General features: G+C 69.9%; 49 protein-coding genes and 1 tRNA gene (2 of these 50 only partly in view). 15 read left to right on the top strand and 35 right to left on the bottom strand.

Annotated elements, in window-relative coordinates; translation table 11 throughout:
- The 3 genes in view from OG984_RS23265 to OG984_RS23255 are tightly spaced (at most 10 nt apart) and all read right to left on the bottom strand, a layout consistent with a single transcriptional unit that may run on beyond the window.
- A protein-coding gene (locus tag OG984_RS23265; RefSeq protein ID WP_328528553.1) for a DUF58 domain-containing protein crosses the window boundary here: on the bottom strand, positions 1–424 show its 5' end (the start). It extends 848 nt beyond the left edge of the window; only the first 424 of its 1,272 coding nucleotides appear in the window; its start codon is at positions 422–424; its stop codon lies off the left edge, out of view.
- A 1-nt stretch (position 425) separates the two neighbouring features.
- Positions 426–1,394, bottom strand: a complete 969-nt coding sequence (locus tag OG984_RS23260; RefSeq protein ID WP_008354581.1) for an AAA family ATPase — start codon at positions 1,392–1,394, stop codon at positions 426–428.
- Positions 1,395–1,404: 10 nt separating this feature from the next.
- Positions 1,405–7,710, bottom strand: coding sequence for an Ig-like domain-containing protein (locus OG984_RS23255; protein WP_328528552.1), 6,306 nt, complete (start codon positions 7,708–7,710; stop codon positions 1,405–1,407).
- Between the two features lie 217 nt (positions 7,711–7,927).
- Here OG984_RS23255 and OG984_RS23250 point away from each other — a divergent pair, with 217 nt between their 5' ends.
- From OG984_RS23250 to OG984_RS23240, 3 genes are read left to right on the top strand one after another with little or no spacing between them, the layout of a single operon-like run.
- Entirely contained in the window at positions 7,928–8,755 is an 828-nt protein-coding gene (locus OG984_RS23250) for a PP2C family protein-serine/threonine phosphatase (protein WP_328528551.1), read from the top strand.
- A complete protein-coding gene (locus tag OG984_RS23245; protein WP_328528550.1) occupies positions 8,748–10,103 on the top strand; it encodes an FHA domain-containing protein in 1,356 nt (451 codons plus the stop codon). Before OG984_RS23250 ends, OG984_RS23245 begins: the two co-directional genes overlap by 8 nt.
- Positions 10,100–11,668 (top strand): serine/threonine-protein kinase, encoded by a 1,569-nt coding sequence (locus tag OG984_RS23240; RefSeq protein WP_328528549.1) that lies wholly within the window; start codon positions 10,100–10,102, stop codon positions 11,666–11,668. Before OG984_RS23245 ends, OG984_RS23240 begins: the two co-directional genes overlap by 4 nt.
- A gap of 24 nt (positions 11,669–11,692) precedes the next feature.
- Here the strand turns inward: OG984_RS23240 and nagB are convergent, their stop codons facing one another.
- The 5 genes from nagB to OG984_RS23215 form a co-directional block, all read right to left on the bottom strand.
- On the bottom strand, positions 11,693–12,490 hold the full coding sequence (gene nagB / locus OG984_RS23235) for a glucosamine-6-phosphate deaminase (RefSeq protein ID WP_328528548.1): 798 nt from the start codon (positions 12,488–12,490) through the stop codon (positions 11,693–11,695).
- Between the two features lies 1 nt (position 12,491).
- A complete protein-coding gene (locus OG984_RS23230; RefSeq protein ID WP_328528547.1) occupies positions 12,492–13,454 on the bottom strand; it encodes an ROK family protein in 963 nt (320 codons plus the stop codon).
- Positions 13,451–14,920 carry a glycoside hydrolase family 3 N-terminal domain-containing protein gene (locus OG984_RS23225; protein ID WP_328528546.1) on the bottom strand — a complete coding sequence of 490 codons (1,470 nt, stop codon included), beginning with the start codon at positions 14,918–14,920 and terminating at the stop codon, positions 13,451–13,453. The genes OG984_RS23230 and OG984_RS23225 overlap by 4 nt, the downstream gene beginning before the upstream one ends.
- On the bottom strand, positions 14,920–16,038 hold the full coding sequence (locus OG984_RS23220) for an ROK family transcriptional regulator (RefSeq protein WP_008354598.1): 1,119 nt from the start codon (positions 16,036–16,038) through the stop codon (positions 14,920–14,922). Before OG984_RS23220 ends, OG984_RS23225 begins: the two co-directional genes overlap by 1 nt.
- An 88-nt stretch (positions 16,039–16,126) precedes the next feature.
- On the bottom strand, positions 16,127–16,582 hold the full coding sequence (locus OG984_RS23215) for an HNH endonuclease (protein WP_328528545.1): 456 nt from the start codon (positions 16,580–16,582) through the stop codon (positions 16,127–16,129).
- A 464-nt stretch (positions 16,583–17,046) separates the two neighbouring features.
- On the opposite strand from OG984_RS23215, the gene OG984_RS23210 reads away from it, so the two are divergent.
- The 5 genes from OG984_RS23210 to OG984_RS23190 all read left to right on the top strand — a co-directional run bounded on the left by OG984_RS23210 (position 17,047) and on the right by OG984_RS23190 (position 22,930).
- Entirely contained in the window at positions 17,047–18,579 is a 1,533-nt protein-coding gene (locus OG984_RS23210; RefSeq protein ID WP_328528544.1) for a carboxyl transferase domain-containing protein, read from the top strand.
- A gap of 98 nt (positions 18,580–18,677) precedes the next feature.
- Complete coding sequence (locus OG984_RS23205; protein ID WP_328528543.1) at positions 18,678–19,580, top strand: hypothetical protein; 903 nt, start codon at positions 18,678–18,680, stop codon at positions 19,578–19,580.
- Between the two features lie 48 nt (positions 19,581–19,628).
- On the top strand, positions 19,629–20,300 hold the full coding sequence (locus OG984_RS23200) for a TetR/AcrR family transcriptional regulator (protein ID WP_328528542.1): 672 nt from the start codon (positions 19,629–19,631) through the stop codon (positions 20,298–20,300).
- 57 nt (positions 20,301–20,357) lie between these two features.
- Complete coding sequence (locus OG984_RS23195) at positions 20,358–21,293, top strand: ABC transporter ATP-binding protein (RefSeq protein WP_328528541.1); 936 nt, start codon at positions 20,358–20,360, stop codon at positions 21,291–21,293.
- A complete protein-coding gene (locus OG984_RS23190; protein ID WP_328528540.1) occupies positions 21,293–22,930 on the top strand; it encodes an ABC transporter permease in 1,638 nt (545 codons plus the stop codon). Before OG984_RS23195 ends, OG984_RS23190 begins: the two co-directional genes overlap by 1 nt.
- Before the next feature lie 85 nt (positions 22,931–23,015).
- On the opposite strand, the gene OG984_RS23185 is transcribed toward OG984_RS23190, so the two are convergent.
- From OG984_RS23185 to OG984_RS23165, 5 genes are all read right to left on the bottom strand, one after another.
- The gene (locus tag OG984_RS23185) at positions 23,016–24,599 is read right to left on the bottom strand and encodes a calcium-binding protein (protein ID WP_328528539.1); all 1,584 of its coding nucleotides are present in this window, start codon (positions 24,597–24,599) and stop codon (positions 23,016–23,018) included.
- A gap of 113 nt (positions 24,600–24,712) precedes the next feature.
- Positions 24,713–26,020: a dihydrolipoamide acetyltransferase family protein gene (locus OG984_RS23180; protein ID WP_328528538.1), complete on the bottom strand. Its 1,308-nt coding sequence runs from the start codon at positions 26,018–26,020 to the stop codon at positions 24,713–24,715.
- Positions 26,014–26,991: an alpha-ketoacid dehydrogenase subunit beta gene (locus tag OG984_RS23175; protein ID WP_328528537.1), complete on the bottom strand. Its 978-nt coding sequence runs from the start codon at positions 26,989–26,991 to the stop codon at positions 26,014–26,016. Before OG984_RS23175 ends, OG984_RS23180 begins: the two co-directional genes overlap by 7 nt.
- The gene (gene pdhA, locus OG984_RS23170) at positions 26,988–28,124 is read right to left on the bottom strand and encodes a pyruvate dehydrogenase (acetyl-transferring) E1 component subunit alpha (RefSeq protein WP_328528536.1); all 1,137 of its coding nucleotides are present in this window, start codon (positions 28,122–28,124) and stop codon (positions 26,988–26,990) included. The genes OG984_RS23175 and pdhA overlap by 4 nt, the downstream gene beginning before the upstream one ends.
- A gap of 173 nt (positions 28,125–28,297) precedes the next feature.
- The gene (locus OG984_RS23165; RefSeq protein ID WP_328528535.1) at positions 28,298–29,650 is read right to left on the bottom strand and encodes an alpha/beta hydrolase family protein; all 1,353 of its coding nucleotides are present in this window, start codon (positions 29,648–29,650) and stop codon (positions 28,298–28,300) included.
- A 157-nt stretch (positions 29,651–29,807) separates the two neighbouring features.
- Here OG984_RS23165 and OG984_RS23160 point away from each other — a divergent pair, with 157 nt between their 5' ends.
- Positions 29,808–30,902: a DUF2855 family protein gene (locus OG984_RS23160; protein WP_328528534.1), complete on the top strand. Its 1,095-nt coding sequence runs from the start codon at positions 29,808–29,810 to the stop codon at positions 30,900–30,902.
- Positions 30,903–30,915: 13 nt separating this feature from the next.
- On the opposite strand, the gene OG984_RS23155 is transcribed toward OG984_RS23160, so the two are convergent.
- The 9 genes from OG984_RS23155 to OG984_RS23115 form a co-directional block, all read right to left on the bottom strand.
- The gene (locus tag OG984_RS23155; RefSeq protein ID WP_328528533.1) at positions 30,916–31,881 is read right to left on the bottom strand and encodes a glutathione S-transferase family protein; all 966 of its coding nucleotides are present in this window, start codon (positions 31,879–31,881) and stop codon (positions 30,916–30,918) included.
- Positions 31,882–31,886: 5 nt separating this feature from the next.
- Complete coding sequence (locus OG984_RS23150; protein WP_328528532.1) at positions 31,887–32,900, bottom strand: zinc-binding metallopeptidase family protein; 1,014 nt, start codon at positions 32,898–32,900, stop codon at positions 31,887–31,889.
- Between the two features lie 19 nt (positions 32,901–32,919).
- Positions 32,920–33,390, bottom strand: coding sequence for a hypothetical protein (locus OG984_RS23145; protein WP_328528531.1), 471 nt, complete (start codon positions 33,388–33,390; stop codon positions 32,920–32,922).
- 16 nt (positions 33,391–33,406) lie between these two features.
- A complete protein-coding gene (locus OG984_RS23140) occupies positions 33,407–34,315 on the bottom strand; it encodes a transglutaminase family protein (RefSeq protein ID WP_328528530.1) in 909 nt (302 codons plus the stop codon).
- 54 nt (positions 34,316–34,369) lie between these two features.
- Entirely contained in the window at positions 34,370–35,008 is a 639-nt protein-coding gene (locus OG984_RS23135; protein WP_328528529.1) for a hypothetical protein, read from the bottom strand.
- Between the two features lie 9 nt (positions 35,009–35,017).
- Positions 35,018–35,488, bottom strand: a complete 471-nt coding sequence (locus OG984_RS23130; protein ID WP_328528528.1) for a hypothetical protein — start codon at positions 35,486–35,488, stop codon at positions 35,018–35,020.
- Positions 35,482–35,793, bottom strand: a complete 312-nt coding sequence (locus tag OG984_RS23125) for a hypothetical protein (protein WP_328528527.1) — start codon at positions 35,791–35,793, stop codon at positions 35,482–35,484. The genes OG984_RS23130 and OG984_RS23125 overlap by 7 nt, the downstream gene beginning before the upstream one ends.
- A 345-nt stretch (positions 35,794–36,138) precedes the next feature.
- Entirely contained in the window at positions 36,139–38,622 is a 2,484-nt protein-coding gene (locus OG984_RS23120; RefSeq protein WP_328528526.1) for a circularly permuted type 2 ATP-grasp protein, read from the bottom strand.
- 113 nt (positions 38,623–38,735) lie between these two features.
- On the bottom strand, positions 38,736–42,089 hold the full coding sequence (locus OG984_RS23115) for a transglutaminase family protein (protein WP_328528525.1): 3,354 nt from the start codon (positions 42,087–42,089) through the stop codon (positions 38,736–38,738).
- A 552-nt stretch (positions 42,090–42,641) separates the two neighbouring features.
- Here OG984_RS23115 and OG984_RS23110 point away from each other — a divergent pair.
- A complete protein-coding gene (locus OG984_RS23110) occupies positions 42,642–43,313 on the top strand; it encodes a hypothetical protein (protein ID WP_328528524.1) in 672 nt (223 codons plus the stop codon).
- 92 nt (positions 43,314–43,405) lie between these two features.
- Here OG984_RS23110 and hisC read toward each other — a convergent pair whose 3' ends face one another.
- Positions 43,406–44,485, bottom strand: a complete 1,080-nt coding sequence (gene hisC / locus OG984_RS23105; protein WP_328528523.1) for a histidinol-phosphate transaminase — start codon at positions 44,483–44,485, stop codon at positions 43,406–43,408.
- A gap of 11 nt (positions 44,486–44,496) precedes the next feature.
- Positions 44,497–45,396 (bottom strand): dimethylarginine dimethylaminohydrolase family protein, encoded by a 900-nt coding sequence (locus OG984_RS23100; protein ID WP_328528522.1) that lies wholly within the window; start codon positions 45,394–45,396, stop codon positions 44,497–44,499.
- A 149-nt stretch (positions 45,397–45,545) separates the two neighbouring features.
- Here OG984_RS23100 and OG984_RS23095 point away from each other — a divergent pair, with 149 nt between their 5' ends.
- The 4 genes from OG984_RS23095 to OG984_RS23080 all read left to right on the top strand — a co-directional run bounded on the left by OG984_RS23095 (position 45,546) and on the right by OG984_RS23080 (position 48,064).
- Positions 45,546–46,217 (top strand): GntR family transcriptional regulator, encoded by a 672-nt coding sequence (locus tag OG984_RS23095; RefSeq protein WP_328528521.1) that lies wholly within the window; start codon positions 45,546–45,548, stop codon positions 46,215–46,217.
- A gap of 74 nt (positions 46,218–46,291) precedes the next feature.
- Positions 46,292–46,684 (top strand): phage holin family protein, encoded by a 393-nt coding sequence (locus tag OG984_RS23090; protein WP_328528520.1) that lies wholly within the window; start codon positions 46,292–46,294, stop codon positions 46,682–46,684.
- Between the two features lie 64 nt (positions 46,685–46,748).
- A complete protein-coding gene (locus OG984_RS23085) occupies positions 46,749–47,210 on the top strand; it encodes a low molecular weight protein-tyrosine-phosphatase (protein ID WP_328528519.1) in 462 nt (153 codons plus the stop codon).
- The gene (locus OG984_RS23080) at positions 47,207–48,064 is read left to right on the top strand and encodes a fructosamine kinase family protein (protein ID WP_328528518.1); all 858 of its coding nucleotides are present in this window, start codon (positions 47,207–47,209) and stop codon (positions 48,062–48,064) included. Before OG984_RS23085 ends, OG984_RS23080 begins: the two co-directional genes overlap by 4 nt.
- Before the next feature lie 8 nt (positions 48,065–48,072).
- Here OG984_RS23080 and OG984_RS23075 read toward each other — a convergent pair whose 3' ends face one another.
- The 4 genes from OG984_RS23075 to OG984_RS23060 form a co-directional block, all read right to left on the bottom strand.
- Positions 48,073–50,718: a VWA domain-containing protein gene (locus tag OG984_RS23075; protein WP_328528517.1), complete on the bottom strand. Its 2,646-nt coding sequence runs from the start codon at positions 50,716–50,718 to the stop codon at positions 48,073–48,075.
- A gap of 169 nt (positions 50,719–50,887) precedes the next feature.
- Positions 50,888–50,975 (bottom strand) — tRNA-Ser (locus OG984_RS23070).
- A 10-nt stretch (positions 50,976–50,985) separates the two neighbouring features.
- Positions 50,986–51,453, bottom strand: a complete 468-nt coding sequence (locus OG984_RS23065; RefSeq protein WP_442940917.1) for a nucleoside deaminase — start codon at positions 51,451–51,453, stop codon at positions 50,986–50,988.
- A gap of 26 nt (positions 51,454–51,479) precedes the next feature.
- Positions 51,480–51,989 (bottom strand): tRNA adenosine deaminase-associated protein, encoded by a 510-nt coding sequence (locus OG984_RS23060; RefSeq protein WP_328528515.1) that lies wholly within the window; start codon positions 51,987–51,989, stop codon positions 51,480–51,482.
- Between the two features lie 81 nt (positions 51,990–52,070).
- Between OG984_RS23060 and upp the strand changes: the two genes are divergently transcribed.
- Positions 52,071–52,712, top strand: coding sequence for a uracil phosphoribosyltransferase (upp, locus tag OG984_RS23055; RefSeq protein ID WP_008354663.1), 642 nt, complete (start codon positions 52,071–52,073; stop codon positions 52,710–52,712).
- Between the two features lie 142 nt (positions 52,713–52,854).
- Here upp and OG984_RS23050 read toward each other — a convergent pair whose 3' ends face one another.
- The 7 genes from OG984_RS23050 to OG984_RS23020 all read right to left on the bottom strand — a co-directional run.
- Entirely contained in the window at positions 52,855–53,388 is a 534-nt protein-coding gene (locus OG984_RS23050) for a DoxX family protein (protein WP_328528514.1), read from the bottom strand.
- Positions 53,389–53,473: 85 nt separating this feature from the next.
- Entirely contained in the window at positions 53,474–54,034 is a 561-nt protein-coding gene (gene thpR, locus OG984_RS23045; RefSeq protein ID WP_328528513.1) for an RNA 2',3'-cyclic phosphodiesterase, read from the bottom strand.
- Positions 54,035–54,067: 33 nt separating this feature from the next.
- On the bottom strand, positions 54,068–54,802 hold the full coding sequence (locus tag OG984_RS23040; protein ID WP_328528512.1) for a VIT1/CCC1 transporter family protein: 735 nt from the start codon (positions 54,800–54,802) through the stop codon (positions 54,068–54,070).
- On the bottom strand, positions 54,786–55,304 hold the full coding sequence (locus OG984_RS23035) for a hypothetical protein (protein ID WP_328528511.1): 519 nt from the start codon (positions 55,302–55,304) through the stop codon (positions 54,786–54,788). Before OG984_RS23035 ends, OG984_RS23040 begins: the two co-directional genes overlap by 17 nt.
- A gap of 2 nt (positions 55,305–55,306) precedes the next feature.
- Positions 55,307–56,545 carry an amidohydrolase gene (locus OG984_RS23030; RefSeq protein ID WP_328528510.1) on the bottom strand — a complete coding sequence of 413 codons (1,239 nt, stop codon included), beginning with the start codon at positions 56,543–56,545 and terminating at the stop codon, positions 55,307–55,309.
- Between the two features lie 58 nt (positions 56,546–56,603).
- Positions 56,604–57,071, bottom strand: a complete 468-nt coding sequence (locus OG984_RS23025) for a PPOX class F420-dependent oxidoreductase (protein WP_328528509.1) — start codon at positions 57,069–57,071, stop codon at positions 56,604–56,606.
- A gap of 221 nt (positions 57,072–57,292) precedes the next feature.
- Positions 57,293–57,671, bottom strand: the 3' portion of a protein-coding gene (locus OG984_RS23020) for an acyl-CoA dehydrogenase family protein (RefSeq protein WP_008354678.1). The gene runs 770 nt beyond the window's last position; 379 of the gene's 1,149 nt are visible here — the last part of the coding sequence; its start codon lies off the right edge, out of view — the gene reads right to left on this strand; the stop codon is at positions 57,293–57,295.

Raw genomic sequence — 57,671 nt, 5'->3', positions numbered from 1 at the left:
GCAGGTCGTACGTCACCCCACCTGCCCCGATCGGGAACTCGAGACTCGTCGAGACGAGCGGGCCGCGCGCCTCGTTGCGGGCCCGCAGCTCGCCGGTGAGTGCTTGACCGACGGCGACGCGCGGCGGCTCGACCACCGTCGCGACCGCGAGCCGGGTGCGCCCGATCATGAAGAAGGCCGCGCCGATCACGAGGAACAGCGCTGCCATCGCCACCACGGCCGCCTCGATCCAGCCGAGGGCGGTCGCGGCGACCCAGGCCAGCGCGCCGAGCAGCAGCACACCCCAGCCGATCGAGGTCACCGTGCCGAACCACGGACGGACCCGGTCGGCGACGAACGAGTAGACCGAACCGGCCCCGGAGACTACCGGGGCTGATCGTTTCCGCAGGTCAGCAACGAGGTTGCGGACACTGAGCCTGCTCATCTCAGGCGACACGCTCGGTGGGAGCCGGGACCGAGGTGAGCAGGTCGCCGATGACGTCCTCGACCGTGACGCCGTTGAACATGGCCTCCGGGTCGAGGATCAGGCGGTGGCAGAGCACCGGCTCGGCGAGCGCCTTGACGTCGTCGGGCAGCACCTGCGAGCGGCCCTCGGCCAGCGCCCAGACCTTGGCGGTGCGCACCAGGGCGAGGCAGCCACGCATGGAGGCGCCGAGGCGTACGTGCTTGTGGCGACGGGACTCGTCGATCAGGGCGGAGACGTAGGCGACGATGGCCGGGTCGATGTAGACCTGGTCGGCCATCTCGGCCATCTGGGTGACGGTCGGGGCGGTGATGATCGGGGTGACCAGGGTGGCGCGGTCGCGGACCGAGGAGTTCATCAGCAGCTCGACGGTGGCGTTCTGGTCGGGGTAGCCGACCGAGGTCTTCATCAGGAAGCGGTCCAGCTGCGCCTCGGGCAGCCGGTACGTCCCGGCCTGCTCGATCGGGTTCTGGGTCGCGATCACCATGAACGGGCGGCCGACCTCGCGGGTGGCGCCGTCGACGGTGACCCGGCCCTCCTCCATGACCTCCAAGAGCGCCGACTGCGTCTTCGGGGAGGCGCGGTTGATCTCGTCGGCCAGCACGATCGAGTGGAAGATCGGGCCCGGGTGGAACTCGAAGGCGCCCTTGCCCTGGTCGTAGACGGTCACACCGGTGACGTCGGACGGGAGGAGGTCGGGCGTGAACTGGATGCGCGCGTGCGAGCCCTGGACCGTGTTGGCCAGGGCGCGGGCGAGCTGGGTCTTCCCGGTGCCCGGGTAGTCCTCGAGGAGGAGATGGCCCTCGGAGAGCAGCGCGGTCAGCACCAGGCGGATCACGTTGCGCTTGCCGAGCACCGCCTTCTCGACGTTGTCGGCAAGCTTCTCGAAGGTCTCGTGGAACCAGCGCGCTTGCTCGTGCGTGACGGTCATTTCTTGTCTCCTACCACGTAACGTTCTTCGAAAGAGTGGGTCGCCCGTTGGTCGTGCAGGTCACCCGGAACGGGGTGTTGGCGCCGACCCAGCCGCGGCCGCTGCCGGAGCCCCTGCCGTTGCTCCCGATGGTGACGTTCCATCGCGAGGTGGTGGCGTTGGTGCTGCACTCCCAGGTCTTGCCCGGGAAGGCGAGGTCGGTGATGGTCGAGCCGACGTACCAGCACGTGCCACCACAGGCCACGTCCGGCTCGGGGCACGCGGCGCCCGAGCACTCGCCGGCCTTGTTCACCTCGAGGATCGGGTCCGGCGGCGGGTCGGTCCGCACCGTGACCGAGTCGGACTTGCTCGCCCGCGGCGAGTCGCTGATCGTCACGGTGTAGGTGTAGGACGTGTCCCAGTTGGGTGCGGTGTCGGTGCCCGACCGACTGCCCGCACCGGTGCCGGTGCCGAACTGGGCGACCTCGGTGCCACCGCGCTTGACGGTGACGGTCGCGGCCTTGCCGTTGGGGTCATAGCTGACCCGCCAGTTGACCTTGTTGCCGTCGACGCTCGCCGAGATCGACGGCGTGCCCAGCGGACCGTAGGTGGTCACGTTCTTCGACGACCAGGGGCCGCAGGAATCTCCCGCGCCGGTGCCGCCGGAGGAGTCGTTGCAGGCCCGCAGCTGGACCTGCGTCGAGTTGCCGTTGGTGAAGCCGGTGATCGTCTTGGTCTGCTGGCCCGCGCCCTCGGGCGGGTAGGTCCAGCTGCCGCACGAGGAGCCGTTGCGCACGCACTCGACCCGGTTGGTCTTGCCGTGCGAGGCCCGCGGCGTGAAGACGATCTCCGCGGTGCCGTTGGCACCGGTCGGCGTCGCGCTCGCGAAGGAGACCGCGTCGGGGGTCGCGGCCGCCTCGACCTTGCCGCCCGCGGAGTAGCTGGAGATGTGCGCCTCCGGCGAACCGCCGGACGTGGTCTCCCGGGGCGACGTCGCCTCCGCGTTGCGGGCCCGGACGGCGTAGGTGTAGATCGTGCCGTCGTTGGCGACGTCGTCGCGGCAACTGGTCTCGGTCACCCAGGAGCAGACGATCTTCTCGCCGGTGCCGCCGGTGCGGCGTACCTCGTAGGTGACCGGGGCGGGGCCGTTGGCCGCGACCGGGCTCCACGAGACCGTGACCGCCTTGCCGGAGTTGTTGGCCGTGTTGGCCCACTCGAAGGTCGGCGTCGCCGGGGTGTCCGGCTTGCCGGCACCCATCCCCTCGACCGTCGCCGTCGGACCCTTGTTGGTCTTCATGCCCTTGTCGTTGAGCGGCACGACCGTGAACTGCACCGGGTCGCCGTTGGAGCTGACCGCCGCCGGATAGGTGGTCTGACCTGCGGAGATGTCCTTGATGCCACCGCCCGGCCAGCTGATCCGGTATTTCTGCACGTCGGAGCAGTCGCACGGCGCCGGCTTGCTCCAGCTCAGCTCGACCTTGTGGTCGCGCTGGCGGGTGACGCGGAGGTTCTGCACCGGACCGGTGTAGGCGTCGGGCTCGCCCTCGGCCGAGTTGCTCCACTCACGGCTCGGGCCGACGGAGTTCACCGCGCGCACGCGGAAGTCGTAGACGACGCCGTTCTTCAGCCCGGTGATCCTGCACGACGTCGACGGGCAGTCCTGGACGTGGTCGCCGTTGGCCTCCACCTCGTAGCGCTGGATCGGGTCGTCGCCGTTGTCCTTGGGTGCGTTCCACGACAGCGCGACCACGTTGGAGAGGAAGTCGGAGGTCGTACGCAGCCCCGTCGGCGCGCCGGGGACGTCGATGACGTCCACCTCGATGACCCCGGTGGCCTTGACCCGCTTGGAGTCCTTGCCGGAGTCGCTGACCTCGATCGCGTAGCGATAGTGGCCGTGCCCCTCCTCGGGGGTGTTGAAGGTGATCTTCGAGCCGCTGACCTTGCCCATGTCGGGCGAGTCGCCGTCGACCGGGTCGAGTTTGGTGACCACGATCTCCTGCGACTCCGACGGCACCGGTGTCTGCAGATAGCTGGCCATGTCGATCGCGACCGTCTTCCCGGCCTCGGTCTGCAGCGGTTTGATCGGCGAGAGCGACGGTGCCGGCAGCGCGATGACGGTGACCAGGAGCTGGCCGGTCGCGTCGGTGCCCTCCACCCCGATCTCCAGGGCACCCTGGGCACCGGCGTCGGCGTGCTCGGCGGTGAGTCGCAGGCCGCCGTCCTCCGGCTTGACCTCGACGCCGTCGAGCCCGTCGCCGACCTCGGCGGTGAAGTCGAGGTCGTCGGCATCACCCGGGTCGGCGGTCCACACGTGGCAGATGGCGGCGATGTCGACCAGCGCGCCGTTGCCGCTCTCCGGGACCTCCACCGGGGTGCTCGGACAGTTGATCTCCGGCTCCTCCTTGCCGATCTGCACCGGCAGTGAGATCACCGAGAGATGGGCGTCCGCGGAGGTGATCTTCTCGCGGTCGGCGACCTCGAAGGTCAGGGTCGCCGGACCCTTGGTCTCACCGGCGGTGACCTTCACGGTCGTCGCGGTGGTGTCACCGGTGTTGAACATGCCCTCGGGCGCGGCCACGATCTTGTCGGTGGTGGTCAGCACGACCGGGTCGCCCTCGGGGTCCTCGACGTAGTCGGTGATGTCGACGTTCTTCGTCTCGCCGGGGTTCAGCTGGAGCTCGGAGCCCGGCTTCAGGTAGGGGGCGTCCTTGGGACGGGCGGGGACGTAGATCGAGCCGACCGCCTGGGCGCCGTCGGGGTCGGTGACCCGGTAGGTCCACACCCGAGTGGTGTCACCCACCGGCAGGGTCACCTTGCCGTCGTCGATCTTCGGCTTCGCCTCGTCCTCGCCGACCGAGGGTCCCTTGACCGCATCCACGGTGAGGTCCTCGAGCGCGTCGTCGATGTCGGTCACCTTGGTCATCACGTCGACGGTCGTGGTCGACGAGTCGCCCTCCGGGTGGGCCACCACGATCCCCGCCATCGGCGGGTTGTCGTAGCCCTCCTGATAGCGGATGGCGAGCTCGCCGGTGTCCTCGTGGAGGCCGGTGGTGGCGCGGTAGGGGACGTGCTGGAAGGGCTCCTCGGAGCCTCCCTGGACGGTGACGATGCCGTCGGAGCGCTGCTTGACGTTGGACCCCTCCGTCGCGTCGGTCGAGGCCAGGTGCAGCTCCGTCCCCGGCGTACGCAGGTCGTTGGCGAGCACGTCGTAGGTCAGCTTCTTGGCGGGGTCGAGCGTGACCAGGTCGTCGACGGCGACCGGACGCTGCGGCGCACCCGGCGCGACCACGGCGATGCGAACCGTGCCGGTCGCGACGGCACCGAACGGGTCGCTGACCTCGTAGGTGAACTCGTCGGTGCCGGCCGCGTTGGGGAAGGCCTGGTAGGTGATCGTGTTGGCGCCGTGGGCCAGGACCCGGCCGAAGGACGGCGCGCTGTTGATCCGGGTCACCGAGACCGAGTCGCCGTCGGGGTCGGTGCCGACCGTCGGCAGCCGCAGCGTCACCTCGTCACCCTGGACCACCCGCGACTCCAGCGCCTTCGGCGCGGGCGCGGAGTTGTCGGCCTTCTTCTTCGGCAGCGGCTTGATGTGGATGCGGATGTTGCCCGAGGAGTGCTCCGCGGAGGGGTCACCGGTGTTCTGCACGACGTAACGGACGTCGACGTCGACCGGACCCTTCACGTCGTCGGGGGCGACGTAGCGGACCCGGTTGCCGTCGATGTAGGCCTCGCCGACCGTCGGCTGTCCCAGCACCTGCAGCTGGCCCTTGGTCTCGATGGTCTGGTCGACCACCAGGCCGACCGGGTCGCCCGAGGGCGTCGAGTCGTTGTCGAGCACCGGGATGGAGACCGAGTCGGCGGCCCTCACCGTGGCCTCGTCGTCGACCGCCTCGGGGGCGTTCTCGGCGCCACGCAGCGCCGGGCGCTGGCTCACCGTCACCGACCCCTCGGCCTCGGCCGCGCCGTTGCTGATGGTGTAACGGATGGCCTGGGTGGACGGGTCGATGTCTGGCTTGGACGCCTGGATACGCAGCCAGCGGCCGTCGAGCACCGCGACCGTCAGGTCGCTGTCGCCGACCGGCTCGGCATGGGTCACGGCGAGGAGCCGGCCCCGGGAGTCGTAGTCGTTGGCGAGGACGTCGAGCGTGCGGGTCGAGGTGCCGAGCACGGCGGTCGTGTCGGGCGTCGCGATCGGCTCGTCCGCCGCCTGGGCGGCCGGCTTCACGTCGACACGGATCTTCGCCGAGGCAGGCTTGGCCGCCCCGAACCCGGCGTTGTAGCTGAGCTGGTAGGTGCCCGGCGAGCTTCCGCGGGCCCGCACCACACCGGTCTCCCGGTCGGTGCTCACCTCGAGTCCGCCCTTCGGCGGGACGTCACCGGCGAGGGTGAGGCTCGCGTCGAGGTTGGACGGGTCGGCGCCAGGGATGTCGTTGTCGAGCGGACGGATCGTCACCCAGGATCCCTGGGTGCCCTCGGCGACGTCGTCCTTCGGCTCCGGGGAGGCGGTGTTGGCCCCGGCGACGATGTTGATGCGTACCTTGTCCTTCGAGGGCTTGCCGCCGGTGCTGACCTGGTAGCCGAGGCTCTCGTTGCCGGTGGCGTCCGTGGCCGCGGTGTAGCGGATCAGGCCGTCCGGGGTCACGCTCGCCTTGCCCTTGGAGGCGGTCGGGGACTGCGCGGTGATCGGGTCGCCGTAGCGCTCGTCGCGCCAGTCGCCGACCACCGGGATCTCCACCGTGCCGCCAGCGGCGACGGTGTAGTCGGTCGGTGTGTAGTGCTCGCGCAAGGTCGGCTTGCCGGTGCCGCCGGAGCCCTCGATGGAGAGCTCGACGCTGGCGTCGTCCTGGCCGGCCTTGCCCTTGATCCCGTCGTCGACGGTGTATTTGAAGCTGGTCTTCTTCCCCTCGGCCGACTCCGGCGTGGTGACCAGGATCGACTGCCTGTCGGGGGCGATGGTGGCCTCGACGCCCTTGACGGAGGCCTTCCCGACCGAGACCACGCTCAGGATCGACTCCTTGGCCGAGGAGTCGTTGTCGAGGACGTGCAGGACCGTGGTGCGTCCGGCTCGGGCTCCGAGCTGGTCGTCCTTGGCCTTCGGCGCCTGGGCGGCCTTGGTCTGCTGCTGTTGCTTGTCCTTCTTCTGGTTCTGCTTCTGGGTCTGCGGCTGGAACGCCTCCCAGTTGGAGATCTTCTTGATGTCGGCGCCGTCGATCTCCCAGACATCGCCGTTGCGCAGGTCGTTGAGCACCAGCTGGCCGCGGTTGACCCGGAACTCCAGCTCGGCGGCCGGGCCGAGCGTCGGGATCTCACCCAGGACCGGCTCGCCCTCGCCGCACTGGGTCACCACCGATCCGGTCGAGCCGTTGGCCCAGGCACCGAAGACGCAGTCGCGCAGCCGCACCGGGGCCGCGGGGTCGCCGGCCGACTCGGCGATACGGCGGATCTCGCCGTTGCGCAGGTCGACGGCCTTGAGGCCCTCCCCGTCGCCGACGAGGACCTCCTTGGCCTTGACGGAGGGCTGCTGGAGCACCGCGCTCTCCGCGGTGTCGCCGAAGTCCTGGGCGACGTCGGAGCCCTTGGAGGCGCCGAGCAGCCAACCGACGCCGTCGAGGGTGATCACCTCGTCGCCGACGACGGTCGCCGAGGTCGGGGTCTCCGCGTACTCGGGAGCCTTCGGGAGCTTGGTCTCCTCGGGCTTCGCGAACCGATCACCGTCGGGCGCGAAGGCGGTCAGCGTGCGCTTGCCGGCGGATACGGCGTACGCGGTCCCGTCGGTGCCGACGGTGAGGACCGTGTCCGCGCCGACCGTCTCGGTGGGCTTCGTGGAGGCGGAGAGATCCGAGAGGTCACCGACACCGGTGGTCGGGTCGACCGAGGTGAGCCAGACCTTGCCGGTCTTCTGCTCGGCGACGCCGATGGTGTTGCCGCCCATCACCACGCGGCTGTCCTTCACGGTCACCGCGTCGTCGTCGAGACCTTCGGCGAGCTTGGTGTTGACCGGCGTGATCGTGCGGGCGTCACGGTCGACGGAGGCCACCGCGATGCCGTTCTGCACGACGTCGAGACCGGCGCGCTCGGACCTCGACCCGGCCTCGTTGCCGGCCCAGACCACGCCGTCGAGCTGGGCGACGGGACGGTTCTGCCGGCCCAGGGTGCCCCAGGACTGGTTGGTCACCCAGATGCCGCCGTCGTCGAGATCGGCCTTGTGGACGGGGTAACCCGTCGACTGGATCGCATAGACGGTCAAACCGCCCGCAACCACGGCAAGAGCGGTCCAGGACGCGATGGAGGTCCGATGACGCCGCATCCACCCGGGCGCCATCCCGAAACGTGCCACCAAGACTCTCCCCAAGTCCTTCCGTGCAAATGGCCAGCCGACACATGGGCCGGGCTTACTCTAAGCGGGCCTCGGGATTGAAGCCACACGAATGAGCCAAACGTGGCACACGGCTCAGTGAACACGCTCACGGATACCGTACGTGATGTTCTAAAGTGTCCGCTTCCAGCGTCACTATTTCCCATCCTGACCGGGATGTCCGATAAAAGGAAACCGCATGACCGCATACCCAGCCCTGCGTGCCGCGGGGGCGACTGACGTCGGCCGGGTCCGCGAAGTGAACGAGGACTCGTTCGTCATGCTGCCCGCGGTGGCCGTCGTCGCCGACGGGATGGGCGGTCACGCCAGTGGCGACGTCGCCAGCGCGCTCGCGGTGGAGACCTTTCAGAGCCGCTTCGCGTCCATCTGCCCGGTTCCCGAGGACATCGTCGACGCCGTGCACGCCGCCAACTCCGCGATCACCTCGGAGGCGGCACGCAACTCCGACAAGCAGGGCATGGGCACGACCCTGACCGGAGTCGCGCTGGTCGAGTCCGAGGGCGCGCCCCACTGGCTGGTCTTCAACGTCGGCGACTCGCGCGTCTACCGGCTCTCGCCCGCAGGCGCGACCCAGGTGACCGTCGACCACTCGGAGGTGGCCGTCATGGTCCAGGCGGGGATGATCACCCCCGCCGAGGCTCGCATCCACCCGCTGCGCAACGTCATCACCCGGTCGCTGGGCACCCTCCCGGGCCCTGAGCCTGACACCTGGCTGATGGCTGTCGCGCCCGACGACATCTTCCTGCTCTGCTCCGACGGGCTCACCGGCGAGCTCGAGGACCACGAGATCCACGAGATCGTGTCCAAGACCCTCGGGGTGGGCGGAAGCATCGACAACCTGGCTCAAAGGCTGGTGGACGCCGCGGTTGCTTCGGGTGGGCGCGACAATGTCACCGTGGTACTCGTGACACCTCCGCCCTCGCTCTTCGCCGCCCCCGCGGAAGCCGACCTGTCGACGTCGGCCTCCACCCGATCTGAAGCGGACGTCTCGGCGCATCATGAGTGACACCGCCACCTACTGTGCTGGGCACTGGCTGGCGTTGAGGGGCGACCGGTGCTGGGCGCTGGTGCAGCTCGGGCCGGGTGACCCGCGGGTCGCTGGCGTGCAGGCCGCACTGACCGACCCCCACCCGGTCGACGCGATCGCCGGACTGCTCTCCGCCGACGGCCCGCGAGCCCCGGGCTTCGCGCTGATCGGGCGCGAGGGCCCGCGGGTGCGGTACGCCGTGCGCTCACCTGCCAAGGTGACCGCGGTCGTCAACGAGGTGCCGGTCTTCATCGACGGCATCGACGTCGTCGGCAAGTGGGCCGACGGCCACTTCGCCGCCGTGCCCGAGCGGGCCGAGCTCGCCAACGGCGCCTGGGGCGGGATGGAGGAGGACCAGCCGCTGGCCGACACCGCCCATGCCCGCTCGCTCGACGTCGTCTTCGACCCCGACTACTACGTCCAGGTGCACCAGCAGGTCGACTCGGCCATGGCGCCGCCGCTGGACCACACCATCCGGCGCTCGGACCTGGCCGCTGCCCCTCCGCCCGCCGCGCCCCCTCCGGCGATGCCGGGCGTCCCGTCGTTCCAGAGCCCTCCCCCGGCCCCGGTCCCGCCTCCACCCGTGGCGCCCTCCCAGCCCGCGCCCGAGTCGAAGAAGGGCATCATCGACGGGCTGCCGTGGCGCAAGAAGGGTGCCAAGAAGCCCGACCCGAACGCCTGGGGTCCGCCGGACCGGCAGGCGTCACCGCCGCCCGCGATGCCGCCTGCGGCGCCTCCTCCGCCGATGCCCGCGCCCGCCCCGGCGCCTGCCCCGATGGCCGCGCCGACCCCACCCACCGACATGGCCACCCGCGTCCGCGACGTCGCGACGCCGACCCCGGTGCCGCCCGCGGGCGGACCGACGGTGTGGGCGGTCTACTGCCCGCAGGGCCACGCGTCACCGCCCTACTCGCCGACCTGCCGCATCTGCCGGATGACGCTGCCTCCGCACCAGCAGCCGGTCTCGGTCCCGCGCCCCGCGCTGGGCCAGCTCAAGCTGGGCGACGGGCGGATCGTCGTCCTCGACCGTGGTGCGATCTTCGGGCGGTCCCCGCGCGCGGATGCCAGCGGCAACACGGAGGCTGGTGGCGTACCTCCGCATCTGGTGAAGGTGATGCTGCCCGACATCAGTCGGCTGCACACCGAGGTGCGGCTGGAGGAGTGGCAGGTCCTCGTACGCGACCTCGGCTCCGCCAACGGGTCCTACCTGACCCTGCCCGGCGGGCGTCCGCAGCAGATGCGGCCGATGGAGGAGTACGCGCTCGAGCCCGGTGCCGTGGTCAGCCTCGCCGGTTCCATCAACCTGACCTATGAGGTTCTCGGGTGACGCAGACACCACACCCCGAGCTCGGCCCCGAGCTCCCGGGGATGACCTGCCTGGGCCGGCTCGGCTCGGGCGGCTTCGCCGACGTCTATCTCTACGAGCGCCACCACCCGAAGGTCCGGGTCGCGGTGAAGCTGATGCGGTCCTCCGACCTCGCCGAGGCGCAGCGGGCACAGTTCGCCGCGGAAGCGGCGGTGATGGCCGAGCTGGCCGAGCACCCGTTCATCGTGCCGGTGCACAGCGCCGGCGAGACGCCGGACGGCCGCCCCTACCTGGTGATGGGCTACTACCCCAACGCCGACCTCGGTGCCCGCGTGCGCAACAACCCGATGAAGGTGCAGGACGCGCTCCGCTTCGGGATCCAGATGGCCTCCGCCGTCGAGACCGCACACCGCGCCGGGATCATCCACCGCGACATCAAGCCGTCCAACATCCTGCTCTCCCGCTACGACGTTCCCGGCCTGGCCGACTTCGGCATCGCCGGGCGTCCGCGCGACGACGAGGGCGACATCGGGGTCTCGCTGCCGTGGTCGCCCCCCGAGGTCCTCACCTCGGCGTCCAACGGCTCGGTCGCCTCCGACGTCTACTCGCTGGCCGCCACCGTCTGGCACCTGCTCGTCGGGCGCTCGCCGTTCGCGGAGCGGGGCAACAACTCCGACCGCGCCGTCTTCTCCCGCATCCTGCACACCCCTCCCCCGGCCACGGGCCGGCCTGACGTACCTCCGTCGCTGGACCGGGTCCTGCAGCAGGCGATGGCGAAGGACCCGACCTACCGGCCGCGGACCGTCCTCGACCTGGCCCGCCACTTCCAGCGGATCGAGCAGGAGCTCCGGCTGGGCCGCACCGAGGTGCAGGTGCTCGACCGCGACGCCGGCGGCACCGGGTCGATCCCGGTCGTCCCGATGGTGCCGGCCTCTCGCGGCGAGGGGCCGACGACAGGCTCCGGCCGAGCCCACCTCCCCTCCCCGCCTGCCGACCCGGAGCTGGAGAAGGCCACCGAGCTCAAGCCGCCCTCCCAGGTCATCGCGCAGGCGCCGATCACCCAGCCCCCGGCATCCCTGGCGTCGGCACCGGTGGCGGACCCGGGCTCGGCCTCGGCCGAGCGCACCCGGTTCAGCTACCCGCGCACCGAGGAGGGCCCGTCCGTCCTCACCGGCGCGCGCCCGGCCGAGTCCCGCAGCAAGACGCCCGCGATCATCGGCGTCGTCGTCCTCTTCCTCATCGCCGCGGTCATCGGCATCGTGCTCTCCCGCGGAGGCGAGGACGAGAAGCCCGACGAGGTCCCGCCCCCGCCCGTCGAGACCGACCTGCCCGGTGTCACCGGCCCCGCCGCCCCCGGCAAGGTCAAGGGCACGCTCGAGGGGAACCGCGCCGTCTTCACCTGGTCCGGCGTCCCCGGGGCGACCGGCTACAAGTGGGTCGGCGACAACTCCACGAGTGGCAGCGTGAGCCGCCCCAAGGCGGTCGTACGCCTCAACGGCGCTACCAAGGTCTGCATCCAGGTCCGCTCCCTCGGCGAGAACGGCAACGTCTCCCAGGGCGCCGCTCAGGCGTGCGTCAGCAAGTAGCCGCCGAGCCCCTCTGAGCGGGCTTCAGAGTCCCTGCCAGTCCGGCTTCCCCGCAAAGACCTCGCGGTAGTAGTCGCGACGTACGAGGCGGGAGGCTGCGGCCTCGTCCAGGAGGACGGAGACGTGGCCGTGGAGCTGCAGGACGGAGGCCGGGCAGGTCGCCGAGACCGGACCCTCGACCGCGGCGGCGACCGCCTCGGCCTTGCCCTCCCCGGTGGCGAGGAGCAGCAGGTGGCCGGCTCGGGTGATGGTGCCGAGCCCCTGGGTGAGTACGTGGCGCGGCACCGCGTCGGGCGAGCCGAAGAAGCGCGCGTTGTCCTTCCGGGTCCGGGCGGTGAGCGTCTTGATCCGGGTCAGCGAGGCCAGCGACGAGCCGGGCTCGTTGAAGGCCAGGTGGCCGTCGGAGCCGATGCCGAGGATCTGCACCTCGATCCCACCCGCGGCCACGATCGCCGCCTCGTAGCGCTCCCCCGCCGTCGGCAGCGTCTCCTCGGTCGGGTCGGGACCGTGGACCCGCTCGGGTGGGATGCCGATAGCATCGGTGAACTCCCGCCGGATGGTCGCCAGATAGGACTGCTCGTGCCCGTCGGGGAGGCCGACGTACTCGTCCAGGTTGAACGTCTGCACGCCCTCGTAGGCGGGCCCGTTCCCCGACCGGGCGCGGCGGATGAGCTCCTCGTACGTCGCCAGGGGCGTCGAGCCGGTGGCCAGGCCGAGCACCGCGGGGGTGCCGGCGGCCGCCCGGCGGCGTACGACGTCTTCGATGGTGTCCGCGGCGAGAGAGGCGACCTCGGCGGCGGTGTCGAGGACAACTACTTCCATGTCAGTCCTTCGTCGGGGCGATCGGCGGCGCGGTCGCCGATGTGATCGTCGATGTGATCGGCTGGGTGATCGGCGTGATCAGAGCGGCGCCGATGGCGGCGACAGGGGCGGCCGAGACCACCCGCAGGCGCGAGGCGAGCTCCAGGGACGCGAGGAACGGTGAGCTCTCGGCCTGCCTGGTGAGCGCGACCGCGACGGCCTCCCGCAGCGGCTCGCCGACGGACGCGACGCCGCCGCCGATGACGACCCGTTCGGGGTCGACGGCGAGGGCAAGGGCGCGTACGGCAGCGGCGACGCCGTTGGCGAACCGGTCGCGGACCTCGACGGCTGCCGGGTCACCCGCGGCCGCTGCCGCGAAGAGCGCCGCGGCGGGGTGGCCGGAGGACGTCGGCCAGGCGGCCGCGAGCGCGGCGCCCGAGGCGACCAGTTCGAGACAGCCGCGCTGTCCGCACCCGCACACCGGGCCTTCCGGGTCGACCGGGAGGTGCCCGACCTCGCCGGCGGCTCCGTGGAAGCCGCGGCGGAGCGCGCCGCTGAGGTAGAGACCGGCGGCCAGGCCGGTGCCGAGCGAAAGGTAGACCAGGTCGTCGACGTCCTCGACCGCGTGCGCACCGAGGGTGGCCGCGTTGGTGTCGTTCTCGAGCGTGACGACCGCTCCCGTCCGCTCGCCGAGGAGCGCCGCGAGCGGGAAGGCGTCGCCGTCCAGGCCCAGGTTGACCGCATGCTTCACGGTGCCCGCGCGGGTGTCGACGATGCCCGGGATGCCGACCCCGATCGAGCTGATCTCGCCGCCGTCGAGTGCTTGACGCAGGCTCGCCACCACCGCGGCCGCGCTCTTGACGACGCCCTCGGCACCGAGGGTGGTGGCGGCGCGGTCCTCGGCCAGCACCGCCCCGTCCGGGCCGATCGCGATGCCGTGGATCTTGGTGCCTCCGATGTCGAGGCCGACCCGTGCGCCGTTCACCGGCGGTGTCCTTCGCTTGTCGAACGGTTCCAGCCCGCTCGTCGAAGGACCTCGGTCACGGCCGTCACACCGGGCAGCGAGTAGCCCTGCGGACACAGTCGTGGCACCCCCGTTCCGTCGTACGTCCCGGGCCACCCCCACTCCACCAGCACCGCCGCGCCCCGCAGCTCCGCCACGGTCCGGCCGACCTCGGGACGCCGGTGGGCGTCGCGTACCTGCACGATGAGGGGTGCGTCGGGGAGATCCGGAAGCGGGTCGCCGGGCCGGACGACGAGGTCCGGTGGCAGCCCCCACGGCACGTCGCCCACGGCGATGTTGGCCTCGGTGTCGACGGTCACGACCTTGGCACCGGCCAGGTCCGGGATCCCGGTGAGGTCGCTGGCCGCGGCGAGCGCGCGACGGGCACCCTCGACCGAGCGCTCCTCGAACCGCGGGTCGAGCGCGCCGTCGGGCCGTTGCTGCGCCCCCGCGAGGTCGGCGAGCAGCCGGTCGATACGCGCGACCGCGTCCTGGAGCCGCTCCAGCGCGAGCTCGCCGGACTCGACCGCGGCCACGATCGCGGCGGTCGTCTCGTGGACCAGCGAGGTCGGCTTCTCGGGGCCGAGGAGGAGCAGGTCGGCCCCTGCCTTGAGGGAGAGCACCGCAGCGGCCGGGATCCCGCGGGGCTCCGAGGCACCCGCCATGTCGAGGGCGTCGGAGACGATCGGGCCCTCGTAGCCCAGCTCGCGCAGCAGCCCCAGCACCGGCGCGGAGAGCGTGCCGGGGAGCTCCGGGTCCAGCGCCGGCACCACGATGTGGGAGGTCATCACCGAGGCGGCTCCGGCCTCGGCGGCCGCGAGGAACGGGACCAGCTCACGCTCACGCAGGGTCTCCATCGTGGCCTCGAGGACGGGAAGGGCGACGTGGCTGTCCTGCCCGGTGTCGCCGTGGCCGGGGAAGTGCTTGACGCAGGCGGCGACCCCGGTCGACTCCAGGCCCTTCACCCACGCCGCGACATGCTTGGCCGCGATGCCGGCGTCGTGGGAGAACGACCGGGTCGCGATCACCGGGTTGTCGGGGTTGGAGTTGACGTCGGCCACGGGGGCCAGGTTGAGGTTGACGCCCGCCCTGGCCAGCCGCACCCCGATGGCTCGGCCGGTCTCCTCGGTGAGCGCCAGGTCGTCGGCGGCGCCGAGGGCCGCGGCCCCGAGCACCGAGGACCCGGTGAGCGCCTCCAGACGGGTGACGTCGCCACCTTCCTCGTCGATGGTGACCACCGGGGTCCAGCCACCCTCGGCGGATGCGGACCGGATCTCGGCCGAGAGGCTGCGTACGGACTCCTCGCCGGCCGCCGTGTTGGTGCCGAACAGGCAGATGCCGCCGAGGCCGTCGCGGAGCAGGTCGGCGTAGTCGGCAGGTAGCGTCGCCCCGGCGAAGGCGGGCACCTGGACGCGCAGGGCCAGCGTCTCGAGGGAGGTCTCAGGCATCACGACACCCCCAGCTCACCGGCGAGGACGAGCACCGCGGCACCGACGATGACGACGTCCTCGCCGAGCGTGGAGGTACGGAACTCCAGCGGCTCGCCGCTGACCGGCATCGTCCGCTCGCGGATGATCCGGTCGGCGGTCTCGCGCAGCGTCCCGTCGAGAAGATCGGCCGGTCCGGAGAGGACCAGCTCGTGAAGGTTGAGCGTTCCGACCACAGGCGCCAATGCCTTTCCAAGGTGTTCTCCGGCTTCCACGAGCGCATCGTCGTGGGCCGTTTCCAGACGTTCCCGCAGGCGCGGCACCGCCAGGAAGGTCTCCAGGCAGCCGGTGCGGCCGCACGCGCACAGCGGTCCGTCGGGGTCGACGGTCACGTGCCCGACCTCACCGGCCGCGTCGACGAAGCCGTGGAGCAGCGCCCCCTCGAGCACGAGCCCCGCACCCACACCGGTGCCGACCCGGACGAGCATCAGGCCGCCGTCGCCGGACTGCCCGAAGGTGTACTCCCCCAGCACTGCCGTGTTGGCGTCGTTGGCGACGTACGTCGGCCGCCCGGTCTCGCGGCGCACCTGCTCGGCCAGGGCGACATCGGTCCAGCCCAGGTTGGGCGCGGCGATCACGGTGCCGTCGGCAGAGACGACACCGGGGCTGCCGATCCCGATGCCCAGGATGGGCCGGTCGGTGCTCGCGATCAGCTCGGTGACCAGCTCCTTCACCAGCCGGACCGCGTCACTTCCGGTGCGGCCCTCGCGACACCTGGTGGTGTGGCGGATGACGTCGCCGGTCAGGTTGAGCACGGCTCCGGCGACCTGGTCGTCGCCGGAGACGTCGACGGCCACGATGTGCGTGGAGTCGGCGGCCAGCCCGACCAGCATCGGCGGCTTCCCGACCCGGCTCTCCACCGGCGCCCCGAGCTCCTCGACCAGCCCGTCCTCGAGCAGGCTGCCGACCAGATCGGAGACCGTCGCCCGGGTCAGACCGGAGGCGCGAGCCAGGTCGGCGCGGCTCGCCGGACCCACCGCGAAGAGGTGCTGGAGCACCAGAGAACGGTGATGACGCCGCGCATCCTCCTGCAGCAATTTTCCGATCGGCCGCAACGTACGCCGTCTCGCCTTGGACATGTTTGTTAGTCCATCGTACTTATTAATGATGCGTCAAGTCGACACGTCGAATTTGCCCAGCCCGCGGGCAGAAAACGGCACATCACGCTCAGATGATGGCCGCGAGCTGCGCGCGGGTGGGTACGTACGGCTCGATCCGAAGAACCATGTGGGCCTCCTCGGGGGTGCGATTGCCCTTGCGGCCGTTGCACCTGCTGCACGCCGCGACCGTGTTCATCCATGTCCATCTCCCGCCGCGTGACTGTGGCAGCAGGTGGTCGATGGTGCGGGCATGGCCGCCACAATAGGCGCAACGATGCTGGTCGCGCTTGAGCACTCCCTCCCGGGAGTAGCCGGCGGGCCGGTACATCCAATGCATGGCGATGTAGCGGACCAGCCGCACCGCCTTGGGCCATGGGTGTGGCCCGATCATCTTGTCGCCCTGTTGCTCGTGAACCACCGCCACCTCACGGAACAGCATCCGCACGGCGTGCTTGAACGAGACCCTCCCGAGCGGCTCGAAGGAGGCGTTATACAGGGTCACGGCGCCCATGGTCGTGGTCATATTCGGTTACCTCCCAGGAGAGTCGGATAGAGATCGCGTGCTGATCGGACAGAAACAAAAAGGGCCGCCCCGACGAGACAGACATGTCTCGCAGGAGCGGCCCGGAGTGATCCGGTGCGGCTATGCACCCAGGTCACTGTCGGCTCCCGCGGGCATGAGGGTCGCGCTCGTGCGCAGCGGTCAGCGACCAGGCCGCCGGGGCGGTGGTCGAGTGCTGCGTGCTCATGCGTGGGCCCTTCAAAGGTCAGGTGTGTTGTGCCCGGTGGTGAGACCGGGTGCTACCAGAATAGAGCGAACACCCTCCACCTACCAACGGTTTTCGCAGGTCAGGAGCGTGTCTTTCCGGTTAACTACGCCCGACGTACGCCGTTTGGGGCCGTTAGCGCGTCCGGGGCCCGCATCTCGAAGTGCCCGCAGATGGACAGAGGCTCAGCCAATGAGCCAACTCGGGGTATGGTCGCAACATGGGCCTGACCTCCAGCGAGCTGATCGACCTCGTCCTCGATGCCGGGACCTGGACGTCCTGGGACACCCCGCCGACCTACGGCGACCTCCCCGAGGCGTACGCCGCCGACCTGGTGAAGGCACAGGAGCGAGCAGGCACGGACGAGTCGGTGGTCACCGGGGAGGCCCGGATCGCCGGGCGTCGGGTGGCCGTCGTGCTCTCCGAGTTCCGGTTCCTCGCCGGGTCGATCGGGCGAGCATCGGCCGAGCGGCTGATCGCGGCCGTGGAGCGGGCGACGCGCGAAGGACTGCCGCTGCTGGCCGGTCCGGCCTCCGGCGGCACCCGGATGCAGGAAGGCGCCCCGGCGTTCGTGCAGATGGTGCGTATCGCCGAGGCGGTCACCCGCCACAAGGCGGCCGGTCTCCCCTATCTCGTCTACCTGCGCCACCCCACGACCGGCGGCGTGATGGCCTCCTGGGGATCGCTGGGTCACGTCACCGTCGCCGAGCCCGGTGCACTCCTCGGATTCCTGGGCCCGAAGGTCTACGAGGTGCTCAACGGCCGCCCCTTCCCCTCCGGCGTCCAGGTCGCGGAGAACCTCTTCGCGCACGGCCTCGTCGACGGCGTCGTACCTCCCGACGAGCTCGCCGGGCTGGTCGACCGCGTCCTGGGGATCCTGGCCCTGCGCCCCGAGAAGTCAGGCGCGCAGGCCGAGGCGTCGCTCGCGTCGGCCGAGAGGTCAGCGGGTGACGCGTCGGCCGACGTACGTGACGCTTCGGCCGACGCGGGCGACTTCTCGGCGGTCGACACCTGGGACGCGATCACCCGGTCCCGGCGCATGGACCGGCCGGGGGCCCGGGCGCTGCTCCGGATCGCGGCCTCGGACGTCGTGCCGCTCAACGGCACCGGGCAGGGCGAGCGCGACCCGGGTCTGATCATCGCGCTGGCGCGGTTCGGGTCCGCGCCGTGCCTGGTGCTGGCGCAGGACCGGCGCGAGCAGGCCCACCAGCCGCTCGGACCGGAGGGGCTGCGCGAGGCACAGCGCGGGATGAAGCTCGCCGCCGGGCTCGGGCTCCCCGTCGTGACGGTCATCGACACACCCGGCGCCGCACTGTCGGCGGAGGCGGAGAACGGCGGCATCGCCGGCGAGATCGCGCGTACGTTGGGGACGCTCGTCAACGTCGAGACCCCGACGCTCAGCCTGATGCTGGGCGAGGGCAACGGTGGCGGGGCGCTCGCCTTCCTCCCCGCCGATCGCGTGGTCGCGGCCCAGCACGCCTGGCTCTCCCCGCTGCCGCCCGAAGGTGCGAGCGCGATCGTGCACGGCGACTCCGACCATGCCGCCGAGATGGCCGAGGCCCAGCAGGTGCTGGCCGTCGACCTGCAGCAGATCGGCGTGGTCGACCGGATCGTCGCGGAGTCCCCCGACGCCGCCGACGAGCCGGAGGCGTTCTGCCGCCGGGTCGGCGCGGTCCTGGAGGACGAACTGCTCGCGCTGCTCGCCTCCGGACCGGGCGAACCGACGGCTCGGGCCGCCCGCTACGCGGGCTGAGGACGTACGCAGGAGATCTGCGGACACGCACCACGAACTCCGCCACGATGGGTGGGCTCGTCACGAGCCGACAACCCCACACTCGATCGGAGTTTCTCGTGCCTCAGATCAAGCGTCTCCTCGCCCTCGCCGCCACGACCTCGCTCGCCGCGGCCCTCCCCCTCCTCGGCGCCCCGGCCCACGCGACCGAAGGCAGCTTCAGTGCGCTGACCTACAACATCGCCGGGCTCCCGGAGTTCCTCTCCAGCGCCCCGACACCGCGCAAGAGCGCCACCAACGAGATCGGCCGGCGGATCGCCGGGTTCGACATCGTCAACGTCCAGGAGGACTTCAACTACCACGCCTACCTCTACGCGACCGACGTGCACGCCCACCGCACGCCGACGTCCGGCGGGGTGCCGTTCGGGAGCGGACTGAACAGCCTGCACCACCAGCCGCACGAGGCGCTCGACCGCGTCACCTGGGACCGCTGCTGGATCAACCAGGCCGACTGCCTGACCCCGAAGGGGTTCACGTTCCACCGCGCGCAGATCGCCCCGGACACCTGGATCGACGTCTACAACCTGCATGCCGATGCCGGTGACGACGACCTGGACGAGGCCGCTCGCCGGAACAACCTCGAGCAGCTCACGGCGTACATCTCCGAGCGCTCCGCCGGCCACGCCGTCCTGGTCATGGGCGACACCAACACCCGCTACACCACCGAGGGCGACCGGATCTCCGACTTCGCCGCGACCAACGGTCTCACCGACGCCTGGGTGGAGCTCGTACGCAGCGGGGACGAGCCCGACCGCGGCAGCCCGGCCCTGAGCTGCCCGGGCTCGAACCCGCCGGTGGAGTGCGAGGTCGTCGACAAGGTGCTCTACCGCGACGGCGGCGGCGTCGACCTGAGCGCCACGTCCTACCGCAACCTGGACGCCGACTTCCGCGAGGACGGCTCCGGCCTGATGCTCTCCGACCACTTCCCGATCGCGGTCGACTTCGGCTGGACCACGAACTGATCGGTTAACCCCTTGCGCCGGGGCTGAACACCTGTTTAGCATTTGAACATGCGTTCAGCCCCGGCCGATCCGACCACGCGCGAGCGAATTCGCGACGCGGCGGTGCTGCGGTTCGCGCGCGACGGCTTCGGCGCCTCGGTCCGCTCGATCGCCGGCGACGCCGGGGTCAGTCCGGCACTGGTGATCCACCACTTCGGCTCCAAGGACGAGCTCCACGCCGAGTGCGACGAGCAGGTGCTCGCCGAGATCCGTAAGGCCAAGAACGAGTCGATCGACGAGCTGGCCTCGGGACAGAGCATCCTGCACCGGTTCGCTGCGACGGACGAGTACGCACCGCTGCTCGGCTACGTCCTCCGCTCGCTGCAGGACGGCGGGCCGGTCGGCCGCAGCTTCATCGAGCAGATGATCGAGGACGCGGTCGGCTACACCAAGCACGGCGTCGACGCCGGCCTGGTCAAGCCGAGCCTGGACGAGGCGGCGCGAGCGCGCTACCTGGTGCTCTCCGCACTCGGCACGCTCATGCTCGAGCTCACCCTCAACCCGCAGGAAGACCCCAGCGACATCAGCGGGCTCGTGCGGGGTTTCCTGATGACCAGCTACCTTCCGATGCTCGAGCTCTACTCCGAGGGCTTCTTCACCAACCGTCGCATGCTCGACGAATACCTGCTCTACGTTCCGGACCCGCCGCAGGACACCGCCACGGAGCCCGCGTCCGAATGACGCCCCGCCCCGTCGGCGTACGTCCTCCCATTCCTCCCAACGCGGAAGCGAGTTCCCATGTCCGACACCATCCCCGCGGTCGAGATCGCGGGCCTGCACAAGTCCTTCGGCTCCTTCAAGGCCCTCGACGGCCTCGACCTGACCGTCCAGCCCGGCCAGGTGGCCGGCTTCCTCGGCCCCAACGGCGCCGGCAAGTCCACCACCATCAAGATCCTGCTCGGGCTGCTGCGCGCCGACGCCGGCACCGCCCGTCTCTTCGGTGGCGACGCCTGGCGTGACGCCGTCGAGCTGCACAAGCGGATCTCGTACGTCCCCGGCGACGTGTCGCTGTGGCCCAACCTGACCGGCGGCGAGTGCATCGACTACCTCACCCGCCTCAAGCCGGCCGGCGACAAGGCGCGCCGCAAGGCACGCAAGGCCGAGCTGTTGGAGCGGTTCCAGCTCGACCCGACCAAGAAGGCTCGCACGTACTCCAAGGGCAACCGCCAGAAGGTCGCCCTGGTGGCCGCTTTTCTCGACGAGTCCGAGCTCTACATCTTCGACGAGCCCACCTCGGGTCTCGACCCGCTGATGGAGGCCGTCTTCACCGAGTACGCCCGAGAGGCCAAGGCCGAGGGCTCCTCGGTGCTGCTCTCCAGCCACATCCTCAGCGAGGTCGAGAAGGTCTGCGACACCGTCACGATCATCCGTGCCGGGGTCGCGGTCGAGTCCGGCACGCTCGAGGAGCTGCGCCACCTGACCCGGTCCTCCGTCGTCGCCACCGTCGGTGGCGACCCGTCGGCCCTGAGCGGCCTGCAGGCCGTCAACGACCTGGTGACCAGCCAGAACGGCGCCGGAACCCGGGTCGCCTTCGACGTGGACAACCACGCCGTCGGCGACGTGCTCAAGACGCTGACCGACCTCGACGTACGCGGCCTGACCATCACGCCGCCGTCGCTCGAGGAGCTCTTCATGCGGCACTACGGCGACGTCATCGAGACGGAGGAGGCGTGATGAGCACGCTTGCTCCTGCCCTCCCCCGGCGTACGCCACTGACCTCCTTCGCCGGCACCTGGCACCTGACCCGCTTCATGCTGCGGCGCGACCGGGTGCGGCTGACCGTCTGGACCGTCTCGCTGCTCGCGTTGTACGCCTACTTCGTCACCGCGCTCAGCACCGTCTACCCGACGGCCGAAGACCGGCAGGGACGCGCCGACCTGATGCAGCAGCCCGCGTCGGTTTTCCTCGGCGGGCCGAACTACGGACTCGACGACTACACGATCGGCGCGATGTTCGCCAACGAGATGACGCTGTGGATGATCGCGCTGCTCGGGATCATGAACATGTTCGAGGTCGTCCGCAACACCCGCGCCGAGGAGGAGAGCGGGCGGGCGGAACTGGTCCGGTCCGGCGCGGTCGGCCGACACGCGGCGGTCGCCGCCTCGCTGCTGACGGTGGTCATCGCCAACGTCGTCTTCGCCGTCCTCGGAAGCGCCCTGCTCATCTCCGCGGGCGACCTGGCGGTCGAGGACACCTTCGCCCTGTCCACGGCGATCGCCGTCAGCGGCCTGGTCTTCGCCGCCGTGGCGCTGGTCACCTCGCAGCTGACCACCCACGGGCGCGGCGCCACCGGCCTCGCGCTCGCGGTGCTCGGCGTCGCGGTGCTCGTGCGCGGCATCGGCGATCTGCAGGCCGAGCCCGGCGAGCACGGCACCTGGCTCTCGTGGCTCTCGCCGATCGCGTGGACGCAGCAGATGAGGGCGTACGTCGACCTGCGCTGGTGGCCGCTGGCACTGAGCGTTGTGGCCGTCGTGGTGCTCCTCGCCCTCGGGGCGTTCCTGGCCTCGAAGCGCGACTTCGACGGCGCGCTGCTCGCCGGCGGCTCCGGCAGGGCCGAGGCGACCGGGACGCTCTCGTCCCCGATCGCGATGGCGTGGCGTCAGCAGCGTACGGCTCTGTTCTGGTGGTTCCTCGGCACGTTCGTGATGTTCGGGGCGACCGGCACCTACCTCGGCGAGGGTGTCGAGGAGATGATGAAGGACGTGCCCGGCGGGACCGAGATGTTCGGCGACGACCCGCTCACCGGATTCCTGGCGATCATGATCCTGTACGCGGCACTGGCCTCCGCCGGGTACGCGATCGCGACCACCCTGCGAGCCAAGACGGAGGAGACCGAAGGACGGCTGGAGATCACGCTGGCCAAGCCGGTCTCACGCGGTCGCTGGTTCGCGTCACACCTCGCGGTCGTGGCCGTGGGCGCCTTCGTCCTGACCATGATCTCGGGAGCCCTCGCGCTGTGGGCAGGTGCCCTGGTCAACGGTGAGGTCGAGCTGGGGACGTTCCTGAAGGGCGGCGCGGCGTTCCTGCCGGCGGTCGCGGTCTACATGGCGCTCACCGCGGCGCTCTATGCCTGGGTCCCGAAGATCACGCCGGTCATCTGGGCGCTCTTCGCGTTCACGTGCATCACCGGGATGTTCGGGCCGTTGTTCGACCTCCCGGACTCGGTCGCGGGCATCTCCCCCTTCTGGTGGGTCGGCCGCTACCCGCAGGAGCCCATCGAGGCCTCGCACATGATCGGCCTCAGCGCCGTGGCGCTGGTGCTGTTCCTGGCCGCCTTCGTCGGTTTCCGCCGCCGGAACATCCCCGCCTGACCCCAACCGGTCGAGGCGTCACGTACGCCGGTCGAGTGGGCACCGAGGTGCCCACTCGACCGGCGTTGCTGACGTCTCGGCGGGGTCAGGACCCGGTGACCTTGAAGGTCGCGCCCGGCAGCTCCTGCTCCGGATGCATCGAGCTCGGATACTTGTCGACCCGCTCCTGGTAGAGGTGCGGACCGTAATACTCCTCACCGACCAAGATGCGATCTTCCGCACTGATCTGGAGGTCATAGACGCCGCTCGGGGTTCCCTTCGGGACCGTCAGGCTCACCGTCCACTCACCGGAGTAGATGGTCCCAGCCGTACGCGACGCGACAGACCCACAGATCGCGTCGTCGTCCATCGTGCGGGCGATGCACATGGTCAGGGTTCTCAACCCGTTCATCTCGGTCACGCCGATCCGGTCCGTCACCGACAACACCGCCTTGATGGTCTTCGCGCCGGTGCGCACGTCGAGGGACGTCGCGCTCAGGCTCTTGAGCTTCACCAGCGGCGCCGCGGTGTCCGGGTTGGTGCTGGTCACCTGCATCGATGCGGCCGTGGAGTCCGACATGCGATCCGCCGTATCGATCGCGGAAGCTTCCAACGTCAGTCTCCCCCCGGGCGTCCACCTGGGCACGGTGACATACCCCTGCCACCAACCGTCGCGCACGCCGCCGGAGACCATCGGCATGAAGTGGGTGTAGAGCTGCGCCGGGTTGTCGTCGGCGAGTCCGGAGACCCATGCCTGGACCCGGGAGACACGAAGGTCGTCCTTCACGTGAACCCGAACCCGGACCTTCGTGTCGCCGGAGTCGGAGTTGACCGTCGTCGGGGACAGGGAAGCCTCGACGATCACCGGCGCGCTGGCGTCGCGGAAGCACCCGTAGAGGTAGTCGTAGACGTCGTAGTAGCAGGTGTTGGTGCCGGCGTTGCCGTGGACGTCGTCCAGCCCAGTCCCGCCGGACAGCTTGTCGTTTCCGTCGCCACCGTTGAGGGTGTCGTCGCCGCTCTCGCCCCAGAGCCGGTCGTGGCCCGGGCCACCGTTGACGGTGTCCAGGTGGTTGTTCCCGTGGAGCTGGTCGTCGCCGTAGCTTCCGGCGATCTGGTCGTTGCCATCGCCACCGGAGATCGAGTCGTTGCCGTCGCCTCCGTTGACGGAGTCAGACCCTGCGCCTCCCGAGATGGCGTCTCCGCTCGTCCCGCCGCTGATGCTGTCGCCGGCAGCGCCGCCGGAGATGCGGTCCGCCCCCGCGCCGCCGGAGATCACGTCGAAGTGGTCGCCACCGGAGATGACGTCACTGCCGTCCTCGCCCCAGATGTTGTCCTGCCCGGTGCCCCCGTTGAGGCTGTCCGGGCCAGCCTCGCCGTGAATCCAGTCCTCGCCGCTCCCGGCGAGCACCCGGTCGGCGCCGTAGCTGGCATAGATGTGATCCCCGCCCGATCCGGCGTCAACGAGATCGTCCCCGCCCTTGGCGTAGATGATGTCGCCGCCACCGCGACCGCAGATGACGTCGCGCCTCGATGTGCCTCGTAGGACATCACCGCCGGACGTACCGACGATCGTGCAGCGTACGCCGGTGGATGTTGTCGCCGCGCTCGCGGGACTCGCCACGAGAACGGTCGCCGAGGCGGCCGTCGCGACGATCCCGGCAAGCAGCGTGCGCCCCGTCAGGAGCACCATTCCTGCCTCCAGAAGATCCTCAGGCCCGCGTCAGCGCGGGCCTGAGGATCGTGCCAGATCCCATACCCCTCGAGGTAGCGAATTGGCGTTCTGTGGAGCGATTGTCGAACGGGTCAGAACAACAGGGCCGTGCTCGGGTCGCCGACGATCCTGGCCACGTCGGCGAGGTAGCGGGAGCCGGCTTCGCCGTCGATGTGGCGGTGGTCGAAGCTGAGCGCGAGGGTGCAGACGTCGCGCGGCTCGATGCGCTCGTCGTCACCCGTGCCGACGATCCAGGGCTGGCGCTTGACCGCGCCGACGGAGAGGATCGCGGACTCGCCCGGGTTGATGATCGGGGCGCCGCCGTCGATGCCGAACGGGCCGATGTTGGTGATCGTGAACGTCCCACCGGTCTGGTCGGCGGGCGGGGTCTTCCCGGTGCGGGCGACATCGGTGAGCTCGTTGATCGCCGCGCCCAGCTCGACCAGGGACATCCGGTCGGCGCCCTTCACGTTCGGCACTTGGAGGCCTCGTGGGGTGGCCGCGGCGATGCCGAGGTTGACGTACTCCTTGAACACGATCTCCTGAGCGGCCTCGTCCCACCAGGAGTTGATGATCGGGGTACGCCGCATCGCCAGCAGCGTCGCCTTGGCCACGATCAACAGGGGGCTGACCCGGATCTCGGCGAAGTCGCGGTTGGCCTTGAGGGCCGCGACCAGCTCGGAGGTACGGGTCACGTCGATCGTCGTCCAGATGGTCACGTGCGGCAGCGTGAACGCGGAGTCGACCATCGCCTGGCCCATCTGCTTGCGCAGGCCCTTGATCGGCTCACGACGTTCACCACCGGTCGACGTGGCTGGGGTTTCCGACGGGGCCGGGGCGTTCGTCAGGGCCTCCAGGTCGGCCGTGGTGATCACCCCGTCCTCGCGCTCCGGGGTCACGGTCGCGAGGTCGACGCCCAGGTCCCGCGCCAGCTTCCGAGCGGTCGGCTTGGCCAGCACACCGGTGCCCGCGGCGGCTGCCGGCGCGGAGACGGTGCGGTTGCGGCGTACGACTGCGTCTTCCTTGGAGCCGTAACCGACCAGCGTGAGCGGCTGCTCGTGCTCGTCGGCTGCTGTGTCGGTCTCGACCGGCGTCGGCTCGGGAGCTGACGTCTCGTGCGACGGAGCTGACGTCTCGGGCGACGGGGCCGACGTCTCGACGGAGTCACCGATGCGGATGATCGGGGTGCCGACCTGGACCTCGGTGCCGACCTCGACGAGGAGCGCTTGGACCACCCCGGCGTAGGGCGACGGGAGCTCGACGACGGACTTGGCGGTCTCGATGTCGCAGACGGGGTCGTTGACCTTGATGACGTCGCCGACGGCGACGTGCCACTCGACGATCTCGGCCTCGGTCAGGCCCTCGCCGACATCGGGCAGCTTGAACTCGGAGGTCACCACGCGAGGCTCCTGTCGACGGCATCGAGGACCCGGTCGAGGTCGGGGAGGAAGTACTCCTCCGCCCTGGCCGGCGGGTAGGGCGTGTCGAACCCGCCCACACGGAGCACCGGCGCCTCCAAGGAGTGGAAGCACTGCTCGGTGACCCGGGCCGCGAGCTCGGCGCCGAGGCCGAGGTTGACGTGGGCCTCGTGGACGACGACCGCACGCCCCGTACGCCGCACCGACTCGTAGACCGGAGCCACGTCGAGCGGCGAGAGGGTGCGCAGGTCGATCACCTCGAGCGACTTGCCCTCCCCCGCGGCCGCCTCGGCGGCGGTCAGGGCCGTCTTCACGGTCGGCCCGTACGCCAGCACCGTCACATCCGAGCCGGCCCGTAGAACCCGCGAGGCGAACAGCGGACCGGGCGTCGCGTCGACGTCGACCTCGGCCTTGGTCGAGTGGTAGAGCCGCTTCGGCTCCAGAAAGATGACCGGGTCCGGGTGCGAGATCGCCTGCTGGATCATCCAGTAGGCGTCGACGGGATCCGAGCAGGCGACCACCTTGAGCCCCGGTGTGTGCGCGAACTGCGCCTCCGGCGACTCGCTGTGGTGCTCGACGGCGCCGATCCCGCCGCCGAACGGGATCCGGATGACCATCGGCATCGCGACCCGCCCTCCACTGCGATAGTGGAGCTTGGCCACCTGCGACACGATCTGGTCGTAGGCCGGGTAGACGAACCCGTCGAACTGGATCTCCACCACCGGCCGGTAGCCCCGCAGCGCGAGCCCGACCGCCGTACCGACGATCCCGGACTCGGCCAGCGGGGTGTCCACGACCCGCGCCTCGCCGAAGTCCTTCTGCAGCCCGTCGGTGATCCGGAAGACACCGCCGAGCCGGCCGATGTCCTCGCCCATCAGGACGACCTTGTCGTCGTCCTCCATCGCCCGCCGCAGTCCCGCGTTGAGCGCCTTCGCCAAGGTCATCTTGGTCATCGCGAGGCCCCCTCGAGGTCGAAGGAGGCGAGGTACGCCGCGTAGCCGTCACGCTGCTCGCGAAGCTCGTCGGGCAGCTCGGTGTAGACGTTGTCGAAGAGGCGTACGGGATCGGGCTCGGGCAGGGCGTGGATGCCGGCGCGCAGACGCTCGCCGAGCTCCTCGGCCTCGGCCTCCACCTTGGCGAAGAAGGAGGTCGAAGCGCCGCCGCCGCGGCGGAGGTAGGCCTCCACCCTCGCGATCGGGTCCTTGAGCTTCCACGCCTGGACCTCGTCGGAGAGCCGGTAGCGGGTCGGGTCGTCGGTGGTCGTGTGGGCGCCCATCCGGTAGGTGTAGGCCTCGATCATCGTCGGCCCGCCACCCTCGCGGGCCCGCTTGAGCGCGGACTTCATCACCTCGTACGTCGCCAGCACGTCGTTGCCGTCCACCCGGATGCCCGGGAAGCCGAAGCCCTGGGCGCGCTTGTAGAGCGGCACCTTGACCATCTGCTCGACCGGCTCGGAGATGGCCCACTGGTTGTTCTGGCAGAAGAAGACGACCGGGGCGTTGTAGGAGGCGGCGAAGACCATCGCCTCGTTGACGTCACCCTGCGAGGAGGCGCCGTCGCCGAAGTGGGCCACGACGGCGGTGTCGCGGGTCGGGTCGCCGGTGCCGACGAGGCCGTCCATCTGCACGCCCATCGCATAGCCGGTGGCGTGCAGCGTCTGCGCGCCGATCACGATCGTGTAGAGCCCGAAGTTGTGCTCGTCGGGGTCCCAGCCGCCCTGGTCGGTGCCCCGGAAGAGTCCGAGCAGCTGCATCGGGTCGACGTCGCGGCACCAGGCCACGCCGTGCTCACGGTAGGTCGGGAAGACAAAGTCCTGGGGTGCGAGCGCGCGGGCCGCGCCGATCTGCGCGGCCTCCTGGCCCAGCAGCTGTGCCCACAGGCCCAGCTCGCCGTGGCGCTGCAGCGCGGTGGCCTCGACGTCGAGGCGACGGGTGAGCACCATGTCGCGGTAGAAGCCGCGTACGGCCTCGTCCTCAGGTCGGTCGGGTGAGAACTCGAAGTCCGGGTGCGAAACCCGTTCTCCCTCGGGGTTCAGCAGCTGCACCATGTCGGTGTGGCTGGGACTCGGATCCAGAAATTCAGTCATCACGCTTCCTTCACACGGGGTGGGGTTGCCACCGCTGGCTACGCCGATCACGGGCTTGTGATCCGTGGCACATCGGCATAGCCAAACGGTACTCGCCCGCAGTGAGGGAAGGGCTGGCGAAAGTGTGAATAGCCCGTTTCAGCGCCGCGTCACGTTGCAGGCGCGCGCCGCCCTCAGCCCTCGGCTCCCCAGGTCCGGTCGTTCACGAACTCGGCCGGCCGGAAGCGTACGTATCGGCCCTCGCCGTACCGCTCGGCGGCGGCGTCGAGAGCCTCCGCGGTCGCGGCCGTGCCCCATCGTCCGGTGTCGAGCCGTCGCTCGACCGCCTCGACCGCGGCGAGGTTCTCCGCGACGGTGAACGCGCAGTGGCCGACGGCGTCGACGTAGGCCTGGCGCAGCATCGAGGACCGGCCTGCGTCCCGGGTCGTCTCGGCGTACTCCTCCTGGTACTCCACCGGCGCCAGGACGTCGACGAGGGTGTGGGTGGCGAGCACCGGGACCCTCAGCTCGCCCGTCGGCACCGAGGTCGCGGTCATCCAGCCGAGGGCGTCCGCGTCGGGCTCGATGTCGGCGGTCCGGGTGAGTCGGCGCAGATCGGCGCCCAGGCTCAGGCGCGCGCCCCGGTAGAGCGCCTGGACCTGATCCTGCTGGGCGGACTGCCGCAGCAACTGCTGGTAGTCGACGCCGGCGGTCCAGCCGCTGTCACCTCCGGCCGCGTTGACGATGGCGCTGCGCCGCCGGATCACCTCCGGCAGCGTCGTACGGACCAGCTCGGCCTGGGCCGCGGCCAGCTCCTCCGGGTTTCTCCGGTCGACCCCCGGAAGCTCGGTCGGGACGTTCAGCAACGCCCCGACCAGCGCGACGCGGGCGCGTCCCTGCGGGCTGTCGGCCCCCTCGTCCAGCGCCTTCGCGATGGTGTCCACCGTCGCCTGGGACTCCTCGGGCGAGGTGAATCCGACGAGCGGCACGTCCGCGTCCGGCGCGAGCAGTCGCACCGCGGCGTACGCGGCGTCGAGCTGGTAGTTGTTGAGGGCGACGCCGCCACCGACGGGGCCACAGGTGCTGACGGCAGCGTCGACGCCGGCGTCCGGGCGCTCGGCGATCAGGCTGGTGACCAGGCCGCCCATCGACCGGCCCATCGCGATCACCCGCTCGGAGTCCCCGGCCTCGGCCTCGAAGGCCGACAGCGCGTCGATCTGGTCCTGCACGGCCGTGCCGAGGGCCCAGCCGGTCGTGGCGTACGACGAGGCGACCACCGCCGTGCCGCGGTCGACCAATGCCTGTGCGGTCGGCGAGAAGCCGGCGTCCCAGGCGGGGTTCTCCGAACCCATCCGGAAACCGTGGGCGTACAGGACGGTCGTGCCGTCCCAGTCCTCGGGCACCTCGGCCTGCCAGGTCGTGCCGTTGGGCAGCGACCCGGTGAGGGTAGTGGACGCGGTCTCGACAGCGGCCGCGGGGACGAGCGGGGAGGCGACCAGACCGACGCACACCGCGACGGCGAGGGTCAGGGAACGAGTGAGGCGCACGAGACATCTCCTTTGGCAAGACCCTGATTGACAGGATTCCTGCTGATTTTGATGACGCGCATCACCCCTGTCAAGAGCCCTTGGCGGAGGTAGACAACTAAGCAAGCGCTTAGTACGTTGTCCGGACCCGGTCCCGACCCACGAGATGAGGAAGACGATGACGCGACATGCCCGCGTGGAGTCGCTCAAGAGCGACCTGGGAGTGGCCGATCTGGTGGACGTCCCGGCACCGCAGCTCGACGAGGGCGAGGTGCTGGCGCGGATCGAACGCTTCGCTCTGACCACGAACAACATGACCTACGCGGTCTACGGCGACGCCCTGGGCTATTGGAACCTCTTCCCCGCGGAGCAGGACGGATACGGCTGCATGCCGGCATGGGGGTTCGCGGAGATCATCGAGTCGAGAGCTGCCGACGTTCCCGTGGGGACGCGGGTCTTCGGCTACTTCCCCATCGCGACCCACCTGACGATGCGACCCACGAGGGTCACCGCCCGAAGCTTCGTCGACGGTGCCGCCCACCGCACCGGCACGCCCGACGTCTACAACCTCTACGAGCTCCAGCCTCGGGACACCGATCCCCGGCAGGACAGCCTCACGGCCATCTACCGCCCCCTGTTCATCACCTCCTACACCGCCGCCGACTACCTCCGTGATCGCGACTTCTTCGACGCCGAGCAGTTCGTGATCTCGAGCGCGTCGAGCAAGACGGCGTACGGCACCGCCTACTGCCTCGCCGACTCGCCGGCGCCGAAGATCGCGCTCACCTCCGCCCGCAACAGCTACTTCGTGAACGGCCTCGGCCTCTACACCGCGACCCGCGAGTACGCCGATCTGACCGCCGTCGACGCGACCAAGCGGACCGTCTATGTCGATCTGTCAGGCGACCCCGCCCTGCGCCGCCGGGTTCACGAGCACTTCGGTGACCAGCTCGCCTTCGACTGCCTCATCGGGTCGACCCATGCCGACCATCTCCCCGAGGAGGACAACAGCCTCCCGGGCCCGGCTCCCGTCTTCTTCTTCGCAGCCCTCCAGCTCGACGCCTACAAGGCCGAGGGCCAGTCGCGTGCCTTCATGCAGCGCTACCAGCGCGACGAGCGTGGCTTCCTGAAGCATGTGGGGCACCCGGAGCGGCCATCCATCGAGCTGCTCGAGCACGCCGGTCTCGAGGACGCCCCGGCGGTCATCGCCGGTTTCCACGACGGATCGACGGACCCCTCGACCGGCCACGTCTTCATCCCCGGCGCGGGGTGAGCTGCCCGAACGCTCAGCCGAGCGACTCGCGCCCGTGCGGCTCGTCCCAGCCGGAGAGGTCCGGGCCGGCGGGGACGATCTGGGTGGGGTTCAGATCGGTGTGGACGATGTAGTAGTGCTGCTTGATCTGGTCGAAGTCGAGGGTCTCGCCGATCCCGGGGGTCTGGTAGAGGTCGCGCGCGTAGGCCCACAGGGCCGGGAACTCGACGAGCTTCTGCCGGTTGCACTTGAAGTGACCGTGGTAGACCGCGTCGAAGCGGGCCAGCGTCGTGAAGAGCCGGATGTCGGACTCGGTGAGCTGGTCGCCGACCAGGTAGCGCTGTCCCGAGAGCCGCTCCTCGAGCCAGTCGAGGGCCGCGAAGAGACGTGAGTACGCCTCGTCGTACGCCTCCTGGGAGCCGGCGAAGCCGCATCGGTAGACCCCGTTGTTGACCTCGGTGAAGACCCGCTTGTTGACCTCGTCCATCTCCTCGCGGAGCGCCCGCGGCCACAGGTCGGGGGCGTCTTCGGCGAAGAAGTCGGTCCACTCGTGGACGAAGTCGTGGGTGATCCACGGGAAGTCGTTGGTGACGACCTCGCCCGTGGCCTCCTCGACGATCGCCGGCACCGTGATACCGCGCGGATAGTCGGGGTAGCGCTTGAAGTAGGCCTGCTGCAGCCGCTCGATCCCGAGCACCGGGTCGACGCCGCCGGGGTCGAGGTCGAAGGTCCACGACCGGGCGTCGTGGGTGGGACCGGCGAGGCCGAGGGAGATGACGTCCTGGAGACCGAGCAGGTTGCGCACGATGATCGCCCGGTTGGCCCACGGGCAGGCGGCGGCCGCGACCAGCCGGTAGCGGCCCGGCTCGACCGGCCACAGCGGCACGTCGCTCGGCCCGAACTCCGGCTTCCGCCCGTCCTTCGTGATCCGGTCCGGGATGTAGTTCATGTCCCGGTTGAACTCGTTGCCGGGCTGGATGTAGGTCGCCTGCTCCCCCATGGGGCTCACCTTAGGGGGTGTGTTGAATCCTGAACCAACGTGGCCACGAAGTCGAGCTTGTCCAGGACCGCGGACGGGATGACGAAGGGGTAGAGATCGTCGTGGCCCATCGACCGGTTGATGACGTTCAGGGCGGCCGAGAGCGGCACCCAGATGTCGGTGACGACCTGCCGGAACGGCATCTCGGCCGGCACCGGGTCGGCGAGGCCGTACGCCGCGGCGGACCCGAGCGTGTCGCGGATGTGCAGGTAGTGGGCCCAGGTCTCGGCGAAGTCCTCGAAGGGATGCATCGTGGCGTAGGTGGAGATGTAGTTCTCCGTCCAGCCGTCGGGCGGCCCTTCGGAGTAGTGGCGCTGCAGCGACTCCTCGTAGGAGACCGACTCGTCCCCGAAGACCTCGCTGCACCGCTGCATCAGGTCGGGTCCACGGACCAGCTGCCACTCGTAGTAGTGGCCGACCTCGTGCCGGAAGTGGCCCAGCAGGGTGCGGTAGGGCTCGTCGAGCGTTGCCCGGACGTGCTCGCGATAGGCATCGTCGGACTCGGCCAGGTCGATGGTGATCACGCCGCTGTCGTGTCCGATGACCACGTCCGGGGTGGACGCGATGCCATCGCTGGCGAGGAGGTCGAAGGTGAGCCCGTCGACAGGGTCCTCGGCCTTGGTGCGGACCTCCAGCCCGAGCGTGTCCAGCTCGACCACGAGATGACGTTTGGCCTGCTCTGCATGGGAGTACTGCTGCTGGACGAACTCGGGTGCGGCGTCGTTGGGCCGGGTCCGGGTCAGCTCGCAGGAGAAGCAGATCCCGCCCTCGAAGCGGGACAGCCAGGTGCACCCCGTCTCCAGCGTGTTGGCGCAGACCCACCAGACGTAGCCGTCGCTGTCGACGTACCGGCCCTCGGGTGAGACCGGGACGATCTCGCGTTCCTCGCGGGAGTAGGCGAGCCGGGTGCCGCACGAGACGCACGCCGAGTTCTCGAAGTAGAGACGGTTGCCGCACTCCCGACAGGTGAACGCTTGCATGTCCCCATCATCGGCCGTCTCAGGCCGTCCCCCAGCTGCCGACGCGCCATTCGCCGTCCTCACGGACCAGGACGACGACCATCGACTCGTCCGGGACGGGGCCGTCCTCAGCGGTGTAGGAGACCCTGACGGTGACCTGGGCGCCGCCACCCTCCAGCTCGGGTTCGCCGAAAACCATCGACCGGGTCACCGCGCGCGGGTTGGGGTCGGCATAGGTGCGTTTCCCCTCCGCTGCGTCGATCATCGCCCGCGCACCGCCCCCGTCGAGGAGCTCGTCGCCCTCCTCGGAGGCGAGCTCGTAGAGCGTGGTGACCGAGGTGGTCTCCATGAACTCACGGGTGACCTCGGACGGGGTCGAGCCACGTGCCAGCAGCCAGAGCGTGAGCGCGGTGAGAGCCGCGGCGACCACCAGCACTCCGGAGATACGTACTCCACGACGCCAGCGGCTGCCGCGGGTCACGATGCTCGCCCGCTGCGGAGGCTGTCCCACGAGCAACACCGTAACTTCACTCCTGCTGGTCGGGGGCCACATCGACAGAGACCGTCAAGGTCGAGGTCGTGGCTTCGGTGTAGATGACCCCCTTCACAGGAGGCACATCGGCATAGTCGCGACCCCAGGCGACGCTCACATAGCGTTCGTCGGCCCTGGTGTCGTTCGTCGGGTCGAGGGCGAGCCACTGGCCCGTCCCCGCGCCGCTCATCTGCGGGACCCACACCTCCACCCAGGCATGGGAGGCATCGGCTCCGACGAGCCGCGGCTTCCCCGGCGGAGGGGTGGTGGCGAGGTAGCCGGAAACATAGCGGGCCGCGAGCCCGTGCGCTCGCAAACAGGCCAACATCAGGTGGGCGAAATCCTGACAGACGCCACCCTGGGCCTCGAAGATCTCCGGGATCGTCGACGTGACCGTCGTGGCGGTGTCGTCGTAGTCGAAGCCGGTGTGGATCCGGTGCATCAGATCCTCCGCCGCCTCCACGATCCCGCGCCCCTCCGTCAGCGAGACAGCCCCGAAGTCGTACGCCTCCCGGGTGTGCTCCACGAGCGGCGAGGCCACCGCCAGGTCGGCCGCCCGCCAGGCGCCCGGAAGGCTCGGGTCGACCAGCGGCCGCGCCCGCTCCCACGGCTGGGCGAAGCTCGTCTCGTCATAGACCGGGGTGGCGACGTCGACCTCGGAGGTAGCCGTGATCTCGAGCAGCTGGTGCGGCTCGAGGACCTGAAAGTACGTCACCGTGTTGCCGTAGAAGTCGACGTCGCTCGACTGGTCCGCGGGCGCCGGGGAGATGCGTACGTCGGTGGTCTCGACGTGCTGGTGCGGCAGCTCCCGCGGGGTCACGTTCGCGATCCCGAACGAGTTCGTCACGTCCTCGTCATAGGAGTAGGTCGTCGTGTGGCTGACCCGGTATCTCACCCGCGGCATCGTATCCCGCTCGAGACCGCCACGACCGGCCGCTCATGCGGATCCCCACGGGATCTACGTGCGGTCGAGACCAGGCCAGTCCGACTCGCGAAGCTGCGTCGCCAGACGCTGGGCTTCCACCTCGTCGACCGCCTCTACAAAATCAGGGTTGACGAATCGCTGTCCCTCGAACTCGCCGTCCTTGTCGATCCACCGCACGCGCAGCGCAGCGTTGTGCTTGATCTCGACGATCCGTCCCGGATGCCGATGAGTCAGTCCCGATGCACTGCCGAGCGCCGCCCGCCGCCAGGCATCAACATGCGGATCCCAATCGGCGTCCCCGGGCATTGGACCGATCCACTCGACTGGGTCGCCGACCCGATACGGCGAAGGCTCCGGATCGATGTCAGTGTTGTGGGCGATTCCGTGCCAGCCAGGACTTTCGCGGACAGCCCGGACAAGGTCGTCGAACTCCGCATCGGAGACCACCCGAAGGTTCTTCACCTCGTAGACCGCGTCAGGGCTGTACCAGCCGTCCTTGTCGAGCCACGACACGAGCGTCCAGCCGTCAGGCAAGTCCTGTGTGACGACACCCGGAAGCGCGAACGGGGCACCTTCCATGGCCGGTCGCCCATTCCCCGCCCAGACCACACGCCGGCCGCGTGGCGGACGGGGGAACGGCTCCTGAGGCTGGCGATCAGACGTGCTGTCCATGCCAACAACCTATGACGCGGAGCAAAGTCGCCACTTCCTCGCAATCCCCGTGCCTTTCGGGTATGCGGTCACGAGGCCCTGGATCCCAACAACAACGACGACGACAGCACCCTTGATCCGGTAGACGTAGTTCGTCTTGCCGTTCTCACCATCCGACGCCACACCTCGGTTGATCGCGTTCTCGATGCACGTCAGAGCATCCGCCCAAGTGGGTACCTCGTGCTTCAGTTCGACGTGCGCAGCGCCCCAGTCCTGGCCATCGCCGCACTTGACAACAAAGGAACCCTCCGTGGTCCTGAGCGTCCACAGTTTGTCCCCTCTCTTATCCGGCTTTACGTAGGCCGACTCGTTGTCGAGGACTTCCGCGCCACACCCGTTCACGGCGTCAGTCGCTTGGGCGTTGGCTGGCGCGGAGGTGGCCGCCCACATCGACGCCGTGACGGCGAGCGCCGTGGCGCACCGCCCGATCAGCCTCAGCATGATGCGATCCCGTCCCAGCGATCCGGACCAGTCTGGTTGAGATGGCGGTCGGTCCACGACGAAGCAGCGGCGATCTTGTGACAGGCGCTGTCGGTGGCGAAGGCCCAGAGGACCTTTACCCGTACGCTGATCGTGCAGCCGTTCTTTACCTTGACGTTCTGGTACGGCCCAGCCGGGTTCGAGTACGTGGCAGTCACACATGCTGGTACAGGAGCTGCGGCCAGCAGTGCCTCGCCCGCGATGTCGTCCTCCGCTATTGCTGCTGCTCGCTTGGCGGACACGCCGTGCGCGAGCAGCACCTTCACGATGTCCTGCTTGTGCCCCGCCGGCTGCTCAACCGCATGTGCGGCGTCAGCGTCAGGCTCCGCCAAACCCGCGGACGAAGCGCCAGCAGGAGTTGAGGCGTTGGCCGTCGGCGTGAGCGCCAAGGCCCCTGCGACAGCGGTGGCAGCGACGCACGCCGTTGCATGTACCAATCCACTTGAATCTCCCCGTTTGAAGTGAGTTTGCCCGAGAATGTCGCCGGTTTATGTGGCAAGCATCCTGACGAGGTCACCTCGTTACGGAGCCCATGTAATCCTCGCTACTGCAATTCCCTGGAGCATCGCCGGACTCCCAGCCGCCCGCTCGTGGTGACGGCCGTGCTCTGCTCAAGTGAGCGATTGCGCAGGGAGGGCGTTGAGGGGCTGCGGGGCGGGGCCGGTGGCGAAGTGGACGTCGGTGATGGCGTCGGCGAGACGGACGAGCTGGGCGTGGACCTGGTCGAGGAACGACTCCAGGTTGGGACGGCCGACGCCGCCGATGGCGACGAGGCCGGCGACCTCGGTGCGGTCGAGCATGTCGGTGATGTCGTCGAGGAGCCGCTCGGGGCGGGACGAGCCGGTCGAGCCGGGGAGCTTGGTGAGGTGGAGCCGCAGCTCGTCGAGACAGAAGGCCAGCGAGCGCGGGTTGTCGCGGTCCATGATCAGCAGGTCGAGCACTCCCCCGGTGCGTACGTAGCCCCGGTAGCGGCGGCGGTGGGTGACCGCGGACTCGGCCGAGGCGAGGACCGCGTTGAGCACCGCGCGGTCGACCTCGAGACCGCGGCGTACGGTCGTGGTCGCGCGGAGCAGGAGGCAGATCTGCATGGCGCGCTCCAGGAAGCGGCCCAGCCGGATCGAGTGGTAGCCCTCGTCGCGGATCATGCTCGCCACGACCCCCTGCATCGCCAGGATCCCGTGCAGCATCTCGGCGCCCGACTCGGCGATCTGCAGCGAGTGCGGATTGCTCCGGAGCTCCTCGGCCGCACGGTCGGTCGAGGAGAAGATCCGCCACATGTCGGGGCTGAGCTGGTCGCGTACGCCGCTGAAGGCCTGCCGCATCCCGGCCAGCGACTGCGCCGCCGACCCCGGCCGGTCGGCGTCCAGCAGCATCGAGCGGAACTCGGCGTCGATATCCGCATCCGCCCGGCCGTGCCCGGCCAGCCGGTCGAGAGCGCTCAGCATGACCTCGAGGCTGACGCCTCCGGACGTACGCGGCCTGGTCCTGAAGTCCTCCGCCAGCACGTGGGTGGCCAGGATGAGCCGGATGAGGTCCTCGGCACGCTCCGCGTAGCGACCCGACCAGTACATGTCCTCGAGCGCGCGCGGGACGAGCACCGTCACCGAGCGGGTGTGGGTCATCGGGAGCACGTCAGCCAGGCCCTGGTCAGCGTCCTGCGGCGACTCCTTGAGCACCCAGACGTCCTTGCTGCACGGCGGCAGGCCGGTCTCGTCGGCCCGGACCGAGGCCAGGCCGCCGACCAGCGGGCGGTAGGCAGAGCCGTATCTCAAGGAGAACGTACGCAGCGTCAGCGGCCGGCCGACCGCGCCGTGCCCTTCTGCCCACGTCGGGGCCTGGGAGAGGGTGATCTGCTCCTGCCCGACGTAGCGGTACGGGTCCGCCGCGATCTTGGCGCGCAGCTCCTCGGGGGTCCCGGTGACGATGGCGCCCTCGAGCGTCCGCACCACCACGGTTCGGGACGACGGAGTCTGAGCATCCAGCCGCCGCTCGACCTCCGCACGCTGGACCTGGTCACCGCACCACCAGGTGGCGATCGAACCGAGCCGCAGCGGCTCCCGGAGCAGCGCTTCGCACGCGGCGGGAAGGTAGGGAACGAGCCCGGGGTTCTCGAGCACGCCGGCGCCGAACCCGTTGACGACGCGCACGTTGCCGCGGCGTACGGCCTCGATCAGGCCGGCGACGCCGAGCTGGCTGTCACCGCGGAGCTCGAGGGGGTCGGACCAGGTCGCGTCGACCCGGCGCAGGATCACGTCGACCCGCTCCAGCCGGTCGCCGTGGCCACGCATGAGGACCTCGCCGTTGCGTACGGTCAGGTCGGCGCCCTGGACCAGCGGGAAGCCGAGCGTCGAGGCGAGGAATGCCTGGTCGTAGGCGGTCTCGGAGTGGGTTCCCGGGGAGAGGACGACGACCCGGGGGTCGGCCTGGTCGCCGGGCGCGGACTCGAGGAGGGCCGAGCGGAGAGCGGCGAAGTAGGGCTCCATCCGGTGCAGCCCGGCGTCGCGGTGGAGCTCGGGGAGCACCCGGCTGATCACCCGGCGGTTCTCCATCGCGTAGCCGATGCCGGAGGGGGCCTGGGTGCGGTCGGCGAGCACCCGCCACTCGCCGTCGGGGGTGCGGCCGAGGTCGGTGGCGGCCAGGACGAGCGGCCGCGGGTCATGGTTGCTGGCACGGGCGGCGACGCGGTGGAACCCCTGGTGGCCGAAGACCACCGCCGCCGGGACGATCCCGTCCGCGAGCAGGCGCTGCGGGCCGTAGAGGTCGACCAGGATCGCGTTGAGCAGCTCGGCGCGCTGGGCCAGGCCGACCTCCAGGACGCGCCACTGCGCCGGGTCGATGACGAGCGGCACCGGGTCGAGCCGCCAGGGCTCGGGCTTGGCGCCGGGGCGCAGGTAGGTGACCCCGTCGTCGGCGAGGAACCGCTCGACGTCGTGGCCGATCCGGCTCAGCGTGGCCGGTGTGATCGAGACGGCCGTCTCGGCCATCGGCTTCCACGCCGGGCGCAGGGTGCCGTCGGGCCCGACGACCTCGTCGTAGGGCTGGTCGGTCGCGTCGAGGAGGCCGAGGGCGTCGGCGTACTCACGGAGGACGGTCACCGGGCACCCCTGGCGGGGGATAGTCCAGGGAGTTTCCGTCGGTTACTGGCCAGTAGAGCGACAAAAACTCCCTGGACTACCCGGCAAACCCGGCACGAAGTCGACCACATGACTCAGCGGACCACTCTGCGGAGGTCGAGGGTGTGGGGGTTGTCCGGGGTTGTCGCGTTGGCCGCTCGCGTACGCATCTCGGCTACGTTCAGACGACCTGACGTGTGGCCGCGCGCCTCGAACCGGCTGGCGCGACGCGCTTCGGCCTCGTTGGCGTTCACGGGCGGGTGGTCGTAGCTGCGGCCGCCCGGGTGGACGACGTGGTAGGTCGCGCCACCGATGCTGGTCTCGGAGGCGATGTCGACGACGTCGAAGTGGAGCGGGGCCTGGACGTCGATGGTCGGGTGCAGGCTGGACCACGGGCTCCACGCCTTGAACCGGATGCCCGCATAGAACGCATCAGCGGACGACGAGGTGGGGGTCAGCGGCACAGGAACACCCTGGCACGTCACCAGGTGCCGGTCGAGGTCGATCCCTCTCGCCGAGATCTGGACCCGCTCGACCGAGGAGTCGACGTAGCGTGACGTACCGGACCCCGTGGCCTCCTCGCCGAGCACGTTCCATGGCTCGATCGCCTGGCGCAGCTCCAGCTCGATCTCTCCTACGCGCGCGAACCCGATCCGCGGAAAACGGAACTCGGCGTACGCAGCCAGCCACTGCGACTCGAACGGGATCCCGTGGCGGCGCAGGTCGGCGACGACCTCCTCGATGTCGCGCAGGCAGCCCTGCGGGAGCAGGAAGTCCTCGTGGAGGGCGCTCCCGTGGCGGATGAGGGGCGCTTCGTACGGCTCCTCCCAGAACCACGCGACCAGGCTCCGGACCAGGAGGGACTGCAGCAGGGCCATCTGCGGGTGCGGCGGCATCTCGAAGCCGCGGAGCTCGAGGAGCCCGAGACGTCCCCTCGACGAGTCCGGGGAGTAGAGCTTGTCGATGCAGAACTCGGCGCGATGGGTGTTGCCGGTCAGGTCGGTGAGCAGGTGGCGCAGGGCGCGATCGATCATCCAGGGGCGGGGCTCCGGGTGCTCGCGGGTGATCCGGGCGACCTCCTGGAGCGCGATCTCCATCTCGTAGACCGCCTCCGGGCGGCCTTCGTCGAACCTCGGCGCCTGGCTGGTCGGGCCGACGAACCTGCCTGAGAAGAGATAGGAGAGGGAGGGGTGACGCTGCCAGTAGCGGATCAGGCTGGCCAGCAGGTCGGGTCGGCGGAGCAGCGGGCTGCGCTCGGGGCTCCGGCCGCCGAGGGTGAGATGGTTGCCGCCGCCGGTGCCGGTGTGGAGTCCGTCGAGGTCGAACTTCTCGGTGGACAGCCGGACCTGTCGCGCCTGCTCGTAGAGCGTCGTGATCAGCTCGCGCTGCTCCGCCCAGGTCCCGGTCGGCTGGACGTTGACCTCGATCACACCCGGGTCCGGCGTGACCGTCAGCCGCGCCAGACGCGCGTCGGGCGGCGGACCGTAGCCCTCGAGCACGACCTGCGTACCGGCCTCGGTGACGGCCTGCTCGATCACCCGGAGCAACGTCACGTAGTCCTCCAACCGGTCGGTCGGTGGCAGGAACACGTGGACCAGCCCGTCGCGCTCCTCGATCGCCAGCGCAGTGGTCGGCGCCTCGTCGGGATCGGTGACGGTGACCTGCGGGATCTCGGGGTGCAGCGGCTCGGCCGCGGTCAGGTAGGACGGCTCGCCGGGGAGCTCCGGGTCGTGCCACGAGATCGAGTCCAGCGGCAGCCGCAGCCCGATCGCCGAGGTGCCGGGCGCCAGCACCAGCCGTCCCCGCCGGAACCGCCACCGCGGGCTCGTCCACTCCCCGTCGTCGGTGTTGATCGGGATCACCCACCCGACCGGCTCGGTGACCTCCTTGTCGAGCTCGGTGACGTTCAGGTCGCCCCGGCTCGCCGCGTCGTCCGGCTTCGGCCCAGCAGGCTGACGCACCTCCTGGGCGAGCTTCGCCAGCGGATCCTCGTACGCAGGGAGCACCTGCTCCTCCGGCAGCCCGAGGATCCTGGCGATGCGAACCCCAACTGCCGAAGCGTCACCCCGGTCGGCCGAGGCGTCACTCAGGTCGCCCGAAGCGTCACTTAGGTCGGGCGAGGCGTCATCGAGTGACGTCTCGGCCGACGTGCGCGACGTCTCGGCCGACGTGCCCGACGTCTCGGCGGGGGCCCAGGGGTCGGCGAAGAGGGTGGGGTCGGACCAGAGGGGCTCGCCGTCCGTACGCCACTGCAGATCGATGTTCCAGCGCGGAAGGGGTTCGCCGGGGTACCACTTGCCCTGGCCCCGGTGGACGATGCCGCCGTTGCCGTAGACCTTGCGCAGGCGCTCGGCCAGATCCGCGGCGAGCTCTCGCTTGTGCGGGCCGTCGGCGTCGGTGTTCCACTGCGCGGAGGTCTGGTCGTCGAGCGAGACGAAGGTCGGCTCGCCGCCCATCGTGAGCTCGACGCCCCCGGTCTGAAGACGCCGGTCGACGGCCTCGCCGAGGGCGTCGATACGGGCCCACTCCCGGTCGGTGTAGGGCAGCGTCACCCGCGGGTCCTCATGGACGCGGGTGACCTCGTTGGCGAAGGAGAAGCTGACCTCGACCGGGTCGGTGGCACCCTCGATCGGCGCCGCGGAGGACGGGTGCGGGGTCGCCGAGAGCGGGATGTGACCCTCCCCCGCGAACAGGGCCGACGTCGGGTCGAGCCCGATCCAGCCGGCGCCGGGAACGAACACCTCGCACCACGCATGCAGGTCGGTGAAGTCCTCGGTCGGCCCGGACGGGCCGTCGAGCGACTCCTGGTCGGCGGCCAGCTGCACCAGATAGCCCGAGACGAACCGGGCTGCGAGACCGTACTGACGCAGCAGCGACACCAGCAGCCAGGCCGAGTCACGGCACGACCCGACACCTATTCGCAGGGTCTCGTCGGGGGTCTGTACACCCGGCTCCATGCGCACCGAGTAGGCGACGTCCGCGTTGACCGCGCGGTTAAGGCTCGCCAGGAAGTCGACCGTGCGGACGCCGTCCTCCGGCAGCGCCGGCAGTCGTCGTCGCCAGGCATCGGCCTCCGCCGCCGACTCCACGTCACGGAGGTAGGGCGCCAGGTCGGCCTTCAGCTCCGGCTCGTAGTCGAACGGGAAGCTCTCGGCGTAGTCCTCCACGAAGAAGTCGAAGGGGTTGATCACCACCATGTCGGCGACCAGCCCGACCGTGATCTCGAGCTTGTCGGTCTTCTCCGGGAAGACCAGCCGCGCGAGCCAGTTGCCGAACGGGTCCTGCTGCCAGTTGACGAAGTGCGTCGATGGGGTCACCGACAGCGAGTAGGCCTCGATCGGGGTCCGGGTGTGCGGCGCCGGACGCAGACGTACGACGTGCGGGCTGACCCTGACCGGCTGCGCGAACTCGTAGGTGGTTCGATGCTCGAGCGCAACCTTGATCGACATGGGGGCAAGCCTGACCGATCCAGGTTGCACGGGGGTAACGAACCGCCGGGTTCGCGCCGACCGGCCGGGTCCGAGCGCGGGGCACCGCGCGACGACGAGCCGTATTCAAACCCCTATCCGGTGTCGAAGTGAGCTACCACGACGACGATCCAAAGGGCCCGGAATCCGTTGATTGGTAAACGCATTTCATCCCGACTAAACGTCGCGGCCCGTGTCCAGGCGTTTCCCGATTACCCCCTGGGGTTTCATCCAAACCAGCCCTCCTATCGGCGCCGAGAACCGATATCGCGACGACTTATCCGTGGCTGTCGGCGCCGCGGCGGCAGCGCCAGCCGGAACCAGAACACAGCGTTTCACCTGCGATGAAGTCGCATGGATCCTCTTGTGAGGGTTGCCTGACTTTCGACCCCAGAGAAAGCGGTCGAATGAGTTTACGCCACGAAATCGACCGAAGGAATAGGAATCGATAAGTTCAAGAAAGTTCTTGACTTTATGCTTCAATTCGCTTCAGGATTCATGAGTCACGACCTCACAGCAAACAAAGGAGATTTCGTGAATTCTCGGACTCGAATCGCCGCTGTCGCCGCCGGATTCGCACTGGCCACGGCCGCCGCACCAGCTGTGGCGAGCCCCGTTCCTCCTCCAGTCCCCGACTGCCCGGTGCCGGAATCTCCTGCCCCGGCCAGCCCGGCCCCTGACTGTCCGCCTCCGGACGTTCCGGACGTTCCGGACAGCCCCGAGGTCCCGGACACTCCGGACGTACCTGAGACCCCGGACGTCCCCGACGCCCCGGACACTCCTGACGTACCCGACGCTCCGGACACCCCGGACGTACCCGAGGTCCCGGACACCCCTGAGACCCCGGACGTCCCGGACGCACCTGAGGTCCCAGACACCCCGGACGTTCCCGAGGTGCCGGACACGCCCGAGGTTCCGGACGTCCCTGTCCCGGACAACCCGGTGCCGGACGTACCCCTTCCGGGCAGCGAGTCCCCGGAGAAGCCTGCTGCGGACGTTCCCGCCCCGGACGTTCCCGTTCCGGATGTTCCCGTCCCGGACGTTCCGATTCCCGATGTCCCGATCCCGGACGTTCCGGTCCCGGGCATTCCTGGGCTCCCCAGCGTCACGGACAGCCTGCTGGGCATCGTCAACAGCCTCCCGGTGGTCGGCCCGATCCTGACCGACCTGCTCAGCTCGATCCTCGGGAAGCTCCCGCTGCCGTAGAGGCACACCTTCACCAACACCTGGCAACCACATAGCAGAGGTCCAGCGGCGTTCACGCTGCTGGACCTCTGCTTTGGGCGAAACGCCCGTCCTCAGTCCCTCGGGAAAGAACCCGCGAGCTCGATGAGACGAGTGTTGGCCTCGGCCTCGCCGATCGAGACGCGCACACCCTCGGGCGGGTAGGGGCGGACCATCAGGCCGATCTCGTCCGCAGCCGCCGCGAAGGCGGCGCAGCGCTCGGCGGATCCGAAGGCGAACCACACGAAGTTGCCCTGGGCGTCGGGGATGTCCCAGCCCGCGGCGCGGATCCCGTCGACGACCCGGGCCCGCTCGGCCACCAGGTCATCCACGCGCGCGAGCAGCTCGGCCTGCCGCTCGAGCGAGGCGACGCCGGCCGCCTGCGCGACGACGTTGACCCCGAACGGCAGCGCCATCGCCCGCAGGGTGGCGGCGATCGGCGCGGGCGCGAAGGCGTAGCCGACCCGGAAGCCGGCGAGCCCGTAGGCCTTGGAGAACGTACGCAGCACGACCACGTTGGAACGGCCCCGGTAGGTGGCGATGCCGTCGACGGCGTCGTCCATGCGTACGAACTCGGCATAGGCCTCGTCGACCACGACCAGCACGTGCTCGGGCACCTTGTCGAGGAAGGCGTCGAGCTCGGACTGGGTGACCGAGGTGCCGGTCGGGTTGTTCGGGGTGCAGACGAACACGACCTTCGTACGCTCCGTGACGGCCGCCGCCATCGCGTCGAGGTCGTGGCGCCCGTCGTCGGTGACCGGCACCTTCACCGCCGTCGCCCCGGCGGCGAGGACCGCGATCGGGTAGGCCTCGAAGCTGCGCCAGGCGAAGACGACCTCGTCCTCGGGGCCGCAGTAGGCCGAGACCAGCTGGAAGATGAGCGCCACGGCGCCGGTCGAGAGCGCGAGCTCCTCGGCGTGCACGCCGTAGGCCTTGGCGAGCGCGTCGTAGAGCTCGGTGCTGCCCGCGTCGGGGTAGCGGTTGACCCGCCCGGCCGCCTCCGCGGCGATCTCCACCACGCCGTCGAGCGGCGGGTAGGGGTTCTCGTTGGAGGAGAGCTTGTAGGTCACCAGACCGGGCCGCTCGACCGGCGGCTTGCCCGCAACGTACGCAGGCATGGCGGCGACACTGGGACGGGGCTGCGGGGTGCTCATATCGTGAGATCCTAGGTCGGGATGACCTCGCCCCCGTAAACCACGGGGACGTCACGACCCACCACGATGTCGAGCGGGTTGGTGACGCAGCGCACGGATCCGCCACCGAGGTGGAGCTCGCTCAGGTCGACGATCCGGACCGTGAAGCCCCAGCCCTCGAGGACCGGCCGGATGCGGTCCGGGCAGGACGGCATCACGATGGTGCGGCCGATCACGATGGAGTTGGCGGCGAAAGTGCTGAGCGCCTCCTCCTCGGTGATGACCAGCGGCTCCGGGACGAGATCGAGGAGCGCCTGCGCCGACTCGGGCGCGAGCGCGTCCGGGCAGATGATCGCGCGGCGCTCGTCTAGCGGGCAGAAGGCCAGGTCGAGGTGGTACATCCCCGAGTGGGTCGTCCGCACGCCCAGCACCCGGACGTTCATCTCGGTCGCGAGGGTCTTCAGCGCCATCTCGTCGGTGCGGGGACCGGTGCCGGCGACCAGGTGCCCGGCGAACGGGAACACGTCGCCCGCCTCGAAGGTCGGACCGACACCGTCCTTTCCGACGTACGCCATCCCCCACTCGTTGACGGCGAACCACTCGGCCGCGGAGCGCGTCTCGTTCCGGCGCTCGGGGAAGCGCATGTGGGAGAGGAGTACGTGCCGACGGCCGCCTTCCACGTCGGGAAGGGTGGCCGCGAAGCCGAGGTTCATCGCGTAGACCATGTCGGGGCTGTCCTCGCGCGGCGCGATGACGTCGACGCGGCCGCCGACCTCCTCGATGGTCGCCTTGAGGGTCTCCCACTGCTCGCGAGCACGGACCGGATCCGGCTGGATCTCGGTGTCCATGAACGGGTTGATGGCGTAGTCGATGCGGTAGTGCGTCGGCTCGGTCATCAGGTAGTGACGGCCCCAGCTCAGCGTTGTGCTCACGCGTACCCCTCTCGGTCTGATTGCTATGTGGCTGACATCAGCATGATCGTCGGATTGCCTGATTGACTGATTGTCAGACAATCCTGTGCGGTTAGGTTAGAGCACGAACGGTCATCACCGGAAGCCGACGCAGATAGGACAATGGGTCCATGTTCGAGTCGCTCACCCTGGACGAACCCGCATCGACGGTCGACCGCGTCGCCGACGAGCTCCGCCGGGCGGTGTTCGAGGGCGAGCTCGAGTCCGGCACCCCGCTGCGCGAGCACGGCCTAGCCGAGTCGCTGGGCGTCGGCCGCTCCACCGTCCGCGAGGCGCTGACCATCCTGGTCGCCGAGGGCCTGGCCACTCGCGCGCCCAACAAGGGCGTCGCCGTCGCGACCCCCGAGGCCGCCTCCGTTCGCGACGTCTGCGCCGCCCGCTGGGTGCTCGAGGGGGCGGGCGTCCGCAACTGGCTCAACGCCTCGGCCGAGACCCGCCGGGCCGTGCACGAATCGCTGGATGCGTACATCACGGCCGTTCACTCCGAGAAGGCCTCCTACCGCGAGCTCAACGAGCGCCACCTCGCCTTCCACCTCTCGCTCGTGGCCCTGACCGACTCACCGCGGCTGGTCGCGATGCAGGAGCACCTGGTCCTCGAGCTCAAGCTCGCGCTCGCCCAGGTCGACCGCATCCGCCGCAACGCCCACGACCAGGCCGAGGACCACGCCGCCCTCGTCCGCCTCCTCGACGCCGACCGCATCCACGACGCCGAGCGGTTCCTGCAGAAGCATCTCTCCGACGCCGCCCACGACATCTGCAAGGCGCTGCGCCTGGAGCGCTGACCCGCGGTAACACAGTCGACACACCTCCCGCGCGTCCCTTACGCGGGGCTGCGGAGCCTGCCAGACTCACAGACATGCGCATCGTGACCTGGCTCATCACCAACGCCATCGCCCTGGCCGTGGCGACCTGGCTCGTCGGCGGGATCTACTTCGACGGCCCGACCAGCGGCATGGAGGAGGTCAAGCAGAAGCTGCTGCCGCTGCTGATCGTCGCCCTGGTGCTCGGCATCGTCTCGGCCTTCGTGAAGCCGATCCTGAAGTTCCTCGCGTTCCCGTTCATCCTGCTCACCCTGGGCCTGCTCCTGCTGGTGATCAACGCGGCGATGCTCGGCCTGACCGCCTGGATCCTCGGCCCGACCGGGGTGGGCTTCCACGTCGACGGGTTCTGGACGGCGGTCCTCGGCGGCATCATCATCTCGATCGTCGGCTGGGGCCTCGACCGGGTCTGGCCCGACAGCGACGAGTAGCGGTTCCGGCGCCCGAGATTCGGCATCCGCCCCGCGTTCTTGGCCAAAATGTAAAACTCGGGCCATGAAGATCGCGGTCGTCTGCCTGGGCAACATCTGCCGTTCTCCGATGGCGGAGGTGGTTCTGCGTGACCGTCTCGACGGTGCCGGGCTCGATGACGTGGAGCTGGTCTCGGCCGGCACCGGCGGCTGGCACGCCGACGAGAAGATGGACCGCCGGGCTGCCGCGACGCTGCTCGAGGCGGGCTACGACCCCGAGCGCCACCGGGCCCAGCAGTGGCCGGTCGGGGACCCCGAGACGTACGACCTGGTGCTCGCCATGGATGCCGACAACCTGGCCGATCTGGCTGGTCAGACGCCCGAGGGCGGGTTGCAGATGTTCCGTGATTTCGATCCCGAAGGCCCCGGGGACGTGCCCGATCCCTATTACGGTGGTGCCGAAGGATTCCGGGAGGTGCTGGCGATGGTGGAGCGTACGAGCGATGCGATAGTCGCGTCCCTGGCCACGTCGAGGCCCGGTTCGTGACCCGTCAGCCCGCGGTCGCCCGTCGCGCCGAGCAGCTGCTCGGGGCGGCGGTGGTGAGCACATCTCCGGTCGCGGGCGGTGACATCTCGACCGCAACCAAGATCCGGCTCAGCGACGGCTCGCTGGTGCTGATGAAGGCGCTCTCCCCAGCGCGCGACGACTTCGTGGCCGCCGAGGCCCGAGGCCTCCGCTGGCTGGAGGATTCAGGGGTGGTGCGGGTCCCCGAGGTGCTCGCCGCCGAGCCCGACTGCCTGGTGCTGCGCTGGATCGAGCCGGGCCGCCCCAATGCCGAGACCGCCGAGGACCTCGGCCGGGCACTCGCGGCGCTGCACAGCACCCCGGTCCCGGAGTTCGGGGCCGACAAGGACGGGTTCATCGGCCGGCTGCCGATGCCCAACAAGCCCGCCGACAGCTGGGCCGAGTTCTATGCCGTACGCCGCCTGCTGCCCTATCTCAAGGCCGCCCGTGACCGCGGCGCCATCGACGCCGCCGGTGCCGAGTGCGTCGAGCAGGTCGTCGGGAAGCTGACGTCGCTGATCCCCGAGGAGCCGCCTGCCCTGCTCCACGGCGACCTGTGGAACGGCAACGTGCTCTGGGACCGGAGCGGCGACGCCTGGCTCATCGACCCCGCAGCGTACGCCGGTCATCGTGAGGTCGACCTCGCCATGCTCGCCCTCTTCGGCCTCCCCCACCTGGAGCGGATGATGTCGGCCTATGAGGAGCAGACTCCTCTCGCCGAGGGCTGGGAGGACCGCCAGGGCCTTCACCAGCTCTTCCCGCTGCTCGTCCACGCGGCCATGTTCGGCGGCGGCTACGGCGCCCGGGCGGCCACCGTGGCGGCCCGCTACGTCTGACTGGTCGACTAGTCGACGGAGGCGCCGCAGTCGCCAGCCGGGATCCTCGCCTTCGCCTCGATGCTGGGGAGGTTGGCGGCGGCCGCCTGGGTGCCGAAGTTGCCGAAGACCGCGAGCATGACGTCGTTGATCAGGCTCTCGCGCGCGCCGGCGCCGTAGTAGCGGGCGCCCGAGGCGGCGGCGACCTTCTCGAGGAGGCACTTGTCGGCGGAGTTGCCGTAGGGGATGGTGTAGATCCGGACGTGTGACTCGCTGCCCTCGATGTCAGCGACGAGCGCGTCGTTGGCCGCCTTGTTCTCCTCCTCGTCAGCGCCGTCCGGGGTCAGGTTGGTCGCGCCGTCGGTGAGCAGCACGACGGCCTTCGTCTTGGGGTTGTCGGGGTCGTTCGTCTGCGCGAGGGCGTCGTGCGCGGCCTGGACCGCGGACGGCAGCTGGGTCGTCGTCCCACCGGCCTCGATGGCCCCGATCTCCGCCCTGACCTGGGAGATCCGGTCGCCCATCGGCGCCAGGGCGGTCTTGTGCACGGAGCTCCCGAACGTCCACACCGCGAGCTCGTCCTTGGGCGCCAGCAGCCCGATCGCGGCGTTGGCCGCGCTCTGGACCCGGTCGATCTTGGCGGCCCCCGGTGCGACCTCGTCGTTCATCGACCCCGAGTTGTCGATCAGCAGGATGACCTGGGAGTTCTTGCGTACGCCGTCCCACTCGGCGCGGATCCGCTGGATCGCCTCGGCCTCGGGCTGGGGGAAGGTGTCGTCCTCGTCGACGGATCCGATCTGCTCGAAGCCACCCTCGACGAAGGCGGCCTGTGCCTCGTCCTCGCCGAGGAACTCGTAGAACTCCTCGGCGACCTCGCGCTGGGCCTCGGAGAGGCCTGGCATCAGGACGTACGGATGGTCCATGGCCAGGGTCCCCTCGGGCGGGATGTGCGACTCGAACCTCTTCACCCGTGGGTGGCTCTTCTCACCGTAGCCCGGCAGCTGGTCGCAGTCGGGCTCGGCACCGGAAGGACGGCCGCTGTTGTAGAGATCGACCAGCTGCTTCTGGATCACCAGCGCGTCGACGGGCTCGACGATGCCGCAGTAGAGGTCCTGGACGTACGTCGTCGCCTCGTCGCCATAGCTGCCGACCGAGGACTCGAGCTCACGCACCCAGGAATTCACCGTCTCGTCCTCCGGGGTCTGCGGGGTGATCTCCACGCTCGCTCCGGCGGTGGCGTTCGCCCGGACCGCGGCGTTGTAGGTCAGCATGCTCGCGCCCAGCCCCGAGGTCGACCACAGCGGCTCGTCGCGGCCGAGGACGAACCCGGTGCCCTCGGTCTTCCCGGCGACCGCCTTCGCCTTGAGCCACGCCATCGACACCTCCTCGCCGCCTGCCGTCCCCTCCGGGACCGCGATGACCATCACGCTTTCGGTCGTGGAGCCCAGCGTCTCGTACGTCTTCTCGGTGTCGAGCTCGAGGAGCTCTGTCCACATCGAGGAGGTGGGCAGCCAGACGTCGGGGCGGCTGCGGCCGGTCTGGCTGCGCTCGAACATCGGCTCGACGATCTCGATGTCCCAGTCCGAGGCGAGCGCCTCCATCGCGGCGCCCGAGGTCAGACCCAGGACGTTGACGTCGACGCATCGTCCGTCCACCTCGCGGCCGGTCTCGAACTCGGTGGCGAGATCCCGGACCAGGTCGTCCTTCTCAGTCGAGGAGGTGACCTCGAGGACGACGCACTCGCCCGTGGGCCCGGGCCCGACGATCCAGCGGATCACCAGCACGGTCCCGACGACGGCGAGCACGACCGCGCCGACCACCGCCATGATCGCGTGGGCGCGCACCCAGTTGGCGAGCCAGGCGACCACCGCGGCGACGATCTCGGTGAACGCGCGGGCGAAGCGTCGCGGCAGGCTGATCCGGGCGTTGAGCCGGGCGAACGCCGAGGAGATCAGGACCAGGGTCACCCTGTCGTCGTCGCTGACCGAGCCGTCGCACATGCCGAGCAGGCGGCCAGTCCGGGCATGCACCATCGGCACGCCCTCGCAGTCGCCGACCTCGAGCGGGGCCTCGTTGAGCACCGTCTTGACCTGGACGTGCGCCACCCCGGCGGCCCGGATCTCCGACTCCACCCACACCCCGGCACCGTTGAGAGCGGTCGGGTCGTGCAGCAGCACCTTGGTGTTGACGACCGGGGAGGCGAACCGGAACGGGAGTACGCGGCGGGGCAGCCGCTCGACGCCGACCACGTCGAGTGCGACGATGCCGTCCTCGTGGTCGGCCAGGCGCACCTCGACGCTGACGTCGCCGGTCGCGGTGCGTACGTGCGGGAACCGCACCCGGATCGTGTCGCGGTCGAGGTCGCCGGCGCCGACCGCGGCCTCGGCCACCCGCCGGGTGGTCAGGATCCGCTTCGGCGAGACGACGAACCCGTAGCCGATCGGCTCCCCCGTCTGGTCGAGGACCGTGACGAGTGCGCGACCCCAGCGCTGGTGACGGGTGACCGGCAGCTCGGTCGCGATCCCGATGCCCAGGAACATCAGCGCCACCCAGGTGAACGGCGACCGGACCATGTCGGCGAGGTTGCCCGGGGTCTGCTGGACCGCCCACCCGCCGAGGAAGATCGCCACCATCGCGACCATCGACACGACCGCACGGGGGAAGGGAAACAGGGGCACGCCGGAACTCCAGTGGGGGGTCGCGGGCAAGACGTCCGTCCGGACTATAGGGGGCGACGAGCCGCGGTGAGCCGCAAACGTTTCAAGTGCACGGACCCGGCCGGCCCGCTCAGAAATGCAGCAAGGGCGCTTGATCTGCGTTGTCGCAGGTCAAGCGCCCTTGTCTGACTGGCGGTGACGGTGGGATTTGAACCCACGGTAGGTCTCCCTACACAACATTTCGAGTGTTGCACCATCGGCCGCTCGGACACGTCACCGCCGAATAAGTTACAACCTCGGGGGGTCTTCGCCGAAATCGGGGGCGCCTCGCTGGGCCCCGAAGAAATCCTCCAGCAACGCGCGCTGCTCCTCGGCCAGCAGCCCGGCGACGACCTCGGGCCGGTGGTTGAGCCGGCGGTCGCGTACGACGTCCCACAGCGAGCCCACCGCGCCGGCCTTGTCGTCGAAGGCGCCGAAGACGATCCGCTCGACCCGGGCCAGGACCGCGGCCCCGGCGCACATCGTGCACGGCTCCAGCGTCACCACGAGCGTGCAGCCCTCCAGCCGCCACTCACCCCGCGCCTTGGCCGCCTCACGCAGCGCCACCACCTCGGCATGTCCGGTGGGGTCGGCCTCGGCCTCGCGTACGTTCCTCCCTCGTCCGATCACCGCACCGGCGGGGTCGACCACGACCGCACCGATCGGCACGTCACCGGTCGCCAGGGCAGCACGGCCCTCCTCGAGGGCGGCCCGCATGGGGGCCTCCCATCGGTTGGCAGGTGTCACGCCGGCATGAGGCCGACGGCGTCGTCGAAGGCCTCACCGCAGCCGATCGCGCGGGCGATCTCGGAGAGCGTCTCGTCCGGGTAGAGGTCTTCCTCGAACATGTCGTCGATCAGGATGCCCATGTCGACCGCACTCATCCCGAAGTCGGCGAGGATGCTGAGGTCACCGGCAGGATCTGCCTCCTCGTCCTCGACCTCCTCCGGCAGCGGCAGGCCGAGCATGTCGAGAGCCGACGCTGCCAGCTCCCACTCGTCGGCCGCGGTCACGTCGGAGAGCAGCACCCTGGTCGCGGCGCCGGAGACCCGGACGATCACGAAGAAGTCCTCGTCGATCGCCGCCATCGCGATCGCGCCACCATCGCCCGGGAAGCGGTGGAGCGCGTGCGTCAGAGTCTCGACGTCGGTCAGCAGGTCGTGAGCGAGCTCGCGCACAACCCAGGCGCCGTCCTCGCGATACATCGCGACGGCGAAGTCAACACCCTCGATCTGCTCCAGCTGATCAGACACACGACCAGAGTGACACCGAAACCGCCGTGGGTCTAGGGGGAATTGGTGACCTTAGGACGAACCGATCGTAGGGTTCAGCCCATGGAGACCCTCGTTGTGGACCACCCGCTCGTCGCCCACAAGCTCACCACGCTGCGCAACAAAGAGACCGACTCGTCGACTTTCCGTCGTCTCGCCGACGAGCTCGTCACGCTGCTCGCCTACGAGGCGACCCGCGGTGTAAGGGTCGCTCCGGTGGACATCGTGACCCCGGTCGCGCCGACCCAGGGCGTACGCCTCACCGATCCGCAGCCGCTGATCGTCCCGATCCTCCGCGCCGGTCTCGGGATGCTCGACGGGATGATCCGGCTGCTGCCGACCGCCGAGGTCGGCTTCCTCGGCATGGTCCGCAACGAGGAGACGCTGGAAGCCACGACGTACGCCGAGCGTCTCCCTGCCGACCTCTCCGGCCGCCAGTGCTACGTGGTCGACCCGATGCTGGCCACCGGCGGCACCCTCGCCGCAGCGATCGACTTCCTGGTCTCGCGCGGCGCCGACGACATCACCGCCGTCACCCTCCTGGCCGCCCCCGAGGGCGTCGCCGCCCTGGAGAAGGCCCTTGACGGCATCGAGGCCCCGGTCCGGGTCGTCACCGCGGCCATGGACGAGAAGCTCAACGAGAAGGGCTACATCGTCCCCGGCCTCGGTGACGCCGGCGACCGGCTCTACGGCGTCGCAGGCTGAACTCGCCAGGTCGGGGTAACGCGCAGTTCGTGGGGCTCGGCCACGTGTAACACGTCGTTCGTAGGACTATCCGGTCGTTCCAATAGGGCGAGTAGTCGTACGAACGACGTGTTACACGGGCGGCGGCTCGACCAGCGGCGACTCAGGCCTTGATCGTCACCTTCTCCTCGACGTACGGCTGAGCCTCGGTGGTCTCGGCCTCGGCCGCCTCGGCGGCGCGGGCCTTGCGCTTGGCGGCGACGGCCTTGAAGGGCCAGGTGAGGAGCTGGTCGAGGGTGATCCGGCCGGGGGCGACCAGGCCGAGCACGAGAGCCGCGGCGCCGAGCGCGGCGGGGAGCTCCCAGCCACCCTGGTCGACGAAGACCTCGGTGGTGCGGTGGGCGTACCAGATCGCGCCGGCCATCTGACCCGCGAGCAGCACCCCGGCGATCGGGGCGAAGAGGCCGACGGCCAGCAGCGCCCCGCCGACGAGCTCGACATACGTCGCGACCTGAGCGGCGAGAGCGGGCTCCGGGACCCCCAGGCCGCCCAGGAACTGCTCGGTGCCGGCGAAGCCCTGGTCGTACTTCTGCCAGCCGTGCGCGACGAAGATCCCGCCGACCACCACACGGGCGGCGAGCAGCACGACGTCGTTGAAAAGTCCGGTGTAGGCGTTGCGCCCCACTCGACGACTCATGTCCGGTTCTCCTCTGGGTCAGGTCAGAACAAGCCGCACACGGTAGCGACCTCGGGTCCCGGCCTTTACCACCCGGGGCTTCCCCTCAGCCGAAAGGAAACTCTGCTACGACGTCGTAGGCCGGGCGCTTCCTCGGGCCCTCGCCGAGCCGGGAGTGCACCAGTGCGAAGGAGGAGACGGTCCAGGCCGGGCCACGGTACGCATCGAGCAGCCGCACCCAGTTGCTGAGCTCCACCGGCGTGCCGGTCCGGGCGACCGTCAGGTGGGGCCGGAACCGTCCGCCGTCGACCTCGACCCCGGCCTTGACCAGGGCGTTCCTGGTCCCGGCGGCGACCCGGTCGAGCTCCTCGGCGGCATCGGTCTCGACGTCGGCGTAGAGCACCTTGCCCTCGGCCACGTTGGGGAAGGCACCTCCGCCGGTGATGGTCAGCTCGAAGGGCGTACGCCGCCCCGCGGCCGTCTCCAGCCGCTCGATCGCGTCATCGAGGGACCTGTCCGGGACGTGCTCGGCGAAGGCGAGCGTCAGGTGGAGCTGGTCGGGCGCCGACCAGCGGAAGGCGGCCGCGTCGCGGCGTACGGACAAGAACTCGTCGAGATCCTCGATCACCGACTCCGGCGGGATCACCGCCACGAACATTCGATTCATCGATGCCCATTGTGCCCGGCGACAGGGGCCGGGTCATCCGAGTTGTGTGCCGAGGAGGTCGCCGACGACGTAGGTGACCAGCATGGCAAGCAGTCCGCCGGCGACGTTGCGCATCGCCGCCCGGCCGGGTGGCGCGTAGCCGAGACGCGCGCTGGTCCAGCCGGTGATGGCGAGGGCGATGGTGACCGTGAGCACGGTCCCCCAGATGCGGGCGCTGTCCGGGAGGAGCATGATCGCCATCAGCGGCAGCAGCGCACCGAGGGTGAACGACAGCATCGACGCCCAGGCCGCGGACCACGGCGAGGTCAGATCGTCGACGTCGATGCCGAGCTCGAGAACAGCGTGGGCACGCAGCGCGTCCCGATCGGTGAGCTGCTCGGCGACCTCGGCGGCGGTCTCGGGTTCGAGACCGCGGTCGCGCAGGAACCCCTCCAGTTCCCGCAGCTCCTCCTCCGGCATCTCCCGAAGTTCGCGACGCTCCTTGGCGATCAGCGACTCCTCGGTGTCGCGCTGGGTCGAGACGGAGACGTACTCCCCCGCGGCCATGCTGATCGCGCCCGCCACCAGCGCGGCGACACCGGCGATCAGGACAGCCGTCGTGCCCGTGGTCGCGCCGGCGACGCCCATCACCACACCGGCGGTGGAGACGATGCCGTCGTTGGCTCCGAGCACCCCGGCGCGCAGCCAGTTGAGCCGGTTCTTCAGGCCCTCGGCCCGCTCCTCGGCGTCTTCGTGGCCCGCGTGGGCACCCTCACTGGGGAGCGTCACTGCTTCCCTCGCCGGGGACGGGCTCCTGCGGGTTCTCGCAGAAGCTGACCGGGCCGCTCTCGCCACCGTGGTACTCGTAGGTCTTCCCCGCGGCCTCGAGCACCACGCGTACGCCGTCGGTCAGGACCATCGCGTACATCTTCCCTGGCTCGGGGCAGCCGAGGCTGCCGTCGCGCCAGGTCACCTTGTCGTGGGAGACGACGGTGATCTCCTCGCTCTTCACCCCCTGACGCTCGGCCAGGTCGGCGATCGCGGCAGCGACCTTCGGGTCCTCGGCGGGCGTCGGGTCGGACGATGTGGGCACGTCAGACACGTTAGCGCCTGGGTCGGTCGCCTCGGAGCCACATCCGGCGAACATCGGGGCCAGCGTCAGCGCCAGGACGGGCAGCAGGTACGCCGCCGGGCGGATCTTGCGCGTGTCGGTGTCGGTGCTCTGGTCGGTGGTGTTGTCGGTGGGGGTCATGCCCTTGGGTACGTCGTCGATCCGGCGTTCGTTGCGCATCCTCAGACCCCGAACCGCGTCGTGCGCTCCCGCGTGATCCCGCTACCGCGACCCGCGTCGGCCTCGCTGTCCCAGCTGTAGACCTCGGTTCCGGTGATGAAGACCCGCTCGGCGCGGTGGTCGGTGTCGAGCGGGTCGCCGGACCAGATCACCACGTCGCCGTCGAGCCCGGGAGCGATCGCGCCGACCCGGTCATCGAGACCGAGGAAGCTCGCCGGATTCGTGGTGATCGCGGCCAGGGCGGTGTCGCGCGGGAGGCCGTCGCGTACGGCGAAGGAGGCCTGGTGGACCAGGAAGTTGATCGGGATGACCGGGTGATCGGTGGTGATCGCCACCCGCACGCCGGCGGCGGCCATCGCAGCGATGTTGCGGTTGGCCCGGTTGCGGACCTCCACCTTCGAGCGGCTCACGAACATGGGGCCGTAGATGACCGGGATGTCCTTCTCGGCGAGCACGTCGGCCAGAAGGTGGCCCTCGGTGCCGTGGTTGACCACGAGGCGATAGCCGAACTCCTCGCTCAGCCGGATGGCCGTGGCGATGTCGTCGGCGCGGTGGGTGTGCTGGTCCCAGGCGAGCTCGCCGGAGAGCACACGGGCGAGCGTCTCCTTGCCGAGGTCGCGGTCGAACGGCTCGCCCTTCTCCTCGGCGGCCGCCCTCTTGGCTGCGTAGTTCTGGGCCTCGACGAAGGCCTTCCGGATGATGTTGGCGACGCCGAGGCGGGTCGACGGGGTCTTCTTCTGGTCGCCGTAGACCCGCTTGGGGTTCTCACCGAGGGCGCTCTTGACCGAGACCGAGTCGGAGACGACCTGCTCGTCGATGGTGCGGCCGCCCCAGGTCTTGATCGCGACCGTCTGGCCGCCGATCGGGTTGCCGGACCCGGGCTTGATCACCGCGGTGGTCACCCCGCCGGCGAGGGCGTCGCGGAAGCCCTCGTCCTCGATGTTGATCGCGTCGATCGCTCGCAGGGCCGCGCCGTCCGGGTCGGTCATCTCGTTGGTGTCGTCGCCGGCCCAGCCCTCGCCCTGCTCGTGGGTACCGATGTGGCCGTGCCCCTCGACGAGGCCCGGAAGCAGCCACTTGCCTTTCGCGTCGATGGTGTCGATCCCGGCGGGGACCGCGACGTCGGCGCCCACCGCCGTGATCACCCCGTCCTCGATCACGACCGTGCCGTTCTCGATCGGCTCGCCCGCGATCGGGACGACATACGCGTGGGTGATGGCGACGGAGGAACGCTGAGTCATGACGGTCATCATGCCGGGCTCCGGCCGTCTGTCCGCCCCCAAGTGGAGATCGACTCCGTCATCCCTGTGCCGGCGCGATGTCCAGGGCTGTGCCGTACAGGCGCGTGACATGCAGCCTGATCACCACCCGGCCCTCCACGACCAACTGCTGCAGGAAGGCGGCCTCCTCGGCCGGATCCTGGAAGCCTGGGACGAGGGCCAGCAGCTCCCTGCCAGTGGCGTCACCCGGCTCGGTGGTCACCTCCGACACTTCCGCCTTCCCCTCGGCCACCGCGAAGGACCAGATGTCAGGCCCATTCACATGCAGGGAGACGTGCGGGTTGTTGCGCACGTGACGCGCCTTGAGTCGTTCGGCGGTGGTGGAGACTCGGATGATCCGCTCGATCGGGTCCCAGCCGTACATCACGGTCGACATGTGCGGGTGGCCGCTGCGCTTGACCGTGGCCAGCACACCGAACTGCTGACTGGCGAGCAGGTCGCTGAGGTCCTGATCGGCGAGGACGCGGGGCTCGGCGGGCTTGGTCATGTGGATCAGTCCTTGGGAGGTGAAGCGGCCGGTCAGGCTGCATGGATTGGGCTGCTCGGCGGAAGCAAGAGAGACCGTAACAGATAGTTTTATTATAGACGATCTATTAAGGATCTATTTCGTCTTGCGGGCGTCGGGCCTAGCGTCGAAGCACCGGGAAATGCGCCGACGGGCGCCCACCCGGAGGTGGACGCCCGCCAGGGACGTACGACGAGAGAAGCTCAGAAGCCGAGGTCGCGGCCGATGAGCTCCTTCATGATCTCGTTGGAGCCGGCCCAGATCTTGGTGACGCGGGCGTCGCGCCAGGCGCGAGCGACGCGGTACTCGTTCATGAAGCCGTAGCCGCCGTGGATCTGGACGCAGTGGTCGAGGACCTCCGACTGCGCCTGCGAGGACCACCACTTGGCCTTGGACGCCTCGACCGGGGTGAGCTCACCGCGGGCGTGCGCGGCGACACACTTGTCGACGTACGCCTCGGCGACCTCGATCTGGGTGACCAGCTCGGCGAGCAGGAACTTGTTGTGCTGGAAGGCGCCGATGGACTGGCCGAAGGCCTTGCGGTCCTTGGCGTACTGGACGGTCTCGAGCAGGATCTGCTTG

Origin of the sequence: Nocardioides sp. NBC_00368 (assembly GCF_036090055.1) — a bacterium.
In the GTDB taxonomy this organism is placed as follows: Bacteria; Actinomycetota; Actinomycetes; order Propionibacteriales; family Nocardioidaceae; genus Nocardioides.
Note: the sequence above shows the minus strand (reverse complement) of the source record. Positions and strands in the feature narration are given on the sequence as shown.

Excerpts from the sequence above, each read along its gene's own strand:
- OG984_RS23225 (WP_328528546.1), bottom strand. The coding sequence starts at position 14,920 with ATGCCTGAGACCTCCCTCGAGACGCTGGCCCTGCGCGTCCAGGTGCCC.
- OG984_RS23210 (WP_328528544.1), top strand. The coding sequence starts at position 17,047 with ATGGGCCTGACCTCCAGCGAGCTGATCGACCTCGTCCTCGATGCCGGG.
- OG984_RS23200 (WP_328528542.1), top strand. The coding sequence starts at position 19,629 with ATGCGTTCAGCCCCGGCCGATCCGACCACGCGCGAGCGAATTCGCGAC.
- OG984_RS23160 (WP_328528534.1), top strand. The coding sequence starts at position 29,808 with ATGACGCGACATGCCCGCGTGGAGTCGCTCAAGAGCGACCTGGGAGTG.
- OG984_RS23250 (WP_328528551.1), top strand. The coding sequence starts at position 7,928 with ATGACCGCATACCCAGCCCTGCGTGCCGCGGGGGCGACTGACGTCGGC.
- OG984_RS23190 (WP_328528540.1), top strand. The coding sequence starts at position 21,293 with ATGAGCACGCTTGCTCCTGCCCTCCCCCGGCGTACGCCACTGACCTCC.
- OG984_RS23260 (WP_008354581.1), bottom strand. The coding sequence starts at position 1,394 with ATGACCGTCACGCACGAGCAAGCGCGCTGGTTCCACGAGACCTTCGAG.
- OG984_RS23050 (WP_328528514.1), bottom strand. The coding sequence starts at position 53,388 with ATGAGTCGTCGAGTGGGGCGCAACGCCTACACCGGACTTTTCAACGAC.
- OG984_RS23035 (WP_328528511.1), bottom strand. The coding sequence starts at position 55,304 with ATGCGCAACGAACGCCGGATCGACGACGTACCCAAGGGCATGACCCCC.
- OG984_RS23195 (WP_328528541.1), top strand. The coding sequence starts at position 20,358 with ATGTCCGACACCATCCCCGCGGTCGAGATCGCGGGCCTGCACAAGTCC.
- OG984_RS23175 (WP_328528537.1), bottom strand. The coding sequence starts at position 26,991 with ATGACCAAGATGACCTTGGCGAAGGCGCTCAACGCGGGACTGCGGCGG.
- OG984_RS23095 (WP_328528521.1), top strand. The coding sequence starts at position 45,546 with ATGTTCGAGTCGCTCACCCTGGACGAACCCGCATCGACGGTCGACCGC.
- nagB (WP_328528548.1), bottom strand. The coding sequence starts at position 12,490 with ATGGAAGTAGTTGTCCTCGACACCGCCGCCGAGGTCGCCTCTCTCGCC.
- OG984_RS23140 (WP_328528530.1), bottom strand. The coding sequence starts at position 34,315 with ATGCCGCGGGTGAGATACCGGGTCAGCCACACGACGACCTACTCCTAT.
- hisC (WP_328528523.1), bottom strand. The coding sequence starts at position 44,485 with ATGAGCACCCCGCAGCCCCGTCCCAGTGTCGCCGCCATGCCTGCGTAC.
- OG984_RS23150 (WP_328528532.1), bottom strand. The coding sequence starts at position 32,900 with ATGCAAGCGTTCACCTGTCGGGAGTGCGGCAACCGTCTCTACTTCGAG.
- OG984_RS23065 (WP_442940917.1), bottom strand. The coding sequence starts at position 51,453 with ATGCGGGCCGCCCTCGAGGAGGGCCGTGCTGCCCTGGCGACCGGTGAC.
- thpR (WP_328528513.1), bottom strand. The coding sequence starts at position 54,034 with ATGAATCGAATGTTCGTGGCGGTGATCCCGCCGGAGTCGGTGATCGAG.
- OG984_RS23185 (WP_328528539.1), bottom strand. The coding sequence starts at position 24,599 with ATGGTGCTCCTGACGGGGCGCACGCTGCTTGCCGGGATCGTCGCGACG.
- OG984_RS23130 (WP_328528528.1), bottom strand. The coding sequence starts at position 35,488 with ATGCTGAGGCTGATCGGGCGGTGCGCCACGGCGCTCGCCGTCACGGCG.
- OG984_RS23030 (WP_328528510.1), bottom strand. The coding sequence starts at position 56,545 with ATGACTCAGCGTTCCTCCGTCGCCATCACCCACGCGTATGTCGTCCCG.
- OG984_RS23135 (WP_328528529.1), bottom strand. The coding sequence starts at position 35,008 with ATGGACAGCACGTCTGATCGCCAGCCTCAGGAGCCGTTCCCCCGTCCG.
- upp (WP_008354663.1), top strand. The coding sequence starts at position 52,071 with ATGGAGACCCTCGTTGTGGACCACCCGCTCGTCGCCCACAAGCTCACC.
- OG984_RS23245 (WP_328528550.1), top strand. The coding sequence starts at position 8,748 with ATGAGTGACACCGCCACCTACTGTGCTGGGCACTGGCTGGCGTTGAGG.
- OG984_RS23085 (WP_328528519.1), top strand. The coding sequence starts at position 46,749 with ATGAAGATCGCGGTCGTCTGCCTGGGCAACATCTGCCGTTCTCCGATG.
- OG984_RS23025 (WP_328528509.1), bottom strand. The coding sequence starts at position 57,071 with ATGACCAAGCCCGCCGAGCCCCGCGTCCTCGCCGATCAGGACCTCAGC.
- OG984_RS23215 (WP_328528545.1), bottom strand. The coding sequence starts at position 16,582 with ATGACCACGACCATGGGCGCCGTGACCCTGTATAACGCCTCCTTCGAG.
- OG984_RS23155 (WP_328528533.1), bottom strand. The coding sequence starts at position 31,881 with ATGGGGGAGCAGGCGACCTACATCCAGCCCGGCAACGAGTTCAACCGG.
- OG984_RS23220 (WP_008354598.1), bottom strand. The coding sequence starts at position 16,038 with ATGTCCAAGGCGAGACGGCGTACGTTGCGGCCGATCGGAAAATTGCTG.
- OG984_RS23115 (WP_328528525.1), bottom strand. The coding sequence starts at position 42,089 with ATGTCGATCAAGGTTGCGCTCGAGCATCGAACCACCTACGAGTTCGCG.
- pdhA (WP_328528536.1), bottom strand. The coding sequence starts at position 28,124 with ATGACTGAATTTCTGGATCCGAGTCCCAGCCACACCGACATGGTGCAG.
- OG984_RS23090 (WP_328528520.1), top strand. The coding sequence starts at position 46,292 with ATGCGCATCGTGACCTGGCTCATCACCAACGCCATCGCCCTGGCCGTG.